The sequence below is a fragment of the Pararhizobium antarcticum genome (assembly GCF_001885585.1).
Lineage (GTDB): Bacteria > Pseudomonadota > Alphaproteobacteria > Rhizobiales > Rhizobiaceae > Pararhizobium > Pararhizobium antarcticum.
In genome coordinates this window covers 56,411-112,919 of record NZ_LSRP01000013.1, presented here as the reverse complement: position 1 = coordinate 112,919, position 56,509 = coordinate 56,411, and the positions used below count along the sequence as shown (strand labels likewise).

Sequence of the window (56,509 nt, the reverse complement as noted above, 5' to 3'; positions counted from 1 at the left end):
CGATACGATCTATGTTCGCGAGCGGCTGTTCTGACAGTCATGCCGGATCCCCGCCCGCTGCGCATCCTTCATTGTTTCCGGTCGCCGGTGGGCGGCATCTTTCGTCATGTCCGGGATCTGGCCGAGGCCCATGCCAAGGCCGGGCACGAGGTCGGCATTCTCTGCGACAGCACCACCGGGGGAACCTTCGAAGACAAACTGTTTGATGAAATACGGCCCCATCTGGCGCTCGGTCTGATGCGCCTGCCGATACAACGTTCGGTCGGACCGAGCGATCTCAAGGCCCTTTGGGGCAGCTACAGGGAAATCAGGAGTTTGCGGCCGGATATTCTGCACGGACACGGCGCCAAGGGCGGCGGTGTTGCGCGGATCATCGGCTCAGCCTTGCGGGTAAACAGGTATTGCGTCGCCCGCCTCTATTCGCCGCACGGCGGCAGCCTTCACTATGACGGATCGCGGCTCGGTGGAAAACTGGTGTTTCTGGCCGAACGGCTGCAGGAGCGCTTCACCGACGCGATGGTTTTCGTCTGCGATTTCGAACGCAGGACATACGAGACCAAGATCGGCCGGCCCAGAATGCGCAGCGAACGCATCTACAACGGCATCAATGATCGCGAATTCGAAACCGTACATGCCCGGCCCGACGCAGTGGATTTTCTCTATATCGGCATGCTCCGCGACCTGAAGGGCCCGGACCTGTTCGTCGATGCTTTTGCCCGTACCGAGCGGCTGGTCGGCCGGCCGCTATCGGCGATGATGGTCGGCGACGGGCCACAGAAGGCCGACTACGAACAGATGATGCTGGAGCGCGGCCTCGGTCGCCGGATCGAAATGCTGCCAGCCATGAAAGCCCGCGACGCCTTTGCCTTCACACGCAATGTCGTCGTTCCCTCCCGGGCCGAATCCATGCCCTATATCGTGCTCGAGGCGTTGGCGGCCCGCAAACCGGTGATCGCAGCCCGTGTCGGCGGCATACCAGAAGTGCTCGGCAACGACAGCGCCGCCCTGGCCGTTCCCGACAACGCGCAGTCGCTTGCAGAGATCATGGCGACCGCGGTCACCGAACCGGGCTGGGCAGAGCGCGTCATGCCGGAACCCGACACATTCAAGACTGCCTTCTCCACCTCGACGATGGCCGCAGCCATGCTGCAGCTCTATCAGGATCTTGTGCCGAAATCAGCCGCAAAGTCCCGGTGATTCCGCAGCGCTCGTAAGCGTTTTTTAGGGGCTTTCTGCTATCCCGGATCGAAGCCAAGGGCGGAAAACATCATGAACCAGATCGACAGACCGGAATCATTCGACACGGAAGCGCTTCGCAAGAAGATTTCCGAGATCCGCACGATCGGTCCCGATGAAAAGATCGACGACACGGCAAAGCCGGATCTCAACCCGCTTGCAAAGCGCATCGCGCAGCAGTTCCGGACCGATACCTATTCGCCGGCGATGATTGTCGGCCTGTTGCGGCTGCTCGATTTCTGCGGATTGTTCGCCATCGGTTATGCCATCCTGATGCTCTATGTCGCGCCGGGCCTGAATGACTGGCTCATCTATTGCGGCATCCTGGCCGGGGGTTCGGCCTTGACCGTCTGCTTCCTGCAACTGGCCGATGCCTACCAGGTGACCTGGCTTCGATCCGCGCTGCGCGCTTTGCCGCGCCTGGTCGGCGCCTGGATGCTGGCCTTTGCGAGCCTGGCGCTCGTCCTGTTCTTCACCAAGGTCGGCGGCCCCTATTCCCGCGTCTTCTTCGGCGCATGGTTCCTATCGGGCGCCGCGTTCCTGTTTCTCAAGCGCGCCTTCATTTCCTATTCGATCCGTCACTGGGTGCGCAACGGCGTCATGGAGCGCCGTGCGGTCATCGTCGGTGGCGGCCAGGCCGCCAAGGACCTCATCCGGTCCCTCGAAAGCCAGCCCGACAACGACATCCGCATCTGCGGCATCTTCGACGACCGCGACGAGCGCCGCTCGCCCAGCGTCATTGCCGGTTATCCGAAACTCGGAACGGTCGCCGAACTCGTCGATTTTGCCCGGCTGACCCGCATCGACATGCTGATCATCTCGCTGCCGCTGTCTGCGGAAGCCCGCATCCTGCAACTGCTGCGCAAGCTCTGGATTCTGCCCGTCGATATCCGGCTTGCCGCCCATGCCAACAATCTGCGGTTCCGTCCGCGCAGCTATTCGCATGTCGGCAACGTGCCGATGCTCGATATTTTCGACAAGCCGATCACCGATTGGGATTCGGTTGCCAAGCGTGCCTTCGACATCTTCTTCAGCGTAGTTGCACTCGTCTGCCTCTGGCCGGTCTTCCTCGGTGCGGCAATCGCCGTCAAGATCAATTCGCCAGGCCCGATCATCTTCAAGCAGAAGCGCCACGGCTTCAACAACGAGATGATCGACGTCTACAAGTTCCGCTCGATGTATACCGAAATGAGCGATCCGACGGCGCGCAATGCGGTCACCAAGGGCGACCCGCGGGTGACATCGGTCGGTCGTTTTCTGCGCAAATCCTCGATCGACGAACTGCCGCAGATCTTCAACGTGCTCAAGGGCCAACTCTCGCTGGTCGGACCGCGTCCGCATGCCGTTCTGGCGCAGACGCAGAACCGCAACTATTCCGATGTCGTCGAAGGCTATTTCGCACGCCACCGCGTCAAGCCCGGCGTTACCGGCTGGGCGCAGATCAACGGCTGGCGTGGCGAGATCGACAATGACGACAAGATCAAGTTCCGCACGGCCTTCGATCTCTACTATATTGAGAACTGGTCGCTGCTGTTTGATCTGAAGATCCTGTTCCTGACGCCGATCCGCCTGCTCAACACCGAAAACGCCTATTGATGGCGATTGGCGTCACGCAGGCCCCCGCTTTCAGGCCGCAACTCGCCGCAGTCGCCATCTTCGGATCGGCAATGGTGACCTTCGGCGTCTTTCTGTCGGGTTTCGTGATTGCCGAGCCGGCCCCTTATGAACTCTTCATGGCCGCGCTGATCGGACTCTGGGCGCTGTTCGGCCTGAAAATTTCACGCTACACCGCGCCGCTGCTTGCGCTCCTGATCCTGTTCAACACGGGTGGCATCCTGTCGCTGACGGTGATGAAGGAGCTTGGAGGCGGGCCGATGTATATCGCCGTGTCCGCCTTCCTGGCGCTCTCTTCCGTCTTCTATGCCGCCATTATCGAGGCACGCCAGGAGCGCCTGAAGCTGATCTTCAATGCCTGGGTCGCCGCCGGCGTCATCACCTCCCTGCTTGGCATTCTCGGCTATTTCGGCGCCATACCGGGTGGAGAGCAGTTCACGCTCTATGACCGCGCCAAGGGCGCCTTCCAGGATCCCAACGTCTTCGGTCCCTTTCTGGTCGCCCCGTCGCTCTACCTGATGCACGGGCTTCTGACAGACCGCCTGTCGCGCGCGCCCGTCCGGATCCTCTGCCTTCTGGTCATGGTGCTCGGCCTGTTCCTGTCCTTTTCCCGCGCGGCCTGGGCGCTCTACCTGTTCTGCGCCTGCGCGCTCGTTTTCATCATGCTGATGAAGGAACGGACCGGCGCCTTTCGCCTGAAGATCCTGGTACTGGCGCTCGGCGGCGCCATCCTGATGATCTCGGCGCTTGTCATCGCGCTGCAGTTCGAACAGGTGTCCAGCCTGTTCTCCAGCCGGACGCAACTGGTCCAGGAGTATGATGGCGGCCATCTCGGGCGCTTCGAGCGCCACCGCATCGGTTTCCTGATGGCGATGGAACACCCTCTCGGCATCGGACCGATGGTGTTCAGCACCCTGTTTCCGGAAGACGAACACAATATCTGGCTGAAATCGCTGACATCCTACGGCTGGCTGGGTTTCATCTGCTATGTCACGCTGATCTTCTGGACGGTAGCGATCGGCTTCCGCTTCCTGCTGCTCGACCGACCCTGGCAGCCCTATCTGATGATCGCCTGGATCGTGCTCATCGGCCATACCGCCATTGGCACCGTCATCGATACAGACCACTGGCGACATTTTTACCTGCTGCTCGGCATCGTCTGGGGCTGCGGCGCACTCGAATATCGCCATCGCCAGAAAACCGTCGCAGGGGCCGCGCTGCGGCGCGCAAAGGCTCCTTTAACATTTTGATTCTAATCATCTTCGAGTGACAGAGCGGCTTATTCCCAAAGCCGGGCGCAGCGGACCGTGAACATGACCAGCGATGTACTGCCGATAGCAACGCCCACCTCCGTGCCGATGCGGATCCTGCAGGTTCTGGAGCCCAGCGGTGGCGGATCGGGTCGCCATTTCCTGGATCTCTGCCGGGGACTGGCCGCACGCGGCCATCACGTCGAGGTGGTCTACTCGCCACTGCGGGCCGAAGAGGCCTTTCTACGCGAGTTAAAGGCAATTGGCCTGCCGGCCATTCACAGCGTCGCGATGAAGCGGGCACCGGGGCGCTCGGATATCGCCGCCCACAAGGCGCTCGGCAAAATCATCCGCAACGGCGGCTTCGACATTGTCCATGGGCACAGTTCCAAGGCCGGCGCCCTCACCCGGCTGCGCCTGCCCGGCCCGCATGTTCCGCGCATCTACACACCGCATGCCTTCCGCACCATGGATCCGACGCTCGGCCTTGCGGGACGCCTGATCTATGGGTCGATCGAACTTCTGCTGGCCCGCCTTTTCACCGACCACCTCATCTGCGTTTCCGACGACGAGTATGACCACGCGCGTCGCCTCGGCATTGCGCAGCGCATGATGTCGGTCATCCGCAACGGCGTCACGGCGCCGCAAGCCGCGATGGCGCAGACACTGCGCGCCAGCTTCGGCATAGCAGCGGACCAGCTCGTCTTCGGCTTTATCGGCCGCCTCTCCCCGCAAAAAGCACCCGAGCGGCTGCTGCAGGCGTTTGCCCATGCCGCGTCGCGCCTTGGCAACGCCCATCTCGTCATGGTCGGCTCCGGGGAACTGGAAGGACAGACAAAGGCGGCCATCCAGGCGAGCGGCCTGCAGAACCGCATTCACCTGACCAGCGTCTTTTCAGGACCACAGGCGGTCTCCTGTTTCGATGTGCTGGTCATGCCCAGCCGCTACGAGGCGATGTCCTATGTCATGCTCGAGGCTGCAGCAGCCGGAAAACCGATCATATCCACGGATATTGGCGGCGCCCGGACCGTGATCGCGGACGGCATGAACGGGCTCATCGTGCCGAACACCGACGACATCACCCGGCTTTCCGCTGCCATGGCCACCGCAGCGCAACCCGAAACCTTCATCGCCTTGCAGGCGGCAGCAACGGCCCGCAAGGGCGACTATTCGCTCGCCGTGATGATCGACAAGACCGAGAGCCTGTATCGTAAAATCGCACAGCGGACATAGCCGGACGCCCCGGCCTGCCGCCATCCGGCCACATAGGATGCACCGGCTATTTTGTTTCTGATTGCCGCTTTTTCCCCTTGCACCACGCATCCTGAAACTATAGGTCTTGCGGCGGCTCGGAGTGTAGCGCAGCCCGGTAGCGCACTTGACTGGGGGTCAAGGGGTCGTGGGTTCGAATCCCGCCACTCCGACCAAAATTCCCCACCGGAACATAGACAATCTCGACAATATTTGCCCGTGCGGCGCGATTTGCCCGTACGGCGCGCGGCTTCCGGCCGCTGCGCAATTGCGGCCAGTTGGTCTGCGAAGACCGCCGGCTACCGCACCTGATCGAGCAGCCGCTTGCATTCCAGGAGATCGTAAAGCGCCTCCTGCAAAAGCGCCCGGTCTTCCTTGCCGACCGATGTCTTGCCGATGGAAATTTCCGGCACGTCCTCATTGCCGCCGACGAAGGAAAAGAAGCGGCGGCTCGCCGGTGCCTTGGCGCGGCCGACGATCTGGTCGTCGTCCGGATTGCCGAGCTTGGGCTGCTGGGCCTGCAGCGGAGACTCGTCGTTGTTGGCCGCGGCCAGTGCCTCAATGGTCGCGAGATCGCCGCTGGCGATCGCTGATACGAACTTGTTGCCGTTGGCCTTCAGGAGCTTCTGCACGCCCTTGATCGTATAACCATGGTCATACAGCAGGTGACGGATACCCTTCAGCAGATCGACGTCGTCCGGGCGATAATAGCGGCGGCCACCGCCACGCTTCATCGGCTTGATCTGGAGAAAACGGGTCTCCCAGAAGCGCAGCACGTGCTGCGGCAGGTCGAGATCGTCAGCGACCTCGCTGATGGTGCGAAACGCATCCGGGCTTTTTTCCATGTCATCCCCATTCGAAGGTCGCGGTCGGCGCTTCGCTGCACGATTCGATGATTACACGAATCGGTCCCATTTCAACGGCTTAAGGATAGGTTTTCAACCATGTTAACATGGCTTCTGAGCGATTATTTGCGGGTGCACAAGCGACGGGAGATGGCTGCAACAGTAACCATCGGGGGATCAGGTCGCAGAAACCGCCGGCTTCTGCTTGGCCTTGCGCGCCACGTGCGATTTCAGGACGCGCTGCTTGAGCACGTTGGAGGCCTTGAAAGTCATGACGCGGCGGGGCGAGATCGGCACTTCTTCACCGGTCTTCGGATTGCGGCCGATGCGCTCGTTCTTGTCACGCACCTGGAAGGTTGCGAAGGAGGAAAGCTTGACGCTTTCGCCACGCACAATGGCATTGCAGATTTCGTCGATGACCGTCTCGACCAGTTCCGCCGATTCCGTGCGCGACAGGCCGACCTTGCGGAAAACCGATTCAGCCAAATCTGCCCGTGTTACCGTTTTTCCGCTCATCTTCCCCCACCGATTTTATTGGATATCGATTAGTCTGCGAAGACTATTGCCCTTGTCTATTCCGGTCAAGCGCCTGCCGTATATCAATAATTTTTTACCAGCGGAGAAGCACGGAACCCCAGGTGAAGCCACCGCCCATGGCCTCGAGCAGCACCAGGTCGCCCTTTTTGATACGGCCGTCGGACGCTGCAACATTCAGCGCAAGCGGGATCGAGGCGGCCGAGGTATTGCCATGCAGATCGACAGTCACGACAACTTTCTCCAGCGGAATTCCGAGTTTCTTTGCCGAGCCGTCGATGATCCGGCGATTGGCCTGGTGCGGGACCAGCCAGTCGAGATCGTCCGCCGTCGTGCCGGTGGCGGCAAAGGCGGCCTCGATGACGTCGGTGATCATGCCGACCGCGTGCTTGAAGACTTCGCGGCCCTCCATGCGCAAATGGCCAACCGTGCCTGTCGTTGACGGGCCGCCATCGACATAGAGCTTTTCCCTGTGGGCACCATCCGAGCGCAATTGCGTCGTTAGCACGCCGCGATCGCTGTTGCTGCCGGTGCCCTCCTGCGCCTCGAGGATGATTGCTCCGGCGCCATCGCCAAACAGGACGCAGGTCGTGCGGTCTGTCCAGTCGAGAAGCCGTGAAAACGTTTCCGCACCGATCACCAGAACCCGCTTGGCCAGGCCGCCACGGATATAGGCGTCGGCGGTGGTCACGCCGAAGATGAAGCCGGAACAGACCGCCTGAACGTCGAAGGCGGCGCCGTGGTGCATGCCAAGGCGATTCTGGATATTCACGGCGGTCGCTGGAAAAGTGTTGTCCGGGGTCGACGTCGCAAGAATGATCAGGTCGAGATCGGCCGCAGTCAGCCCGGCATTGTCAAGGGCGGCGCGCGCTGCGGCCTCGCCCAGAGATGCCGTGGTTTCGCCCTCGCCAGCAATATAACGCTGCCGGATGCCGGTTCGCTGCACAATCCATTCATCGGACGTGTCGACCCTGCTTTCCAGATCGGCATTGGTCACCACCTGTTTCGGGAGCGCTGCCCCGAAACCGCGAACCACAGAACGAATCATCTTATTCAAACCTCATCGCTCATGCTACCGGCCGCGCTTTCGGAAGCGGCCACGGCACGATATTTCTGCAAATCATTGGCGATCTTCGCCTTGAGCCCATTTCGAACCATATCATAACCAACGTCGATCGCGGCCGCGAACCCTTCCGCGTCGGTGCCGCCATGGCTCTTGATGACCACGCCGTTCAGACCGAGAAAGACACCGCCATTGACCTTGCGCGGATCCATCTTCTCGCGGAGCCGGTCGAAAGCGCCTTTCGCCAGGATATATCCGATCTTAGCCAGCAATGTGCGCGACATTGCGGCACGCAGATATTCGGCGATCTGCCGCGCCGTGCCTTCGGCAGTCTTCAACGCGATATTGCCGGAAAAGCCTTCGGTCACCACAACGTCGACGGTTCCGCGACCAATGTCGTCGCCCTCGACGAAGCCGTAATAGTCGATGCTGTCGAGGCCCGCCTCGCGCAGCAGCCGTCCGGCTTCCTTGACCTCTTCCTGTCCCTTCATCTCCTCGACACCAACATTGAGCAGGCCGAGCGTCGGGCGTTCCACCTCGAACAAAGCGCGCGCCATGGCGCCGCCCATCAGAGCGAAATCCATCAGTTGCTGTGCATTGGCGCCGATCGTCGCGCCCACATCAAGCACGATGCTTTCGCCTTTCAGCGTCGGCCAGATGGCGGCGATCGCCGGGCGCTGGATGCCGGACATCGTCCGCAGACAGAAGACCGACATCGCCATCAGCGCGCCGGTATTGCCAGCGGAAACCACGACATCCGCCTCATCCTTGCCGACGGCATCGATCGCATTCCACATGCTCGACTTGCCGCGGCCGCGGCGCAGGGCCTGGCTCGGCTTCTCGTCCATGGCAATGGCGATTTCGCTGTGGTGGAAAACGCTGGCCGCCTTCAGTTTAGGATGCTTGTCGAGAAGGGGCGCGCATTCCGATTCGATGCCGAACAGCACGAACCGTATATCGGGATGACGCTCGAGTGCCTTTGCGGCACCCGGAATGACGACCTGCGCACCGAAGTCGCCGCCCATAACATCAAGAGAAATTCTGACCACGCGTGCCTTATCCTTTTTTCCGGCCACACCGCATGTTTCGTCTCAACGCAACTCTTTGAGCGATGGAGACACACGTGTTTCCATGACGTTTGGACCATCAATGCCCGGCTTTCCGGAACAGATGGCCCAACGGGCCGGATTGCGGCCAAAATACCGTTTTTCAGTTCCGTGACAACCGATTTGTGCCGGGAGCAAGACGCCCTAGTCCTTTTTCCAGTCCTTCAGCACGGCAAAGGGATTGGGACGCACGTCATCTTCCTTCGTGCTTTCGATCCGTTCGCCAAAAGCAACGCCGTCCTTGCGCGGATAAGGATCGATTGCGAGTGCTGCATGCTCGGCCACGACTGTGCCGGCATCGATCGTATCGCCGGTGAAGACCTCAGGCAGATCGGGACCTTCGGGATCGACAAACATTTCACCAGTGTCGTTGGCGGCGATGCGGGCCAGCCGCGAGCCTTCCGGGACGAAGATCACGTCGATCGGCTCGCTGATCTGTGATCCGACCGGCTCCAGGGTCACGACGCAGGCCTGGACGATCTTCGCTGCGACGCGTCCGCGGATCCGTACACCGTCCTTCTTCCAGCGATTGATCTGCAACTCGGCAGACAAGGACTCGACCTCGACGACATTCCAGAGCGCAGCCAGCGCGATACGCTCCTGATCGTCGGCGGACAGACGGACCGTCACGGCATTGGCGGAAATGTTGCCGACCTTGACCGGATAGGAAAATGCCGGTTTTTCGTCATGGGTCATTCTGTGATCCTTCTGGAGACGATCGCGGCCATCTGGGCACCGCGCCGTTCGTATCGTCAAGCGCTTGTATCAGACAGGCGCTGGGGGGCAGGACGGTTTCAGTCCAAACCCGGGCTTGCGGGCACAGGCAGATCCAGCATACCGGCTTCGACCACGGCCTCGTCGGACGCTGCCAAGGCAGCCTCGGCCTCCAGCAGATAGGCTGCCAGAGCCTGCATCGAGACGTCTGAACCCGCTGGCTCGGGATAGAAATTGCGTTTCAGCGCTGCAGTCAGGGCTGCGGCATCCCGGTATTCGAGGGCAGCAGAATAGGTTTCAAGGCGGCCGTAAAACATGCCCGCCAGTTTTTTCATGCGTTTGGGAATGGCGACGTCGCCGACGCCGAGTTCGCGGATCGAATGATCGACATCCTCGAAAAACGCATCGACGATCTCCTGTGCGATTTCCTGGCCGGTGCGCGCCGAACCGCGCGTGCGGCGAAAATACAGGATCAGGACGGTGGAAAGCATCTCGAACCGCCCCATCACCGTATCGGGGACGCCAAGCTCGGCGTAGAGAACCGGTCGACGTGCCGCAGCCGTCAGAAGGCCGTATTGGCGCTCGACGATCGCAGTGTTGCTATTTTTTTTGCCGAACAATCCGAAAATCATCATAAAGCCCAAGTTTGGCTGCTTCAAAGTGCGCGCACCCACGCATCCTGTTGTTGCATGATTGCTGAAGCTGGTTTACCGAAGCAGGCACGAATTGCAATGGCGCATCTGCCATCTTTACCCCAAGGGAGATGTCGTTGACGAAACGGTATTTCAAGTCTGACATGAAACTGCGTAGCGTTGTTCTTACATTGGCGATCTGTGGCATTGCGCTGACAGGGTGCAAGTCAACGGACATGCTGGGGACAGGCGAAGTCCTCAATCAGGGCTATGTGGTCGACAAGGAAACGCTGGCGCTGGCGCCGGTCGGAGCGAGCCGCGAGCAGGTTCTCCTGTCACTTGGGACGCCATCCACGACGGCCACCTTCGACAATGAAGTGTTCTACTACATCTCGCAGAAGCGGACGCGTCCCGTTGCGTTCATGAAGCCCAAGCTCGTCGACCAAAGCATCCTGACCGTCTATTTCGACAAGGAGGGCGTCGTCGAAAAGCTCGCAAACTACACGCTGCAGGATGGCAAGGTGTTCGACGTGATCTCCCGCACGACGCCGACCGGCGGTCGCGAGATGACCTTCCTCAACCAGTTGCTGTCAGGCAATGGTATCGGCAAGAGCATGGCAAGATCGATCTTCGCCGATGGCAGCGACGGCGGCAGCAGGGGCCGCTAACCGGCAGCATTGCATTTCCTCAATGCAAAAACCGCGGAACAAGTTTCCGCGGTTTTTTTATGCGATCGTTGGGCAACCGACGGCGCGTCTTTCAACGCAACCGTCAGCGAATTCCCTAAGCCAGAACGGCGAGCAGCAGAAGCGCGACGATATTGGTGATCTTGATCGCCGGGTTGACCGCGGGACCGGCCGTGTCCTTGTAGGGATCGCCAACCGTATCGCCGGTCACGGAGGCCTTGTGTGCCTCCGATCCCTTCATGTGCTTCACGCCGTCCTTGTCGATGAAGCCGTCTTCGAAGCTCTTCTTGGCATTGTCCCAGGCGCCACCGCCCGAGGTCATGGAGATCGCCACGAAGATGCCGTTGACAATGACGCCGAGAAGAGAGGCCCCGAGCGCAGCAAACGCCGACGCCTTCGAGCCGGAGATCAGCAGGACGCCGAAATAGACGACGAGCGGCGCCAGCACCGGCAAGAGCGACGGCACGATCATTTCGCGGATCGCCGCCTTGGTCAGCATGTCGACCGCGCGACCATAGTCGGGACGATCGGTCCCGGCCATGATGCCCGGCTTCTCGCGGAACTGGCGGCGGACTTCCTCGACCACCGCGCCGGCCGCACGGCCGACGGCCGTCATTGCGATACCGCCGAAGAGATAGGGGATGAGACCGCCGAAGATCAGGCCGGCGACGACATAGGGGTTCGACAGATCGAAAGAAATCGTGCCGACATCCGCAAAATACGGATATTTGTCGCCATTGGCGGCAAAATACTTCAGGTCGTTGGAATAGGCCGCAAACAGCACGAGCGCACCGAGACCGGCCGAACCGATGGCGTAGCCCTTGGTGACTGCCTTCGTCGTGTTGCCGACCGCGTCGAGCGCGTCGGTTGCCTTGCGGACATCCGGCGGCAGATGCGCCATTTCGGCAATGCCGCCGGCATTGTCGGTGACGGGGCCAAATGCGTCGAGCGCAACGATCATGCCAGCAATGCCGAGCATCGCAGTGACGGCGATGCCGGTGCCGAACAGGCCGGCCAGCTGATAGGTGGACAGGATGCCACCGACGATGACGATCGCCGGAAGCGCGGTCGATTCCAGCGAAACAGCAAGCCCCTGGATGACGTTTGTGCCATGGCCGCTGACCGAAGCCTGGGCGATGGAATTGACCGGGCGCTTGTTGGTGCCGGTGTAATATTCGGTAATGACGACGATCAGGGCCGTCACCACAAGGCCGAGAATACCGCAGACGAACAGGTTTGCGCCGGTGATATCCTTGCCCTCGACCACGCCGATCGAGCCCCAGCCAATGGTCAGCGACGTGGCTGCCCCGAGACCAACGATCGACAGGACGCCCGTCACGATCAGCCCCTTGTAGAGCGCGCCCATGATCGAGCCATTCGAGCCGAGCTTGACGAAGAAGGCGCCGATGATGGAGGTGATGATGCAGGCGCCGCAGATCGCCAGCGGATAGGCCATCACGAGGTCAAGCGTCGCACTTCCGGAAAAGAAGATCGCCGCCAGAACCATGGTCGCAACAATCGAGACCGCATAGGTTTCGAACAGGTCTGCCGCCATGCCGGCGCAGTCGCCGACATTGTCGCCGACATTGTCGGCGATCGTGGCCGGGTTGCGGGGATCGTCTTCGGGAATGCCGGCCTCGACTTTGCCGACGAGGTCGCCGCCGACATCCGCGCCCTTGGTGAAGATGCCGCCGCCGAGACGGGCAAAGATCGAGATCAGCGAAGCGCCGAAACCAAGCGAAACGAGTGAATCGATAACGTCACGCGAATCCGGCGCGTGGCCGAAACCTTCCGTGAGCACGAGATAGTAGATGGAGACCCCCAGCAAGGCGAGACCGGCCACCAGCATGCCGGTGATGGCGCCCGACTTGAAAGCGATGTCGAGGCCGGCCGCAAGGCTGACGGAAGAGGCCTGCGCCGTGCGCACATTGGCGCGGACGGAGACATGCATGCCGATAAAGCCGGCCAGCCCCGAAAGAACCGCGCCGATCAGAAAGCCGACGGCGGCAGTTGCCGACAAAAGAAGCCAGGTGCCGACGAAGACAACAGCGCCGACGACGGAAATGGTCATGTATTGACGGGTGAGATAGGCCTGCGCCCCCTCGCGTATGAAGCCTGCAATCTCTTGCATGCGGGCATTGCCCTGGTCGGCGGCAAGCACCGACCGGGTCGTCCAGATGGCATAGACCACCGAAAGCAACCCGCATGCGATAACGCCCAGTAGAATGGTCATTTCGCTCTTTCCTCCGTTAACCCGCAGCTCACTCCGTTCCACAGGCAAAAAAACGCATGGGCCCTTGCTCCCCATCAAGCGCGGCAGCCCATGCAGGGGCAAGAGTGCGGTGACGAATCGGTATCGTCAAGCCCTTCGACAAGCTCAAAACTGGCTGATTTGCAGGACTTAGCTGCTTTTTCAGGGGACAAGCGGGAGCCTGCCCGAAGCAATCGGTTCAGGCTGTCTGCTTTGTCCCGGAACGGGCCAGAAATGCCAGGAGAATGAAGCAGAGAATGGTCACCGGCCACACGGCCGCGCTGAGCATATCCCAGCCATAGGCGGTCAGAACCTTGCCGGATCCGAAGGACGCAAGAGCGACGGCAGCAAACAGGATGATGTCGTGGAAGCCCTGAACCTTGTCGGCTTCGTGAGGGCGATAGCTTGCTGCGACGATGGCCGTCGAGCCGATGAAACCAAGGTTCCAGCCGAGCCCCAGGAGGATGAGTGCACCCCAGAAATTCCAGAGCGCAATGCCGGCATGGGCAACAACGGCGCAGAGCATGAGAAGGGCAAGTCCCGCCGCCACGACCTTTTCCGCGCCGAAACGCGACACCAGCATGCCGGTGAAGAAACTCGGCGCGAACATTGCCAGCACATGCCACTGGATGCCGAGTGTCGCAAGATCGGTCGAGAAGCCGCAGCCGACGACCATCGCGATCGGCGCGCCGGTCATCATGAAGGTCATCAAGGCGTATGTGGAAATCCCACAGATCATGCCGGTCAGGAAGCGCTGCGTCAGCACGATCTCCTTCAAGGGCCGCGCAACGGCTGCCGGTGCCGTGGCTCCAGACGTCGGCGTCGTGGGCTTGCGCAAATCCGGCAGGCGCAGGAACAGAAGCACGATGATGGCAGCAAGGCAGATCGGAACCAGCGCCATGAAGGCACCGGCAAAGAGGATCGGCAAAAAGGCATCCATGGTCAGAATGACGAGTTGCGGCCCGAGAACCGCTGATATCATGCCGCCCGCGAGTATCCACGAGATGGCACGCGGCTTGTAGAATGACGGGGAAGCGTCGGCAGCGGCAAAGCGGATCTTCTGGGCAAAACCGCCAGACATGCCGGCAATGCAGAGGCCGAATGCAAAAAGCCAGAAATCACTGCGAAACAGGGCGATCGCTGCCACGGCGCCGCCGGCAGCCCCCAAAAGGGCGCCGACAATGAAAGCAGCCTGCCGTCCGAGCAGGCGGGACAACAAGGCAACCAGCACCGCCCCCAGGGCAACGCCGACATTGAAACCGGTGAGCGGCGCGGTCGCAAGTGACTTGTCGGCGCCCAGCAACTGGTAACCGGCAACACCGCCGACGGCAAAACAGATGGGACCGAGCGTGCCAAGGATGCCTTGTACCGCCGTCAGCAGATAGACATTGCGACGGGCCTCCCGCAGGTCCGGTATCGTGCCCTGCCCGCTGCCCGTCTCCATGCTCATGCGGTGATCGCCCTATTTCTTGACGTCGGTGCGGATCTGGCGGGCGATGCGATCAAGGATCGCATTGACCAGCTTGGGTTCTTCGTCTTCGAAGAACGCCTTGGCGATTTCGACATATTCGGTGACGATGACGGCGACCGGAACATCCTTGCGTTCAACAAGTTCGAACGTGCCGGCGCGCAGGATGGCGCGCACCGTCGAATCCAGCCGGGACAGCGCCCAGTCGTCCTGGAGTGCCGTGCCGATCAGCGGATCGAGCGAGCGCTGGTCCCGCACGACGCCGGCAACGATCGACCGGAACCACGAGGCGTCTGCCTTGAGATAGGTTTCGCCGTCGATTTCCTGGCCAAGCCGATGTGTCTCGTATTCGGCAACGATCTCGAGAACGCCGGTGCCACCGATGTCCATCTGGTAGAGCGCCTGAACCGCTGCAAGGCGAGCTGCGCCACGCTGGTTGGCCTGTTTGACCGGCGGATTGGCCGGAGGTGTCGAAGACGTGTCGCTCACCGTTCGCCGCCCAGTTTCATCTTGAGATCGATCATGGTGAGGCAGGCACGGGCGGCAAAACCACCCTTGTCGCCTTCGCTTTTCTTTGCGCGCGCCCAGGCCTGGGCATCGTTCTCGACGGTCAGGATGCCGTTGCCGATCGGCAGGCTCTCGGTGACGGTCAGATCCATGATGGCGCGGCAGGATTCATTGGCGACAATGTCGAAATGATAGGTCTCGCCACGGATGACCATGCCGAGCGCGACGAAGCCGTCATATTCAGCCGCACCATTGTCGGCACCATCGAGCGCCATGGCAATCGCAGCCGGAATTTCCAGCGCGCCGGGGACCGTCACGATGTCATAGGTCGCAGCGGCCGCGTCCAGCGCCGACTTCGCGCCATCGAGCAGAGCGTCGGCCATGTCGTCATAGAAGCGCGCTTCCACAATAAGAATATGTGGCGTGGGATTGTTGGCCATTTTTCACCTGCTTGAAATTTGGGTCCGGACATCTCCGGCACAGGCGGCGGTCAAACCACGACGGCGCAGGATTGGCAAGCTTTTTCGTGAAAACGGCGCGCCGACAGGGTTTTCATCGACTTTCTGATCCATGGTGGCGCGCCGCATTGCAGGATCTGACGTCAACGCTTTCCAACACCCGGCCACATCTATACGATTTCCATGAAAACGGAGAAGCGCATGACCGAGACGCAGGCACCGATCGTCAATCCGGCGACGCTCGAACTGGAACACTGGCGCGAGGGCACCTTCTTTGAATCCCGCGATGCATCGTTCGGCGCATTGCTCGGGCTTCGCAATCTCGGCGTCGGCTATGGCGAGGTCCCGCCCGGGAAATCCGGCTGCCCGTTCCACAATCACCATGTCGAAGAGGAACTGTTCGTCATCCTCTCAGGCGAAGGGGAGTATCGGTTCGGCCCGGACCGTCATGCGGTCAAGGCCGGCGATGTGCTCGGCGCACCGGCCGGAGGCCCCGAAACCGCCCATGCCCTGATCAATACGGGCGCCGTGCCGCTCAAATATCTGTCGATCTCCGCCAATGCCGCAACCGAAATCTGCGAATATCCCGATTCCGGGAAATTCCTCGCCAAGACCCGCGATGCATCGGGAAAGCCCCGGTTCCGCTTTATCGGAAGACCGGCCAGCGACGTCGATTACTGGGACGGCGAACCCGGCATCTGAACCGCGCACCGCCTCCCCCTTTCCCCCAACCACCGGAATGACCCGTCCTCATGCACACTGTCCACACGATTGAAACCGAACGCCTGATCCTGCGTCCCTATCGTCGCGATGATTTCGCGCCCTACAGCGTTCTTTTCGCCAATCCCGAGGTGACGCGCTTCATCGGCGGCGTGCCGTTTTCGCGCGAGCAGGCCTGGACGCGTTTCCTGCGGCAGGTCGGCATGTGGCATTATTTCGGCTTCGGCTTCTTTGCCCTGCAGGAAAAGGAAAGCGGCCATTTCATCGGCGAGGCAGGCTTTCACGACCTCCACCGCGTCATCAGCCCAACGCTTGAAGGCACGATGGAAACCGGCTGGGCGCTCTCTCCCCTCTCCCATGGACGCGGCCTTGCGACAGAGGCCGTCGGCGCAGCCCTGACCTGGGGCGACCAGCATTTTCCCGCGCTGAAAAAAACCTGCATCATCGACATCGCCAACCAGGCGTCCCTGCGGGTCGCTGCAAAGCTGCATTTCCGGGAACTGAAACGCTCTGTCTATCACGGCGCGCAAGTCGTTTTGCTCGAGCGATAGAGCGCGGACTGTCACCTGATCAGGCACCTCGCCCTCCAAATAACCGCTTCAGTCAGCCTGCGTGCAGCAGGCTCGCTCAGGAGACAGATTGGGACGCCGGAAACTCCGCCAGCCGTGCAGCGTATCTTGCCATCGTATCGACTTCGAAATTGACGAAATCACCGGCCTTGATCTGACCCCAGGTTGTCACTTCGAGCGAATGACGGATCAGCAGCACGTCGAAATCGCAGCCATTGACGGCGTTGACGGTCAGCGACGTGCCATCGAGCGCGACGGAGCCCTTTGGTGCCACGAATTTTGCCAGATGTTCGGGCGCGCGCAGGCGAAAACGGGTGGCATCGCCTTCCGATTCGACAGACAGGATTTCCGCTTTTCCGTCCACATGGCCGGACACGAGATGACCGCCCAGTTCGTCGCCGATTTTCAGCGAACGCTCCAGATTGATTTTCTGGCCGACGCTCCAACCGGAAATCGTCGTCAGCCGCAATGCTTCTTCCCACGCCTCAACCTCGAACCAGCGCTGGTTGGCGGTCGCGTCGGGAAGGTGCGTCACCGTCAGGCAGACACCGGAGCAGGCAATCGAGGCGCCGATGTCGATGCCTTCGGGATCATAGGCGGTGGCAATCCGCAGCTTGATGCCCTCGTCGAGGGCGGTCAGGGATTCGACAGTGCCGATATCGGTGATAATGCCTGTGAACATCAGATGTCTCTTTCGTAGGTATCGCAGATATCCGCGCCAAATCCGCGCGTTTCCACCAGCCTGAAGCCGGAGGGGATGGATCGCGTATCAAATGGGGATGCGATTCCCGTTTCGCCAATTCTACCCGGTCCACGAAACAGCAAGATCCGATCAACGAGGCCTGCATCGAGAAATGCGACTGCGGTCCTCGCGCCGCCCTCGACAAGCAGTGACGAGACGCCCCGCGTCGCGAGCGCCATCAGGAGATCGGCGAGCTTTGCAGAATTGCAATCCAGCACTTCAACGCCGAGCGCCTCAAGCGCCGTGCGGCGGGCATCGAACGCGTCATCGACCGTTGCTCTTGCGATTTCGGAATCGGCAACCGCAATCACCCGCACATCGCGCGCGGTCCGGGCGAGCTTCGACGACAGCGGCAGGTCCAGCCGGCGATCGAGCACGATGCGGACCGGCGACCGCTCCTCCAAGCCGGGCAACCGGCTCGTCAGTTCGGGGTCGTCGGCGATCGCCGTTCCGATGCCGACCAGAATTGCATCGATGCGGGCGCGCAAATGATGAACCGCTTCGCGTGCCTCGGCGCCGGTAATGCGGACCTGCCCCTCCCCCTTGCGACCGATCATGCCATCAGCGGAAATCGCCAGTTTCAAGGTCACATGCGGGCGTTTGCTGCGCTGGCGCATCAAATAGGCTTCGAGCGCCCGCTCGCTTTGCTGCGACCGAGTGCCGAGCGTCACCTTGATGCCTGCCTCGCGCAACAGGGCTGCGCCGCGGCCGGACACCCGCTCATCCGGATCGAGGACGGAAATCACCACCCGACCGATCCCGGACGCGATCAGGGCTTCGGTGCAAGGCGGGGTTCTGCCATGATGCGAGCAGGGCTCGAGCGTCACATAGGCGGTGGCCCCCCTGGCCTTTTCACCGGCCATTTTCAGCGCCTGTGTTTCCGCATGGGGCCGACCACCGAGGGCCGTGACGGCCCGACCGACGATCACCGGACCATCGCCGTCATCGCGTACGATGATGCAGCCGACGGAGGGATTGGTCGCGGTCTGGCCGAGATGCTGGGCAGACAGGCGAACCGCCTCATCCATGAAACGCGCATCCTCGTCTGGCAGATCACCGCTTTTCACGTCAGACGCCCGGGTCGCGGGCGATCTTGGCGCTGATCTCGGCGATCACCTTCTCGAAATCTTCCGCATGGGAGAATTCGCGATAGACCGAGGCGTAGCGCACGAATGCAACATCATCGAGCCCCTTCAGGGCTTCCAAGACCTGCAGGCCGATTTCTTCGGACGGAATCTCCGTCTCGCCGGAGCTTTCCAGCCGGCGCACAATGCCGGAGACGGCCCGTTCGATGCGGTCGCGTTCGACGGGCCGCTTGCGGAGCGCGATCTCGAAGGATCGCGACAGCTTGTCGCGATCGAACGGAACCTTGCGGCCCGTCTTCTTCATGATCATGAGTTCGCGCAGCTGTACCCGCTCGAAGGTCGTGAAACGGCCACCGCAATCCGGGCAGATGCGCCGGCGGCGGATGGAGGAGCCGTCCTCTGCCGGACGGCTGTCCTTCACCTGGCTGTCTTCGGAACTGCAATAGGGGCAGCGCATGCGCGATCCTGGTCCTTTCAGGCCTTTGTCTTTATGGCCTGAAGCTTAGAGGTAGGGATACATCGGAAAGCGTTCCGTCATCTTCATGACTTTTGCGCGCACACCCGCTTCGACGACGGCGTTGCCGTCATCCGAATTGGCAACCTTCAGGCCATCGAGAACCTCGACGATCAGGTTGCCGATTTCGCGGAATTCGGCTTCCTTGAAGCCACGCGTCGTGCCGGCCGGTGTTCCGAGACGGATGCCGGAGGTGACGAAAGGTTTTTCGGGGTCGAACGGAATGCCGTTCTTGTTGCAGGTGATGAAGGCGCGGCCAAGCCCTGCCTCGGCACGCTTGCCGGTCGCGTTCTTCTTGCGCAGGTCCACCAGCATCAGGTGATTGTCGGTGCCGCCGGAGACGATGTCGAGATTGTGCTCGATCAGCGTCTCGGCCAGAACCTTGGCGTTTTTCACCACCTGGGCAGCGTAGTCCTTGAATTCCGGCTTCAGCGCTTCACCGAAGGCAACGGCCTTGGCGGCAATGACATGCATCAGCGGTCCGCCCTGAAGACCCGGGAAGACAGCCGAGTTGAACTTCTTTGCCAGCGCCTCGTCATTCGTCAATATCATGCCGCCACGCGGGCCACGGAGCGACTTGTGGGTCGTGGAGGTCGCGACATGGCAATGCGGGAACGGCGACGGATGCACGCCACCGGCGACGAGGCCGGCGATATGGGCCATGTCGACCATCAGATAGGCACCGACCGAATCGGCGATTTCGCGAAAACGCTTCCAGTCCCAGGTGCGCGAATAAGCGGTGCCGCCGGCGATGATCAGCTTCGGCTTGTGTTGCTCGGCCTTCCTGGCGACATCTTCCATGTCGAGCTGGTGGTCGTCTTCGCGGACACCATAGGAGACGACGTTGAACCATTTTCCGGACATGTTGACCGGCGAACCATGGGTCAGGTGACCGCCGGAGTTGAGGTCGAGGCCCATGAAGGTGTCGCCCGGCTGCAGGAGCGCGAGGAACACGGCCTGGTTCATCTGCGAACCGGAATTCGGCTGGACGTTGGCGAACCCTACGCCGAAAAGCTGCTTCGCACGCTCGATCGCAAGTTCTTCCGCGATATCGACGAACTGGCAGCCGCCATAGTAGCGCTTGCCCGGATAGCCCTCGGCATATTTGTTGGTCATGATCGAGCCCTGCGCTTCCAGAACGGCGCGCGAGACGATGTTTTCCGAGGCGATCAACTCGATCTCGTGACGCTGGCGACCAAGCTCCTTTTCGATCGCACCGAAAATATCCGGATCGCTGTCGGCGAGCGAACGGCTGAAGAAAACGTCATTGTCGGCGGCGGAAAGGCTCATGTCTGAAGCTCCTCAAGGACTGTGGCACGGTGTTTATCGTCCTCGCATGGCAAGGGCAATACACGCTGTGCGATTTGCGCCATTTCCCGCACCTGCCGCGCCGGGCAAAAATGCCGCAGGCAAACAAAAAGCCGCCCACCTGGCAGGGTGGACGGCCTTTCTCGAGAACACGCAGATTTGTCTTATTGCGGCAGGAAGTCCTGCTCGACGGAGCCGGCCGCCTGTTCGATGCCGGTGGTGGTCTGCAGAGCCAGTTGCTGCTCGCCATCCATCTGGTAAATATCATCGCGGAACTGCACGACACCGTCCTTCGCAGCCCAGGCCGTGATGTATTTGAAGTAGACTGGCACTTCGACGGCAAGCTTGATCGGCGAGTTCTGGCCCGCCCGGATCGTTGCCTCGATCTGCTGGCGTGACCAGCCGGGCGTATCGCGCAACAGCCAGGTCGTCAGGTCACGCACGTTCTGGACGCGCACGCAGCCGGAACTTTCGAAGCGGGCCAGCTTGTTGAACAGGCCCTGCTGCGGCGTGTCGTGCATGTATTCATTATGCTCGTTGTGGAAATTGATCTTCGTCGAGGCCATGGCATTGGTCTTGCCCGGATCCTGTCGGAAGGTCAGGTTCGGCGCCTTTTCGGCATTCCAGTCGATGGTTTCCGGCGCAACCTCGTTGCCCTTGCCGTCGATCAGGCGGATCGAATTCTTCTTCAGATATTCCGGATCCTTGCGCATCAAGGGAACGATGTCCTTTTCGACAATCGAACGCGGCGAGGTCCAGTAAGGATTGATGATGACCTCGTAAATCTTCGAATTGATGATGTGCGTGGGACGATCGATGCGACCCACGACAGCCGTATGACGCGTGGCGACACGGCCGTTCTCCACGGCTTCGATGTAGGCGGCCGGAATATTGACCATCACATAGCGGCTACCAAGGTCGCCCGACATCGACTGCAGGCGGATGATGTTGGTGTTCAGCTGCTGCAGGCGGACGTCGGCCGGGATGTTCAGCGCTTTCATCGAATATTCGCCGAGCACGCCGTCCGACGGCAGGCCGTGACGGGCCTGGAAGCGCTTCACGGCGCCATCGACATAGCTGTCAAAGGCATTCGAGATGCCCGCCGAGCGTGGCAGGTCGCCGACGATCATCAGGCGTTGGCGCAAAGCCTGCACCGCCGGATCGGACACGCCCATTTCGAGGCGCACAGACGAATTGACCTGCGGCCAACCGCCGGCCGAGGCAATCTGCTGGTATTGGGCAATGGCGTTTTGTGTGTTGGCGAGCGTGTCCATGCCGAAAATCGGATTGTTGGAAACGACCGCCGTTGCGGAGCGGGACGCCTTGGCGTCGAACTGGTCATCCCAGGTTCCGCGGCGCGGCGCGTTGATGATCTCATCCAGCGCCGTCTGCGCCATCGCATTGCCGGCAATCGCGGCAGCCCCAATCGTTGCGGCGGAGCGCAGGAAAGCCCGGCGCGAGAAAGCATCAATTCCGTTTTTCTTCGACATAATCCTACCATCCAATGCTTGCGGCCATCCAATGCTGCGGCGCATCCTGACCGAAGCAGTTACCACGAATACGGTTAACAAACGCAAACCAATCCGGTTTTTCCGCCTTCACAATCGAGCGAGCGGGAACCGGAAGCTCCGGTTCGAGGATCCGCCTGGGGTGAACCGAACACCGATAAAGCGCGCCTGCTTCAGCCTCTAGTCGCTGTCACAGCAATATGGCTGATTCGTGTCGCCGGCCGCGCTCTGCCCGGAGACTGCGGGGCGACCGTGCCTGCACGCCGTTTTTCGGCAACAGGATATGGCTTCTCGGCAACAGAACACGGCAAAGCCGGACGTGCGGGACACGTCCGGCTTTTGATGGAAGACAAAGGCATATTGTTTACAGGCGGTACATGATCGAGTCGTTCCAGAAGCGGTCGAGGCGCTGCAGGAGCTTGTTCATCTGGCCGAATTCGTCGGTGCCGATGCCGCCGACCTTCTGGATGGAGCCGATATGGCGCTCATAGAGCTTGGCAACGGTTTCAGCGATCAGCTGGCCATCATCCGTCAGGCTGATGCGGACCGAACGGCGGTCGATGCGGGAGCGCTGGTGATTGATGAAGCCGAGATCAACCAGCTTTTTAACATTGTAGGATACGTTGGAGCCGAGGTAATAACCGCGCGAGCGCAGTTCGCCGGCCGTCAGTTCGGAATTGCCGATATTGAAGAGCAGGAGCGCCTGGACGGCATTGACGTCGGAGCGGCCCGAGCGATCGAACTCGTCCTTGATGACATCCAGGAGACGGCGGTGAAGACGCTCAACGAGGTGGAGCGATTCCATGTAGAGCGAGCGGATTGCATCTTCATGGGGATCTTTGACGGCAACGACCTGCGGTTTCATTTTCGTGTTCATGATGACTGCCTCACTGTTTTGTTTGGCGGTGTGTGTATCTCTTCCCGCCTTGAGGTAGACACTATCGAATACGTCTAAAATTCGACTTAAACTACAGCCTTAACAGCGCCTTACTATCCACAGCCCTTGTGTCAGGGTAAATCAATTCTTGCAGCCCTGGCCTGTCTCGATCGCTGATAGGCGATTGCTGCCCTGAAAATCACGAAGGTTGCGGCCACCGCAAGGTGAAGCGTGAACAGGAAAGGCCGGCTTCCGAAGATCTGCGGATAGACCTCAAACATGGTGATTTCGACCGCCGCCGCCACCACCCAAAGCACTGGCCCCCAGGACACCAGAAGCCACAGCCCAAGTGCTGCCACGGGGTAGACGACCGCCAGTGTCGTCGCTGCCGCGCGCCATGGCAGGGACAGAAGGTCGAAGCGCCCCTGCCCGCCCAAGGAAAAGCCGATGAGCATCGCCCAATAGCCCAGGCCGAACCAGAAGCAGGAGATGGACACAAGGCGCAGGAACAATCCGAAGACCGTTTCCGAAAGCGATGGTTTGGGAACGTGTACAGAATCAGCAGCCATGGCGCGGACGATACGTGGGGCCTTTGCGCTTAGCCAGATGCTTGTTCGGCTGCGTTGTGCGCCTGCGCAATTCTCTTTCTGTCGTTTTGCAATGCAACCAAATGGCAAAAGAAAAGTTTAATGCGGAACTGTCTCAGCGCTGCGACAGTTCCAGCGGTCAAATTGGGTCCGTGTCTTTTCCAGACCGCAGGCAGGATTAAGCCGTGGCCCAAAGGGGAAACAACAATGCATTATCAACGACCGTTCCGCGCGATTGTCACGGAACAAGGTGACATCTTCATCATCGACGCCTCTGGCTTGACCGTCACCGACTTCCCGCGCAGCGGCACGCTCGAGGACGACCTTCAACGGGCGAGCGCCATTGCCGCTATCGACAGCGAGGACCTGGACGATGCCTGAGCGAAATGGATGAGACGGCGCTGTCGCGAAAGCCCCATCGCTAGCAAAGGACGCGGCGGAACAATGGTCGTCGCAAAACGTTTCCCCGGCACACCCATCCGATCGGAGACTGATATGAACGACAACCGAACGAAGCAGACCGACGAGCAGCGCCAGGCACAATCGCCGGCCGTCCAGTCCCTCAAGCAGGAACAGAAGCGTCAGACGACACAGTCGGCTGACAAGGAGCTTGAAAAGGGACTTGAGGAAAGCTTCCCGGCCAGCGACCCGGTCTCTATCACCAGCCCCTCAGTCGCGACAGGCCGTGTCGATCAGGAAAAAGACAAGTAGATCGCAAGCCGATACTCAAAGGCGCCTGCCGGCGCGCGGTGCGGCTGTTGAAGCTACAGCGCGCGCCGACGCGCTCGTCTCCCGGTGAAGACATTTCCGGAACTCCTTGTGCGAATACGTCGCGGCGACGTGCCTGAAGGCTGATATTTGCGTGGGGCCTCTTGCATGGTACACCCCTGGCCAAGACCCAGCCGACGGACCAGGCCCACGAGAGACCAGACGCATGACAGACAAGACCAGCCCCGTTGACCTTATCACCGGCCACCGGCGCATGCGGCGCAACCGCAAGGCCGACTGGACGCGGCGCATGGTTCAGGAAAATCGCCTGACCGTGGATGACCTGATCTGGCCGATCTTCATCGTCCCGGGATCGAACATCCTAGAGCCGATCGCCGCCATGCCGGGCGTCAATCGCATGAGCGTCGACAAGGCCGTCGAGGCGGCACGCGAGGCGGCCGACCTCGGCATTCCGGCCTTGGCAACCTTTCCGAACATCGACATGTCGCTGCGCGACGAAACCGGTTCCAACAGTCTCGCTGCCAACAATCTGATCAACGAGACGACGCGCGCCATCAAAGCCGCCGTGCCCGATATCGGCATCATCACGGATGTTGCGCTCGACCCGTTTACCAGCCATGGCCATGACGGCATCCTCAGAGACGGCGAAATCCTCAATGACGAGACGGTGGCGCAGATCGCAAGGGCTGCCGTGATGCAGGCCGACGCCGGCGCCGACATCATCGCTCCGTCCGACATGATGGACGGGCGGATCGGCGCCATCCGCCAGGCGCTGGATGCCGCCGGCCACCAGTCGGTCGGCATCATGGCCTATGCGACAAAATTCGCCTCTGCGTTTTACGGCCCCTATCGCGAGGCGATCGGCACCGGCGGTCTCCTGAAGGGCGACAAGAAGACCTATTACATCGACCCGGCCAACGGCACCGAAGCCCTCCGGGACGCTGCACTTGATGTCGAAGAAGGCGCCGACATGCTGATGGTCAAGCCCGGGCTTCCCTACCTCGACATCTGCTGGCGCATGAAGCAGGAATTCGGCCTGCCGGTCTTTGCCTATCAGGTCTCGGGCGAATACGCGCAGATCAAGGCTGCCGCGATGAACGGCTGGATCGACGGCGAACGCGTCATGCTGGAAACCCTGCTCTCGTTCAAGCGCGCCGGCTGCGACGGCATCCTCAGCTATTTTGCCATGGATGTTGCGCGGATATTGGCGAAACGCGCATAAGAGGGAGGTCGGCATGGCGCAATCGGATGCTGAAACGCTGCATTTCTATGCCCGGGAGGCGAAGACCTATGCGACGGATACAGCCAGCCAGCCGACCACCGACCTCGATCGGTTTCTCGATGCACTGAAGCCAGGAGCAACCATACTCGAACTTGGCTGCGGCAGCGGCCGCGACAGCGCCCATATGCTGGCACGCGGTTTCGACGTTTTCCCGACGGATGGAACGCCGGAAATGGCGTTGGAGGCCGAACGAACACTGGGACGCGCTGTCGCGGTCCTGCCGTTCGACCAGTTGGACGCCGTCAGCCAATATGATGCGGTCTGGGCCAATGCCTGCCTGTTGCATGTCCCAAGACCAGACCTTGCCGGCATCCTGTCGCGCATTCGAAGAGCGACACGGGCGGCCGGGCTGTTCCAGGCAAGCTATAAAGCGGGCGCTGTCGATGGCCGCGACCGTTTCGACCGATATTACAACTATCCTGCGGCCGATTGGCTTTGTGCGCAGTACGGCGCTGCAGGCTGGGCCGACATCCGCATCGAGACACGCGAGGGCAGCGGCTATGATCGCCAGCCGACGCAATGGCTGCATGTGACGGCAAGGCGCCAAGGCTAGCCGGCCGGGACAGACCATTGTTTTTTCCAGCGATCGATCCCATATCCGGTTCCAGACAATTGGAGATAAGCCGATGAGCGTGCAAGACGAAAACCTGAGAATTCCCTCCACCGACTGGCGGGCCTACCAGGGCGTCCTGTCGCGCCGGATGTTCGCCTTTGTCATCGATTATCTGATCGTGGCCATGCTCTGGGTGCCGGCAGCCGTTGTCGTGTTCTTCCTTGGCATTTTGACATTTGGCCTCGGCTTCCTGCTTTACCCGGTTCTGTTTGCGGCCTTGGCCATGCTGTATTTCGGCGTTACCGTTGGCGGTCGAAACCAGGCTTCGCCCGGAATGAACATGATGGGGCTGGCGATTGCCCGCACCGACGGACGTCCGATGGATTTCCTGACGGCCATCGTCCATCTGGTGATCTTCTGGATTGCCAATGCGCTGTTGACCCCGCTGATTCTCCTGATCGGGCTTTTCACGGATCGTGGGCGCCTGCTCCACGACCTCCTGATCGGCACCGTCACCGTCCGTCGCGACCGCTCTTGACGCCTCGAAGGCTGTCGAACGCGAAACATCCCCAGAATTCGCGATGCGCCGGATCCGCTTTTCGGGCATCACCGGCATCTGCACCTGCGGGTGCCGGTTGACCTTTTCCATTCTTTCGCCATGCTGGTTGCACCCGAAGCGGACTGAAGAGTGACCCCCGCGCCCAATGAACACGCAAACTGCACCGTCTCCCCAATTTTACCTAACTGCGCCGGCAGCGTGCCCGTACCTGCCGGACGAGATGGAGCGCAAGGTGTTTACCCATATGGTGGGCGAGCGGGCTCCTGAGCTCAACGACCTCCTGACCCAGGGCGGCTTCAGACGCTCGCAGAACATCGCCTATCGCCCGGCCTGCGAAACCTGCCGCTCCTGCATTTCCGTGCGCATCATTGCCGGGGAATTCAAGCCGACCCGCTCGATGCGGCGCATCCAGGCGCTGAACAGCGACGTGGTTGCAACCGAATATCCGGCGGAGCCCTCCAGTGAACAATACGCGCTTTTCCGGCGCTATCTCGACAGCCGCCACCAGCGCGGCGGGATGTCCGACATGTCTGTGCTCGACTATGCGATGATGGTGGAGGACACGCACGTCAACACCCGCATCATCGAATATCGATTGCGTGCCGAAGGCGACGGGATTTCCGAGAAGGGAAAAGGGCCTCTGATCGCGGCCGCCCTCACCGACAAGATGGGCGACGGCCTGTCAATGGTCTATTCCTATTTCGATCCCGCCCAGGCCGATCGATCGATGGGCAGCTACATGATCCTCGACCATATCCGCAAGGCACAGGATCGCGGACTGCCGCATGTCTATCTCGGCTATTGGGTCAAGGGCTCACGCAAGATGGACTATAAAACAAAGTTTTTGCCGCAGGAGCACCTTATGGCCCGCGGATGGGAACGCTATGCTGGGATCGAAGAAACAACCTCCGAATCGGAATAGACGTGTCCCTGCCCATCGATGCTGCCCACCACCGCCGGGGTCTTGCGATCACCGCCGTCGGAGGGCTTGCCCTGTCGTTCGATATCCCGCTGATCCGCTTGTCCGACGGCGAGGTCTGGTCGCTTCTCGCCACCCGCAGTCTCTGCACCTTCATCGTGGCGCTGATCGCCTGGTTTGTCCTGAACAGGATCATGGGGCGCCAGATTGCACTTGTGCCCGGCAGGCAAGGTCTCTTCGCCGGCATCTTCTACGGTCTCGGCACGTTCACCTTCCTTTTATCTGTCTTCAACACCGCAACCGCCAATGTCGTCTTCATCGTCGCCTTCACGTCGATGTTCGCGGCCATCCTGTCCTGGATTTTCCTCAAGGAGCGCCCGTCGAACGCGACTTTGATCACCATGGCCATCATGGTCTTCGGCGTCAGCCTCATCGTACAGGACGGTTTGAAGAGCGGCAATGTCTTTGGCGACGCCATGGCGGTTCTGTCCGCCCTGCTGCTCGCCTGCGCCATCACCGTCAGCCGGGCGAGCGGCAAGGACATGGGACTGGTGCCGCTGGCAACGGCGATCTTTCCCTGCATCATCGGCTACCTGCTCTCGCCGGCCGAAGGCCTCATCATTGCAGACCCGTTCTGGATCATCTTCGATGGCACGATCATGATCCCGCTTGCCTTCTTCTGCCTGGCGACGGGTCCGCGCTATCTCTCGGGACCCGAGGTCGGCATGTTCTACCTGCTGGAAACCATTCTCGCGCCGATCTGGGTCTGGATGGCCTTCAACGAAACGCCGACATCCCAGACGCTTGCCGGCGGCGGCGTGCTGATCCTGGCGCTGGTTGGTCATTCGCTATGGCAGATGCGGCAGAGATCGGCCGCATCGATCGCACCGCCGCTGCATTGAGCGCCGTTGTACGGGGACGACCTTGATGTTATAATCGAGTTATAACATTGGAGCTTCGTTATGAACGTCACCATCCGAAAGATCGGCAATTCCGAAGGCATCATCATCCCGAAAGAGGTCCTGGACCGGTTTGGACTGAAGGCCGGCGATGAGTTGCAGATCAACGAGAACGGTTCCAAGATCGAGCTTGTACCGCAAAAGGCCGATCTTGCAGAACAGTTGCGCGCGGCGCGCATCGGCATGAAAAAATACCATACAGCCTTGCGCGAATTGGCCAAATGACCCTCATTCAATGGCTGTCTCGTGAAGCGATTGAGATTATCCATCAGGAACAGTTGCTAGAGCATGGTGGATTAGCCGGCCTCAAGGACGAAAATGCACTGGAATCGGCCTTGGCGCGACCGATCAACAAAGCGCTCTACGGAGAAAACGATATCTACGCGCTTGCGGCGGCCTATCTCTACGGGATTGTCCGCAACCACGGTTTTTCGGACGGCAACAAAAGAACCGGATGGCTGGCAGCGTTTACGTTTCTATACCTAAACGGCGTCCTTATCGAAGCCTCGCAGGCCGATGTGATTTCTTTCGTTTTGTCCGTTGCAGCCGGGGAAATTGATGAAATAGGGGCCGCCGAATTTTTACGCGACGTCTCAATTCCTATCGCTTAAAACGTCCGTCATGAAATAAACGCCACCATCACCCCGAAAACTTGCCGCTCCTCGGGAAGCCCTTCGGGACGGCGCGGCCGGCGGTTGCGCGGTCCGCCATCCATTCGATCAGTTCATCCTTGTTTTTCACAAAACTGCGGCCGGCACTGTCGCTCCAGGTAAGACCATCGGCGATCGCGAAACAACGCATGTCGGAGATACCGCCATCCTTGTAGCGCTGCAGGCGCACGCCCTTGCCTCGGGTCATCTCGGGCAACTGGTCGAGCGGGAAGACGAGAAGCTTGCGGTTCTCGCCAACGACGGCAACATGGTCGCCGCGCACCGGAACGACGAGCTTTGTCTCGTCCGGCATGGCCACGTTCATGATCTGCTTGCCCTTGCGGGTATTGGCGACCATCTCGGTCTCGGCGATCCTGAAACCATTGCCGGCAGCAGAGGATACGATCAGCTTGCGGGAGGCGTCGTGGACGAAGGCCGTCAGCACGTCCTGATCGTTTTCCATGTCGACCATGATGCGCAGCGGTTCGCCATGGCCGCGTCCGCCCGGCAGCTTGTCGCCGCCCAGCGTGTAGACCTTGCCGCCGGTTGTGACCACAAGGATGCGATCGGTGGTCGAGGCCGGGAAGGCGATCTTCAGAGCATCGCCCTCCTTGAACTGCAGGGTCGACGTGTCGGAGATATGGCCCTTCAGCGCCCGGATCCAACCCTTTTCCGAGATGACGACGGTGATCGGTTCCTTCTCGATCATCGCCTGCTGCAGCGCCTCGACATCGGCGGTTGGCGCCACGGAGAAGAGCGTGCGGCGCTTGCCGATTTCGGTTGCCTTGGCAAACTTCTTCTTCACGTCGCTGATTTCATAGGCAACGGTCTGCCACTGCTTTTCGTCCGAGGCGAGCAGCGCTTCGATATCGGATTTTTCACTGGAAAGCGCTTCGAACTCGGTGCGGATCTCGAACTCCTCCAGCTTGCGCAGCGAGCGCAGCCGCATGTTGAGGATCGATTCGGCCTGCAGGTCGGACAGCGTGAAGCGCGACATCAGCGCCGGCTTCGGCTCGTCCTCCTCGCGGATGATGCGGATCACCTCGTCGAGGTTGAGATAGGCGACGAGATAGCCGCCGAGGATTTCGAGGCGACGGTCGATGGCCGCCAGCCGGAAGCGCGAGCGGCGCTGCAGCACCTCCTTGCGGTGGGCGAGCCACTCGGTCAGCACCTCGTTCAGCGCCATGACGCGCGGCACGCGGCCCATCGACAGGACGTTCATGTTCAGCGGGATGCGGCTTTCAAGCTCGCTCAGCCGAAACAGGGATTCCATCAGGATGGTCGGATCGACGGTGCGGCTCTTGGGCTCCAGCACCAGCCGGATATCCTCGGCCGATTCATCCCTGATATCTTCAAGCAGCGGCAGCTTGCGGGCGATCAGCAGTTCGGCAATCTTTTCGATCAGCCGCGATTTCTGCACCTGGAAGGGAATTTCGGTGATGACGATCTGGTAGCCGCCGCGACCGGTATCCTCCCTCTCCCACTTGGCACGGACGCGAAAGCCGCCACGGCCGGTCTTGTAGGATTCGATGATGCTTTCGCGGCTCTCGATGATGATGCCGCCGGTCGGAAGATCCGGGCCTTCGATGCCACCCTTTTGCGGGTTGGCCGGATCATAGATGAGATCCTCCACCGTCGCATCGGGATGTTTGATCAAATAGAGCGCCGCATCGCAGAGTTCATGCGCATTGTGCGGCGGGATGGAGGTCGCCATGCCGACGGCGATGCCGGATGCGCCGTTGGCGAGCAGGTTCGGGAAGGCGCCGGGCAGAACAACCGGCTCCTGGTCTTCCTCGTTGTAGGTCGGTCGGAAATCGACGGCGTCCTGCTCGATGCCTTCCAGAAGCAGGCTCGCGACGTCGGTCATCCGGGCTTCGGTGTAGCGGTAGGCAGCGGCGTTGTCGCCGTCGATATTGCCGAAATTGCCCTGGCCATCGACGATCGGATAACGCTGCGAAAAATCCTGCGCCAGACGCACGAGTGCGTCATAAACCGACTGGTCGCCATGCGGGTGGAATTTACCGATGACGTCGCCGACGATGCGGGCGCATTTCTTGAACGACGAATTCGACTTCAGACCAAGCTCGCTCATCGCATGGATGATGCGGCGATGGACCGGCTTCAGGCCGTCGCGGACATCTGGAAGTGCCCGGTGCATGATGGTCGACAGCGCATAGGCGAGATAGCGCTCTTCCAGCGCCGCCTTGAGGTCAACCGGCAGAATATGATCGTCTCCGCCAGACGGCGGCAAAAGGCTCTGTCCCATAGGTTCTTGCTAACCCAAGACCTGTGCAACAGCAAGGATTGCAGGGGATTGGGCTGTGGAGAACCGCAAACCGGACCGATCGGATCCTGAGGCCTTGTCATTGGGGAAAGCCAGGCCTCCAGCCTGCGCGCCAATAGGCAAGCTCCGGCCCGTTGCGCCTTTTCGCCAACCCTGCGGGGCCACATGGTTCCCACCGGCATCACCGGGAAACGGAAGACAGCGTGTCCGTGGAAATGAGGCTCGGTACTGTTCTCCCGCAAATAGCCCTCTGGGAAAACATGACTCGGTGCCTTAATTCGAATATATTCCCGCATCAGATCGTCATAGAAACGTTTTCGACATGACAACTTTACACAAGGAACCCCGAGATGATCCACACGCGCAACTTCCGTCTGATGCTGGCTGGTGCCGCATTCGTCAGCCTGAGCAGCCCGGCATTTGCACTGGACGGTGCGGCCCTGATGACCAAGTTGAACGCCGCCTATGCCATCAGCGGTGCGTCCATCGCCTATGACGGCGTCGAGGTCGATGGCGACACGGTCACCGTCAAGGGTGCTGCGATCAAGATGGCGGCACAGCCCGACCAGACCGTGAAGATCGGCGACGTGACCATGGACGGCGTCGAGGAAAATGATGACGGCGGCTACTATGTCGAAACGGTCACCCTGCCCGATGTCAATATCACCGAGCCGGAGACCAGCGTCTCCGCCAAGGACATTACCATTGGCGGCATGTCGATCCCCGGCAACCCAGCAGGCGGCACGATCAACGACATGCTGCTTTATGAATCGGCCGGCACCGGTCCGATCGTCGTCACTGCAAAGGGCAAGCAGGTCTTCTCGATGGAGGAATCGGAAGGCAACCTCACCAAGCAGGAGAGCGATGCCGGCTTCGATTTCGATGGAACGCTCACCGGCCTGAAGGCCGACCTGTCGATGGTTGAGGATGCCAAGGCGAAGGAAGCCATCCAGAAGCTCGGGCTGACGACCCTGTCGGGCGAAGTCACGATCAAGGGCAGCTGGGAACTGGCAAGCGGCAACATCAATCTCGAGGAATATGCGTTCGACTTCGCCAATGTCGGACGGCTCGCCATGAGCTTCGATATTTCGGGCTACACGCTCGAATTCTTCAAGGCGATGCAGGATGCCATGAAGGCGGCGGAAGCCAATCCGAACAAGGAAGAGGCCAACCAGGCCATGGGGCTTTCGATGATGGGCCTGATGCAGCAACTGACCTTCAACGGCGCCGAAATCCGCTTTGACGATGCGAGCATCACGAAGAAGGCGCTGGACTATGCCGGTTCGCAGCAGGGCGTCTCCGGCGATCAGCTGGCGCAGTCGCTGAAGGGCCTGGTGCCGATCATGCTGGCCCAGCTCAACGTACCGGAACTGCAGAACCAGGTCACGATGGCCGTCAATTCCTACCTCGATGCGCCGAAAAGCCTGACGATCAGCGCAGAGCCGGCCAATCCCGTCCCCTTCCCGATGATCATGGGCGCTGCCATGGGTGCCCCGAACACGATCCCTTCGGTTCTGGGCGTCAAGGTGACAGCGAACGACTGATAGACGGTGACTTGACCGGATAATGCAATGGCCCGGCGTTTTTCAACACCGGGCCATGTTTCCAGCGCTCATCCCATTCTTCTCGATCCGGGCGCGCGTGCATCCCCGAAACTTGCCTTCCTGCCTCTCGACTCGTCCGCGTCAAACATGCGATCACGCTTTTATGACGCAAGGGGGAGCGGCCGCATGACACAGGGTGGAAAACCGAGCAAAAGCGAGATTTCACGCCGCAAAGCCTGGATATTCTCGCAAGCCGATCGCCCCGGCCTTGCAGATCTTTTTGCCGGAGGCCTAAGAGGCCGAGCGTTCCGTCGGTACTGGGTGACGGACAATTTCTGGAACGGCGTCAACCTCCTCGGTTTTTTCGGCATGAAGCTCCTGCCGATGGACGTTTGCTCGGCGATCGGCGCGCGGCTCGGGCTTTTCGCCATTCCCCGTTTCTACAAGGCCGGCGAGAAGCGTGCGCGCGATACGATCCGGCAGCTTTGTCCGGAAAAGACGGCTGAGGAACAGGACGCGCTCTTTCGCGAAAATTGCCGCATGCAGGGCCGACTGATGACGGAGTTTTCGGTGGTTAACCGCATCGCGAAACATCCGGAGCGCATCACCTTGCACGGTATCGACATTATCGACAAAGCGGTGCGTGAAGGACCGACGATCATCGTCAGCATGCACCTTGGCAATTGGGAAATTGGCCCGATCCTGCTGCAACGGATCAACGTTTCGCCGCACAGCTTTTATCTGCCGCCGAACGGTCGGGCGAAAGCGTGGATTGCGGAACGGGTCCGGCGGAAAGCCGGATTGCAATTCCTTCCGCCTGGCTTCCAGGGTGTCCGCCCTGCAATGAAGATTCTGAAGAACGGCGGAGTCATCAATGCCTTTTGCGACGAGGGATTTGGCGGAGTGATCCGTGGCCCGCTGTTCGGACGGGAACCGCATATGGAAGGCAATCTCGCCCTTGTCGTCCGGCTGGCGCGCGCAACCGGCGCCACCATATGCCCGTGGTACAATCTGCGCACAGAGGGTTTCCGGTTCGTCGGCTACGCCCTCCCCGCCATCAAGCTTCCGCATGAGGAAACACCCGGGGCGCGCACCGTCGACGATATTCTCCTGCTCAATGCTGCTCTCGAACCGGTCGTGCGCGCGCATCTCGATCAATGGTACTATCTCGACAACGCGCTGCGGCGCCGCTGAACCAAAAAAGGGCCTGGCAGAACAGTTGCCAGGCCCTATCAAATCATTCCGTCGCCTGGAAAGACGATCAGCTTTTCGTTTCAGTCCTTCTTCGGCGTCGGCGTGACGCGCAGGGCCAGTTCGCGCAGCTGGGCGGGCGAGGCCGGCGACGGGGCGCCCATCAACAGGTCCTGCGCCTGCTGGTTCATCGGGAAGATCGAGATTTCGCGCAGGTTCTTGGCACCGACGAGCAACATGATGACACGGTCGACACCAGCCGCCATGCCGCCATGCGGCGGGGCGCCGTACTGGAAGGCCCGGTAAAGCCCGCCAAACTGCTCCTCGACCTCTTCCGCCGATTTGCCGGTCAGTTCGAAGGCCTTGACCATGACTTCCGGAAGCTGGTTTCGGATCGAACCGGAGGCGATCTCGAAGCCGTTGCAGACCAGATCGTACTGGTAGGCCTTGAGCGACAGCGGATCCTGCGTGTTGAGGGCCTCGAGGCCACCCTGCGGCATGGAGAAGGGGTTGTGAGCGAAATCGATCTTCTTTTCGTCTTCCAGCCATTCGTAGAACGGGAAGTCGATGATCCAGCACAGCTCGAAACGATTGCGATCGACGAGGTTCAGTTCCTCGCCGGCCCGCGTGCGGGCTTCGCCTGCAAACTTGTAGAACTTGGCCGGATCACCGGCTACGAAGAAGCAGGCGTCGCCAGCGTCAAGGCCGAGCTGGACGCGCAGCGCTTCGGTGCGTTCCTCGCCGATGTTCTTGGCAAGCGGGCCGGAACCGCCGGTGGTGCCGTCCTCTTCCTTGCGCCAGAAAATGTAGCCCAATCCCGGCTGGCCGGTCGACTGTGCCCAGGCGTTCATGCGGTCGCAGAAGGCGCGCGATCCGCCGGTCTTGGCCGGGATTGCCCAGACCTCGACCTTCGGGTTCGACGCGATCATGTTGGCGAACACCTTGAAGCCGGAACCGGCGAAATGCTCGGTCACGGCCTGCATCTCGATCGGGTTGCGCAGGTCCGGCTTGTCGGAGCCATAGGTGCGGATCGATGTGTCATAGGGGATGCGGCGGAATTCCTGGGTGACGGGCTTGCCTTCGGCGAACTGCTCGAAGACGCCGCGCATGACGGGCTCCATCGTGTTCCAGATGTCTTCCTGCGTCACGAAGCTCATTTCCAGGTCGAGCTGGTAGAATTCGCCCGGCAGGCGGTCGGCGCGCGGGTCTTCGTCGCGGAAACACGGCGCGATCTGGAAATAGCGATCGAAGCCAGCCACCATCAGAAGCTGCTTGTACTGCTGCGGCGCCTGCGGCAGCGCGAAGAACTTGCCTTCATGGATACGCGACGGCACCAGGAAGTCGCGGGCGCCTTCCGGCGACGACGCGGTCAGGATCGGCGTCGAATATTCGGCAAAACCGATGGAATTCATACGGGCGCGCATGTCGGCAATGATCTGGGTGCGCTTGACGATGTTCCTGTGGAGCGTCTCGCGGCGCAGATCGAGGAAACGGTACTTGAGGCGCACATCTTCCGGATAGTCCGGTTCGCCGAACACCGGCAGCGGCAGTTCCTTGGCGGCGGAGAGGATTTCGATCTCCTGCGCGTAGAGTTCGATGTCGCCGGTGGCCATCTGCTTGTTGACGGTCTCATCCGAACGCGCCTTGACCATGCCATCGACGCGGATGACCCATTCGCCACGGACCGTTTCGGCTGCCTTGAAGGCCGGGCTATCGGGATCGACGACGATCTGCGTCATGCCGTAGTGATCGCGCAGGTCGACGAACAGCAGGCCGCCATGGTCGCGGACGCGGTGGACCCAGCCGGAGATGCGGACGGTCTGGCCAACGTCGGTCTTGCGAAGAGCGGCACAGGTGTGGCTGCGGTAACGATGCATTGTTTTATCCTGGAAGTGCGGTGCCGGCTCGCAGGGGAAAGCGCGCAACGGCAGTGTCAAAATCGGGCGGAAAAGCGCATGGCGGGCCGTATTTGTCAAGGGCGCCCGGCCACGCCACGCCGTAGCGCACCGGTTGGAAAAGAGCAGGCAACACACACGGGCGCCCTTAGCCCTGCGCCGTTTTCAGTCGATGAGGCGGCGAAACGCACGGCGTGCGGGACGAAAGACCGTCTTGATGCCGCGAATCCAGCCCGTCATCTGCCAGAGCTTGCTGACCCGATGCTCCATGCCGATGAAACGCTCGTTGACGGCCTGTGTCGCCGCAAGCGCCACGTCGGCGGGTTTGAACTCCGGATAGCGTTGCGGAATTCTTGACAGCGAGGGACCGGCAGTGTCGGTCGCCTGCGGATCGATCCGGTGCAGGCGCCCCTGCCCGATCATCAACTGCAGCAGCGTTTGCTCGAACACCCAGTCGTGACTGGCATTCATGCTGAATTTCTGGCCCGGCACGCCGGAAAAGCCACAGAGATAGATCGCGGCGTTACCGATGTTTTCCAGCAGCGACAGCGCTACGGCGAACCCGGTTGAGGCATAACGGCGGCTCGGGTAAAATGACGGAAACAGATAGTCGAAATCCAGGGTCAAAGGTACCGCGGGGCTCTTCAACGGCGCATCGGGCCCCTCCTCCCGTCTGGCAGATCCCCGGTTCGCAAGCACGCCGATGACGGTTTTCAGCTTTGGCAACAGGCGATGGGCGCGCACTTGATGTTTCCGGGAATCGAGCACTTCACCCAGACTGATCAGCCGGACGCACAGGATCGCATCGCGTTGAAAGGGCGCCGCCAAGACCTTGTCGCACTGGTTGAAGAAGACGAACAGCGTATTCTCCGGCAACCGGCCCTCAATAGCCGCCATGTCGTTTTTTTCGTTGTTGGCGATCAGCGCTATCGATTCGTAGGTGGAGAATAGTGCGCGCAACTCATCCGGCATCATTCGCGGTTCTTTCTTTAAATCTGTCCGGCACGCAGAATTCGACATAAACGGCAATTTACTCCCGCGATTGTGACGTCAGTTCCATGTTGTTTGGACTTCAACGACGTATTTTCCAGAAATCCAGGTTTACAAGCCGGACCCGTTTGGCTCTGTGTAGCCACAACGTTTGCAACAGGCCGTTGTTCCCATGTCCCAGATCCGCCCGCTCATTCCCCTCTTGATCACGGCGGGCATCCTGATCGGTGGAAACGGCTTGCAAGGCACGTTCATTTCCCTGCGTGCGCTGCAGGAGGGTTTCTCGACTTCGCTGATCGGACTGGTGGGCACCGGCTACAACATCGGCTTTGCGATCGGCTGCATCTATGTCACCCGCATCCTGCGCTCGATCGGCCATATCAGGACCTTTTCCGCCATGGCCGCCATTGCCTCGGCTGCGGCCATCGCCATGGTACTGTTCATCGATCCCTGGTTCTGGTTCCTCATGCGGCTGATCGCCGGCGTCTGTTTCGCCAGCCTGTTTGCAACCGTGGAGAGCTGGCTGAACGCCCGCGTTACCAATGCAAACCGCGCACGCACCCTGTCGATCTACCGGCTCGTCGATCTCGGCTCGGTCACGGCGGCGCAGTATCTGATACCGACCGTCGGGATCGACGGCTTTCAGCTGTTTGCCATCGTCGCCATGGCGCTGTCGCTGTCGCTGGTGCCGATCTCCCTTGCCGACCGGTCAAGCCCGGCGCGCCGGAAGCGATCCGCTTCGACATAAGGGCGCTCTGGAACATCTCGCCACTGGCGACGATCGGCTGCATCGTCGTCGGCCTGACAAACTCCACCTTCCGCTCTCTCGGCCCGATCTATGCCGACGGCATCGGACTTTCGATTACCGCCATCGCCACGTTCATGAGCATCGGCATCATCGGCGGCGTGGTGCTGCAATATCCGCTGGGCCTCTATTCCGACCGCTTCGACCGCCGGCTGATCATCCTGCTTGCAACCTTCGGCTCGCTGCTTGCCGGGCTGTTTCTCGCATTTTTTGCCGGTAGCAACGAGGCGGCGAATTACATCGGCATCTTCATCTTCGGTGCCTTCGCCATGCCGCTCTATTCGCTCTGCTCGGCCCATGCCAACGATCATGCCGCGGAAGGCCAGCACGCTCTGGTCTCCGCCGGCATGCTGTTCTTCTGGTCGCTCGGCGCGATCATCGGCCCGCTGTTCGCATCGGTCATGCTCGATGTTTTCGGGCCGCAGGCGCTGTTCATCTACACCGCCACCATCCTCGCCGCCTTCATGCTCTACACGCTGCAGCGCATGGCGGCGCGCGGCGGCGTGCCGGCCGGCGAACGGCGCATGCGCTTTCGCAACCTGTTGCGAACCTCCGCCTTCTTCAACAAGCTGGCAGTGCCCCCTGATGACAAGAAGGATGTCTGACCGGCTTGCTGCGGCAAGATGCGCAGAACGGGCAATTGCTGAATTCGGCGATCAAGTTTAAAGCTCTGGCAGCCCGCATTGCTGAAGCCGGAAGACCGCCCATGCCGATCCTCACCCGCCGTACCCTCCTCAAAGGCTCTGCCGCCACGGCCACCGCCTTTGCCGTCGGAGCCGGATTTGCCGCCAGAGCCCCGAACGCGGCCGCGAGCGTGCCGGTGCTCAAAGCACAATTCGCGGATATCCGGATTGCCGCCGACGGCATCACGCCGAAGGTCATGTCCTATGCAAGGGGCGATACTGCAGCGACGGGCATGCCGCCCGTGCTGCGCATGACCCGCGGACAGCCGTTTTCGACCCGGCTTCTCAATGCACTCGACGAACCGACGACCGTGCACTGGCATGGCTTGCGCATTCCCAATGCGATGGATGGCGTCCCGGAACTGACCCAGCCTTACGTCTATCCCGGCGACAGCTTCGACTACGCCTTCACGCCGCCGGATGCCGGCACCTTCTGGTATCATCCCCACTGCAACACGCTGACGCAGATGGGCCATGGCCTCACCGGGATGATCGTCGTCGAAAATCCCGACGATCCGGTCTTTGATGCGGAAATCGTGCTCAACCTGCGCGACTGGCGGCTCGGCGCAGGCGGCGCCTTCATCGCGCCGTTCAAACCGCGCGACGCCGCCCGCGGTGGGACCTACGGCACCGTGCGCACCGCCAACTGGCAGCAGGAACCGCGCTATGATGCACCAGCCGGCGGCCTCGTGCGGGTCCGCATTGCCGCAACCGACGTCACCCGGATCTATACGCTCGCGCTTGACGGTTCGCCGGCTACGATCATCGCCCTCGATGCCAATCCGCTGGACACACCCATACCGCTCGACCGGCTGGATTTGAGCCCCGGCCAGCGTGTCGATCTGGTCATCCGCATGCCCGACAGCGAGGGCGCGGCGGTGACGCTGCGCAACGTCCGCGGCAGCACACCCTTTACGATCGCGACGTTTCGCGCGACCGGCACCTCCCTGAAGCGTGCGCTCGGCGACGTGCGACCGCTGCCGCCCAACCCGCTCGCCGAGGCCGACCTGTCCAAGGCGACGCGCATCCCGCTCGATTTCACGGCAACGGCCGAGCACGCCCCGGCGCCCAGCCTCTGCGGCACGCTCGGTTATACGTTCTGGGCGATCAACAAGGTTCCATGGCCGGGCGATACCCCCGACCCCGTCGCGCCGCTCGCCGACCTCAAACTCGGCAAGAGCTATGTGCTGCAGGTCGCAAACCGGACGCCGCATGCGCATCCGATCCATCTGCATGGCATGAGCTTCCGCATCCTCAACTCCAACAAGCGGACGTTTCTGCCGCCGCCCACCGATACGATCCTGCTTCTACCCGATGAACGGGCCGAACTCGGCCTGGTTGCCGACAATATCGGCGATTGGGTTCTGCACTGCCACATCATCGAACACCAGAAGACCGGCATGACCGGATATTTCCGGACAGTCTGAATTTTTGATTGTGACGACGGCGATGAAGGGTTACATCGGAAACCTCGTTTAACGCCGCATTTTCGCCACAGTGATTGAAGTTTGATGATTGAGACAACCGCCGAACTCGCCGAAGCCTGCAAAACGCTCGCGACGGCTCCGTATCTGACGATCGACACCGAATTCCTGCGCGAAACCACCTTCTGGCCGCAGCTCTGCCTGATCCAGATGGCCGGACCCGATATCGCTGTGATCATCGATCCCTTGGCCAAGGGTCTTGATCTGCAGCCATTCTTCGAACTGATGGCCAATCCGGATGTGGTGAAGGTCTTTCACGCTGCGCGTCAGGACATCGAAATCATCTTCAATCTCGGCAGCCTGATCCCGCATCCGATCTTCGACACGCAGGTCGCAGCCATGGTCTGCGGTTTTGGCGACAGTGTCTCCTATGACCAGCTCGTTAGCCGCATCAAGGGCGAGCACATCGACAAGTCGTCGCGTTTCACCGACTGGAGCCGCAGGCCGCTGACGGAAAAGCAGCTGGACTACGCCTTGGCGGACGTGACCCACCTGCGCGACGTCTACCTGCATCTCAAGGCGGAGCTGGAGCGCGAGGGTCGCCTTTTGTGGCTGACCGAGGAAATGGCCATCCTCGAAGCCAAGGAAACCTACGACATCCACCCTGATGATGCCTGGCAGCGCCTGAAGATGCGGCTGAAGAAGCCGCAGGAACTGGCCGTTTTGCAGAAGGTCGCCGCCTGGCGCGAACGCGAGGCGCGCGGCCGCAACGTTCCGCGCGGCCGCATCCTGAAGGATGACGCGCTGTACGAGATCGCCCAGCAGCAGCCGAAGGATGCCGACGCACTGGCCCGCCTGCGCACTATCCCCAAGGGCTGGGAACGCTCGGCAGCAGGCGCCGCTATTACCGAGGCCGTCAACGCGGCGCTGGAAATTCCGAAGAATGAAATGCCCCGCCTGCCGCGCCAGAACGCGTCGCCGGAGGGTGCCGCCGCCGCAATCGAGATGCTCAAGGTTCTCTTGAAGCTGATTGCCGAAAAACAGGGCGTCGCGGCCAAGATCGTTGCCAATACCGACGACCTCGAGCGGATCGCAGCCGAAGGCGACAAGGCCGATGTCGGCGCCTTGCGGGGCTGGCGGCGCGAACTGTTCGGCGATACCGCCCTCAAACTGATCAACGGCGAAGTCGCCCTGCGTTTCATCGACAAGAAAATCGAGGCTGTCGAACTGTCTTAGGACGTCGAACAGCTTCGAAACAGGGGTCGGTCGCTGTCGCAAGACGTCAGGCTGCGCAATGCAGATGCCGGCGCCAACGCCTTGCAGCCGCAACGGTTTCCGTGCGGCAGAAAACCGCTTGACCCTGGCCATGCACATGGAAGAATGTGCGCCAGCATCACGGCGAAGCAGGTCTCATGCGAGAAATATCTCCTACACAGAACTGGCTGCTGATTGCGTTCGGATTGGCCCTGAGCGGCATGATCTACAGCCTCCTGTTCTACCCAAACGGTTCGCTCTTCATCGGCGCTGTCTTTGCGCTGTTTACCGGCATGCCGATCCTCGCCTTCGAGCGCCGCATCCTGCTGAGACCGCTGCACCGGCGAATCGAAAAACTGCCGACCCTTTCCTTCATCCTGGCGTCAATCATCGTCTATGAAGTCATCATGAGCGCTGGCTACGCCCTGGCCGGGCTGTTCCTGTCCGCGCTTGGACTGCTCGACCGGGCCTCCTGGGTCGAGGTGCTGGTCCTGCCGTTCGAAGTCTTTCTCTATGCGCTCGGCGTCTGCGCGCTGATCATCTTCGTCCTGCGCGTGCGCGATCTGCTCGGCCGCGACGTCTTCACCAGCATGCTGATCAGTCGTTACCGCAATCCTGTCGAGGAGGAACGGGTCTTCCTGTTCATCGACCTTGCGGATTCAACGGCCTTTGCCGAAAAATATGGTGACTTGCGGGCGCAGCAGTTTCTGCATGCGCTGTTTGCCGCCTTTGCCGAGCCCGTGCGGCGCCACCACGGCTCGATCGACGATTATGTCGGCGATGCGGCGATCGTCACCTGGCCGCTCGCCCGCGGCGTCCGACATGCGCGCTGCGTCCGCTGCATCTTCGATATTCTCGACGAGATCGAAGCCGATGCCGACGTCTGGCGCAAGAACTTCGGACAGGTGCCGCAATTGCGCGCAGCTCTCCATGGCGGGGTGATCATCACCGCCGAAATCGGCGTCGATCATCACAAGATCACCTATTTCGGCGACACGGTAAACACGACTGCACGACTGGAAAGCCTGTGCAAGGCGCTCGACCGGACCGTGCTGATCTCGGCAGACCTTGCCCAGCGCATCCCCTTGCCGGGCTCTGTCGTCGCCGAGGATCTCGGAAATCATGCCGTCAAGGGGCGCGGCCAGGAGGTCGGCGTCATCGCCTTGAAAAAGCGCCTCGTCTCCGCACAGCCACGCGCACGAAAGCGCATGCGGATGGCGGCAGAATAGCGTCCAGCGAAAATGGGACGGGATCCATTGATCCCATCCGCCACTCCCGACACGACCTCAAAGTACGAAATCGGTCGCCTTCAGGGCGATCGGATCGTCGAAATGCAGGGTGAAATCCACCTTCTTGTCGCCGTTCACATCGACATAGACATAGGTGTCCGACGCCTTCTTCTCAAAACGCAGTTCGCCGGCCTTGCCATGGAATTTCTCCGAGGCGATGAATTTGAAGGCCTGGTTGCCGCTTGCATTCTTGTTCGCATCGATGGCCGAAAGATCGATCTTGTCGCCTTCGCTGCGGCTGAAATCAAAGACGCTGTCGCGCGCCACCGATGTCGAATCGGAAAGCGATGAGAAAGAAAAGCGGTCCGCTCCGGTGCCGCCGAACAGGTCGTCCGCGCCCGCCCCGCCGAACAGCTTGTCATTACCGGCATTGCCCTTCAGAACGTCAGAGCCTCCGCCGCCCAGAAGGGTATCCCCCTTCGACGTGCCGGAGATCAAGTCGTTGCCGGCCATAAGGATATCGATGAAGGCCTTGTCGTTCCGCGCAAAGATCGCATCCCCAAGCTTCACAGCCGACACGTTCAGCCCGCTCACGGTCCAGGCCGCCTTGCCGTCGATCACGAATTTCACCCCGGTCAGCGTTCCCGCTGTCACGTCCTTCACGTCGCCGTTCTTCATCATGAACGTGAGACGGGCACCCGAAAAGGTCACCATATTGCTGCTGTCGTCGTACATCGTGATCTTTGTCGACGATGCGCGCCAGAAGTCATAGTCGAACAGGCTTGCAACACTGGCTTTCGCCATATTGACGCCCACGCCGATATTTCCATAGGTGAAAATGGCCAAGGTAATCTCCAGACATAAAATATTGAACCGCTAATAAATAAAGGCAAATACACAAACTGCAAACGCGTTGACAACCGGATTTATTCTTCGAAAACGAAGGCGATCTTCTTGCCGGTCAGCTTTGATAATTGCTGCAGGCGGCCGTCCAGCCGTTCTCCGGAAAAGTCTGCATAGGTGGCGGGAACCATGAATTCGAGGTCGAAATCCGGGTTTGCGGCGGGCCGTATGCGCAGGTTGCGAACCACACCCGGCATCGATGCCGAAAACAGGTAGACCACCCGCAACAGTCCGCCGATCAGCTTGGCGAGCTCCAAAAGGCGCGGCGTGGTGATGCCGGTCAGCGGACCTGTCGCGCCGTCGTCATGCAGGCCTTCGAAACGGTAATAATTGGCAAGCGCGATATAGGCCCGACCCGCATGGGTGATGCCTGAGAACGTGCTGTGCGCGATGATGTTCAGCGCCTGCAGCCCGCGATAATCCGGGTGGGCCCGCCAGCTGATATCCGCGAGCAGGCAGGCGGCCTGCCGGTAGCGGCTTTCCTCATCCGTTTCCGTGATGCCGAAGAACGACACCATACGGCCGGTCCAGTCGGCCAGTTCACGGGCGTGCTCCGGCGACCGGGCGCGCAGGATGGCCAGTTCGCCGGCGGCCGTCAGAAGCGGATCACGGTTGCGCTCCTGCTCCGAGAGAAGTGAGAAAAGATACCCCTCGCGCACGCCAAGGGCCGAAAACGACACACGCTCCGGCTTCATCAACGCAATGGCCTCCTGCATGGCGATGGCGCCGAACGGCAGGAGGTTGCGACGGGACTTTGAAATCGCCGCATAGGCCGGCGCCTTGGTGTCCTTGGGTTCGATGACCTCCACCAGGAAGGCCATCATCTCGTCGAAAGGAATTTCATAGCCCTGCATCATGTGCAGCGGATAGTTGCGCACCTCCATATGCAGCTTGGCGATCGACCGCCAGGTGCCACCGACGGCGTAGAAGGTACGTCCGGCTGCATTCTTCAGCACCGTCGCATCGCGCATATAACGGCGCACATGCGCCCGCGCCTTGACGATCGATCCGTCCGCATGCTCGGACAGCCGGATGCCGCCGAGCGGCAGCGTGATGCCCTTGCCGATCGAGCGGCCGGCGACGTCGATCAGTTCCAGCGAGCCGCCGCCGAGATCGCCGACGACGCCATCCGGATCGTGATAGCCGCTGACGATGCCGAGCGCCGAGAAATAGGCCTCTTCCTCGCCGGTCAGGACGCGGACCTTCTGGGACAGGATGATTTCGGCCCGGCGAATGAAATCGGGACCGTTGGAGGCATCGCGCGCCGCCGCCGTCGCCAGCACGAACACCGTGGAAGCACGCGCCTGAACCGAAAGGGCCTTGAATCGATAGAGTGCCTTCAGCGCCCGCTCGACGCTTTCGGCATCCATGCGGCCCGTGGCATCAATGCCCTTGCCCAGGCCGCACATGACCTTTTCATTGAAAAGCACTGCCGGGGCGCGGCTCAGCCCCTCATAGATCACCAGACGAATGGAGTTCGACCCGATGTCGATGACGGAGACCGGGGCGATGCCAGGCAGCCGTCCCTGCGCTTCAGATTCTACCATGCAAGTCCAGTTTATCGTTTGCGGCCATTGTTCCAGCCGGCAATAAGCTTCGGTGTGCTGGACTTCAGGGCCTCTCCGCGGCCTGACAGGCTCGGATTGGTCATGAAATAATGCTGTGCGTTGAACGGCTCTGCCCCGGCTGCGACCTCCATGCGCCGCGACGTTCCGTCGGGCAGGATTTCGTAGCTTTGCTGGTTGTCGATGAGATTGCCCAGCATGATCTGTGACAGAACCTGTTCGTGCACAGTCCGGTTGATGAGAGGCACGAGGGTCTCAACACGCCGGTCCAGATTGCGCGGCATCATATCCGCCGAGCCGATATAAACAAGCGCGTTCTCGGAGGGAAGCCCATGGCCGTTGCCGAAGCAGAATATTCGTGAATGTTCCAGGAACCGCCCGACGATCGACTTGACGCGGATGTTGTCCGACAGGCCCGGAACCTGCGGCCGCAGGCAGCAGATGCCGCGCACGACGAGGTCGATCTCGACGCCGGCGGCACTCGCGGCGTAAAGGGCATCGATGATCTCCGGATCGACCAGCGAGTTCATCTTCATCCAGATGGCCGCCGGCGCGCCGTTCCTGGCATGCTCGATCTCCTGCTCGATATGCCGGAGAATGCGCGGTCGCAGCGTGTTGGGGGAGATCGCGATCTTTGCACCCTCCTCCGGTTCGCCATAGCCGGTGATGAAGTTGAAGATGTTCGCCATGTCATGGGCAATCGTCGGATTGCAGGTGAAGAAGGACAGGTCGGTGTAGATCTTCGCGGTGATCGGATGGTAATTGCCGGTGCCGAGATGGCAATAGGTGCGCAGCTTGCCCTCCTCACGGCGCACCACCATCGACATCTTTGCGTGCGTCTTCAACTCGATGAAGCCGAACACGACCTGCACCCCGGCGCGTTCGAGATCGCGCGCCCAGCGGATATTGGCTTCCTCGTCGAAACGCGCCTTCAGTTCGACCAGGGCCGTCACCGACTTGCCGGCTTCCGCGGCATCGATCAGGGCGCGCACGATCGGGCTGTCGTTAGAGGTGCGGTAGAGCGTCTGCTTTATCGCGAGAACTTCAGGATCGCGCGCAGCCTGGAGCAGGAACTGGACCACCACGTCGAAACTCTCGTAAGGGTGGTGGACGACCATGTCCTTTTCGCGGATGGCGGCGAGGCAGTCGCCGGCATGTTCGCGGACCCGCTCGGGAAATCGCGCATTGTACGGCTCGAACCGCAGGTCGTCCCGTGGCGCCTTTACAATCTGGGACATGGTGTCGAGCGCCAGAAGCCCGGGCAGGACGGCCACGCGGTTTTCGGGGACGTTGAGTTCCTGCACGACGAACTTGTGCAGTTCCGCCGGCATTTCCGAATCGATCTCGATGCGAATGACGGAACCGCGCCGGCGACGCTTCAGCGCCGTCTCGAAGAAGCGCACGAGATCTTCAGCCTCTTCCTCAACCTCTATATCGCTGTCGCGAATGATGCGGAACGTCCCGGAGCCCTGAACCTCATAACCTGGGAAAAGCCGGTCGATGAACAGCGATACGACATCCTCCAGGGTGATGTAGCGGATCACCGATTTCGCATCAGGCAGCCGGACAAAGCGATCCAGCGCCACCGGCAGGCGCAGCAAAGCGGTCATCGGCTCGCGTCCGCTCTTGCTGATCAATTGCAGGCCCATGGAAAAGCCGAGATTGGGAATGAACGGAAACGGATGCGCCGGATCGATGGCAAGCGGCGTCAGAACAGGAAAGATCGCCTGGCTGAATTCATTGGCAAGCCAGACCTTGTCCTGTGCCGAAAGCGACACGGGACGGATGATCAGGATGTCTTCCTTGGCCATATACTGCTGCAGGACGGCAAGCGACGCCTGCTGCTCCATCTGCAGATTGTCGATTTCCTTGAGGATTTCCTCCAGTTGCTCGGCCGGCGTCTTGCCATCCGGGCTGCGGATCACAAGGCCCTGACGCACCTGGCCCTCAAGGCCAGCGACGCGGACCATGAAAAACTCGTCGAGATTGGCCGCCGAAATCGACAGGAAGCGAACCCGCTCCAGAAGCGGATGCGCGGTGTTCAGCGTTTCTTCCAGGACACGCCGGTTGAACTGCAGCCAGGAAAATTCGCGATTGATGAAACGATCCGGACTGGAGAGCAGGTCCAGCGTCTCGTTCAACGGTGTCGCGGGGGTTTCGGATACTGCAGTGTCCATGTCGGTTCAGCCCATTCCTCATTCAGCACGCCGTTATCCCAGTTTGACGACGCAACCGTGACAGTCAATCCGCTTCGCGCGCATTTCCAAACTCCGTCAGCACTTCCAGAGCCAGCGCCCGGCTTATCCGGGTCCGGCGCGACAGGGCAAGACGATCCATCCGCTCGACGATGGTCTGTGCGGCATCGAGCGAGCGTTCCATACGGGCGACGATATAGCCGACCAGCTTTTCATCGACCGTCAGTTGCCGATCGGAGAACAGCTTGACCAGCACCAGTGCCAGCAGTTCGTCGTCGGGTTCGCCGATCTCGACCATCGTTGCAGCCTTCAGCCGCGAACGCAGGTCGGCAAGTTCGACCGGCCAGGACATCGGCCAGAGCCGCGTGGTGATCAGGAGCCCCGTGCCGTTTTCGCGCACGCTGTTGATCACATGAAACAGAGCCTGATCGTCAAAACCGCGGCGGTCGGCATCCTCGAACAGCACGGGCTGGCGCGAAGCAATCTCGGCAGCATTGCCTCCGGTCACCGGATGAATCGGTACGGCTCCGCTTTTTTCGCGCCAGATGCTCGCCAGATGCGATTTTCCGGACCCCACCGGGCCGGCAAGAATAACGACGGGCGACGGCCATTGCGGCCATGTATCGACGATCGACACCGCAGCGCTCAGCGGATCGGAGATCAGGAGATCGTCGCGACCCGATGCGGCGTCATGCTGGAAGGCCAGGGGCAATTGCTCGGAAATAGGCTTCATGGCGCTTATGCCGTGCCGTCCGGGTTTGCGATCGGGTCTTCTCTTGCGGCGATCATGCTCTTTGGTGCACCCGGAACGATCAGCGCTGAATGGCCGTGATAGAGGTCGCTATCGAGATAACGTCCAAGAGCGAAGCGGACCAAAACGCCGAGTGCTGCGGCCGCCGGCACCGCGACCAGAAGACCAACAAAACCGAAGAGCGCGCCGAAGGCCAGCAACGCAAACATCAGCCAGACCGGATGCAGGCCGACGCTCTTGCCGACGAGGCGCGGCTGCAGGATGTTGCCCTCGAGGAACTGGCCGCTGAAGAACACAATCAGCACCAGCACAATCGACGTGTAGTCCGGCCAGAACTGCACGAGCGCAATGCCGAGCGCCAGGACAAGCCCGATCATCGAGCCGACATAGGGAATGAAACTGATGACGCCGCTGAACAGGCCGATCAAAAGGCCGAAGTTCAGCCCGACCAGCGACAGGCCGATGCCATAATACAGGCCGAGAATAATGCAGAGCGAACCCTGCCCGCGTACGAAGCCGGCGATGGTCGTGTCCATGTCGCGGGCGATCTGGCGGACGGTCGCCAGTTGCGGGCGCGGGATCCAGCTGTCAACCTTGGCGACCATGCGGTCCCAGTCGAGCAGCAGATAGAAGGCGACGACCGGCGTCACGATGAACAACGAGATAATATCCAGCAGCGCCATGCCGGAATTCCACAATTGCTGGAACAGTGTGCCGAGGAAGCCTGCGCCCTGCTCCAGCAGCTTGGCGGAATTCTCCTTGATCTGGCCCATCTGGCTGCTGATCCAGTCCGGCACGACCGAGGATTGCGCGTCGGTGACCAGTTCCTGCAGCTTGCTGATATAACCCGGCATCTTCTGGATGAAGTCGGCCGCCTGGCTGGCGATCAGCGGAATGATGATCATCAGCGACAGCGCAAAGACGACGACGAAGCTGATCAGGATGACGACCGTCGCCCACAGGCGGTTCAGGCCCCATTTCTCCAGCCGGTCGGCAACCGGATCGAGAAAGTAGGCGAGTGCCATGCCCGCGATGAAGGGCAGCAGGATGGAGCTGAAGACGAGCAGGAAGAGTACGAATGCAGCTAGCGACAATGCCCAGAACATCGCTTGCCGCCACAGGCCTGCCGGATTGATTTGGATGGGCATCGTCTGCTCCTTGCCGCCAGTTGCACGGGCCATGCCGTCGTGTCTCGTTCAAGGGAGATAGGATGGGCCCGGGAGACAGGTCAAGCCTATACCGGGCAGATGGCCGGTCAAAACGCCTCCCCGCCCCTTATCCGCAGCAAGACACGAGCAAAGCGGTGAAAAAGCGGCAATCCGATCGGCAAGATGCTTGCACTTCCCCCCTCATCATGCAATTCGCATCCCAAACATGACGAGCCAGCGGAGAGCGTGCGATGAGCCAGTCGGAAAAGAACGGTCTGACCTACAGCGATGCCGGTGTGGACATCGACGCCGGCAATCTGATGGTCGAGAAGATCAAGCCGCATGTGCGCTCGACCCGGCGCCCCGGCGCCGACGGTGAAATCGGCGGTTTCGGCGGTCTGTTCGACCTAAAGGCGGCCGGATTTACCGATCCGGTGCTGGTCGCAGCCAATGACGGCGTCGGCACCAAGCTGAAGATCGCCATCGACGCCAACAAGCACGATACGGTCGGCATCGACCTTGTCGCCATGTGCGTCAACGATCTCGTCGTGCAGGGTGCCGAGCCGCTGTTCTTCCTCGATTATTTTGCAACCGGCAAACTCGACCCGGATCAGGGCGCATCGATCGTCGGCGGCATTGCCGCCGGCTGCCGCGAGGCCGGCTGTGCCCTCATCGGTGGCGAAACCGCCGAAATGCCGGGCATGTATTCCGGCGGCGACTATGATCTTGCAGGCTTTGCCGTGGGTGCAGCCGAGCGCGGCCAGTTGCTGCCAGCCGGCGACATAGCTGAAGGTGACATCATCCTGGGTCTCGCCTCGTCCGGCGTCCACTCCAATGGCTACTCGCTGGTGCGCAAGATCGTTTCGCTTTCGGGCCTTGCCTGGGACGCACCCGCCCCGTTTGGCGAGGGCACCCTGGCGGACGTGCTGATGACCCCGACGCGCATCTATGTGAAGCCACTCCTGAAGGCGATCCGCGAAACCGGTGCGATCAAGGCATTGGCCCACATCACCGGCGGCGGTTTTCCGGAAAACATTCCAAGGGTGCTGCCCAAGCACCTCGCCGCTGAAATCGACCTCGACAGCATCAAGGCCCCCGCCGTGTTCTCCTGGCTGGCCAGGACCGGTGGCGTGGCCGCCAACGAGATGCTGCGGACCTTCAACTGCGGCGTTGGCATGATCGCCGTCGTTTCCGCCGAAGATGCCGCAAAAGTAACCGCCGCACTCGAAGCCGAGGGCGAGACGATCTTCCCGCTCGGGCGCATGGTCGCCCGCGAAGACGGCGCCGCCGGGACGATCTACAAGGGCACGCTTGCCCTATGACAGGGGCCCCTATGTCGGCGGCTACGGCGAAGAAGCGTGTCGTCGCCTTTATTTCCGGCGGCGGATCCAACATGCTGGCCCTGGCCAGGGCGACGCAGGCTGCGGATTATCCCGCCGAAATCATCGCCGTCATCTCCGACAGGCCGGATGCGGGCGGTCTGTCCAAGGCGCAAGCACTCGGCATCCCGACATTTGCCTTCGCGCGCCGCGACTTTGACAGCAAGGACGCCCATGAGGCGGCCATCCTTGCCGAACTCGGCCGCCTGTCGCCGGATATCCTGTGCCTTGCGGGCTATATGCGTCTTCTGAGCGGCGCCTTCATCCAGCGCTACGAAGGCCGTATCCTCAACATCCACCCGTCTTTGCTGCCGTTGTTTCCCGGCCTGCACACGCATCAGCGGGCGATCGACGCCGGCATGACCGAGGCCGGATGCACCGTGCATTTCGTCACCGAAGGCATGGACGAAGGCCCCGTCGTGCTGCAGGGCACGGTGCCGGTCCTGCGCGACGACACTGCTGAAACGCTGTCCGCCCGGGTGCTGCGCGTCGAGCATCTGCTCTATCCGCAGGCCTTGCTGCAGCTCGCCAATGGCAGCGTGCGCATGGAAGACGGCAGGACGGTTCGCCCATTGTCTCGGGCGCACCCCTCCGGCACACATGCAAGCACACTCTAAAGTGGCAAAAACAGTCAGACAAATCCAAGAAATATACTGAAAATTTACCATACCCGATGAAAGTGGACGAGATATTTCATCGTCTGCACCCCACGGTGCTCATCTTCGGGAATTGGTCATGAAGCTTCTCTCCAGCCTCGTCGCGGGTGCCGCGATCGTCTGTGTCTCTGGCGCGCAGGCCGGTGATTTCTATAGCCCGGTGACCGAGGGCCCCGTTTCGATGACATTCGATGTCGGGCTGGCCAATATCTATGCGGAAGAAAGCGTCTTCAGCGGCAACCGCACCGTCAGTCGTCTGGATTGGGAATCCAAGGGGGTTACGTTGCTTCGCGGTTCGCTGAGCATCGAAGTGGCGCCCAACTGGACTATTCGTGCCGAAGGCAAGACCGGCATGGACGGTGACGGCCATATGACCGACTACGACTGGATCGCGCCGCACGCGACCGGCCAGTCCGATAGCGACTGGAGCCATCGCTCCGTCCATGACGACACCCGCCTCGACCACTACTACAGCGGCAGCCTGGAAGTGAACCGCACCTTCATCAACGACAATGGCCGCTTCGCAAGCCTAGGCCTTGGCGGCCGCTACAGCGACGTGCAATGGTCCGGCTATGGCGGTTCCTATATCTACAGCACCAACGATCTGCGCGACACGATCGGCGACTTCGCCGATGGCCAGAAAGTCATCACCTACAGACAAAAAATGCCGGTTGTCTACGCCAATGTCCGGGGGTCCCAGACCATGGGAGACTGGACGCTTTCCGGCGGCCTGGAAGCTGGCGCCCTGATCCGCGCAGAGGCGCCGGACGATCACTGGCTGCGCAACCTGCGCTTTACCGACAGCTTCGATCTTGCCGCCGTTTACGGCGCCAATGCCGCCATTGCCTATAACCTGACGAAGACCATCTCCCTCTACGCCAGCGGCGCCTTCGAGATGACCGACTTCGGCACCGGCGACATGCACGTGCGCAGCACGACGTCAGGCGCGACCGCGGAATTCAAGGATGCCGCCGGCGCAAAATTCTCCACCGCATCGGTCAGCCTGGGGCTCAAGGGGAAGTTTTAGCCGGCCGGATTGCCAGATTCTGTCAGAACGTCAGGCTCGCCCTGTTCAGCATCGCCCATTGCAGCAGCATGATCGTCTTGCCGTCGCAGATGGCGCCGGTTTCGATCATGGCCATGGCCTCGACCAGCGGCATCTCGATGACCTCGATGTCCTCGTCCTCATGGGCCACCCCTCCGCCCTCCTCCACACGCTGCGTCGCATCGATGACGGCGGCGAAGAAATGGATGGTCTCGGTGACGGCGCCCGGCGACATGAAGGCCTGGAAGATCGGCCGCACGTCCGTCACCAGATACCCCGTCTCCTCCATGACCTCGCGCCGGATGGCTTCGGCCGGATGGTCGCCGTCAAGAAGGCCGGCAGGCGTTTCCAGCAGCCAGCCGGAATGGCCGTTCAGATGCACCGGCATGCGGAACTGGCGCACGAGGATGACGCTTTCGCGCCTTGGATCGTAGAGCAGGATGGTCGCGCCATTGCCGCGATCATAGACTTCGCGCTTGAGTTTCTGCGTCACACCGCTCGAGCCGGTATAGTTGAAGGTGACGTTTCGCAGGTGGTACCAGTTTTTCGACAGGGTCTCGTCCTTGAGGATCTCGACCTTCGCATCCTTGAACTTTGCCATTCTCATTCCTTGCGCAACCAGACGCGATTGTCGTGAAAGGCCGCGCCGCCATAGGGGGCGACGGCGTCCGCGCCGGTCAGGACGTTGATACCCTCACCATCGAGATGCGCGTCGTTCGGCCAAAGCCCCTCGGCGATCACGACACTGCGCCGGGCGCCACCGCCGATCGTCGCATGAAGGCGAATTTCGCCACGAGGATTGCCGATCCGCACGACATCGCCCTCGACAATCCCGAGCGCTGCGGCATCGTCCGCATTCAGCATCAGAGCCGGACGCCCCTCCTTGGTCACGGAGGACGGCGTCTCTGCAAAGGTCGAATTGAGGAAGGAGCGCGCCGGCGAGGTCGCCAGCCGGAAGGGATGGCCTGCATCGGCCGCCTCGATCAGATCGACATGATCAGGAAACTCCGGAAGCGCGGTGTAGGCCCCCTGCACGCCCATGGATTTTGGCGGGCGGTTGGGCGCCGGCGTGCCGGTCCAGTCGGCCTTGAAGCGGAATTTTCCGTCCGGGTGGCCGAAGCCGTCGATAAAATGCGCCGTGTCGAAGTCCGGCTGCACGTCGAGCCACTTCTCTTCCTTCAACCGGTCATAGCCAATATCGTAATGCACGAGGATTTGGTCGATATGCGCGCGCTCGCCGAGACCGAACCCCGGTTGGTCGGCCACGCCGAGGCGCTTTGCCAGTTCTTCGATGACGAAGAGATTGCTGCGCACCGTGGATGGCGGCTCCACCACCTTGGGGCCGAGCAGGATATGCTGGTGGCCACCACCGCGGTAGAGATCGTCATGTTCGAGGAACATGGTCGCCGGAAGCACGATGTCGGCGAGTTTCGCCGTATCCGTCATAAAGTGCTCATGCACCGCGACAAACAGGTCGTTGCGCAGAAAGCCGCGCTTCACCAGTCGTTGCTCGGGCGTCACGTTGACCGGATTGGTGTTCTGGACCAGCATTGCGGTCACAGGCCCGCGATGGCGCAAGGCTTCCGCATCACCGGTGAGAACCCGGCCGATCTGCGACTGGTCCAGCATGCGGATATCGGGATCAAGCATTGCCGACCCCATCAGTTCGCGCTTGTCGAAGCGGAAGATGTCGTTGTTGGAGTGGAAAGCGCCCCCGCCCTCGTGTTTCCAGCTGCCGAGCACGGTCGGGATCGAGGCGGCCGCGTGTATGGCAACCGCGCCGTTGCGCTGGCGGGTGAAACCATAGCCGAGCCGGAAATAGCTCTTCGGCGTGGTGCCGACGAGTTTGGCGAAGGCTTCGATGTCTTCGACCGGCAGGCCGGTGATCGCCGAGGCCCAGTCCGGTCCCCGCGTCTTCAAATGCGCTTCGAGCCCTTTGGGATCATCGGCGTATTTTTCCATATAGGCCCGGTCGGCATAACCGTCACGAAAGGCAATGTGCATGACGGCGCAGGCCAGCGCCGCATCGGTGCCGGGCTTCAGGATCAGGCCCATGTCGGCCTGCTTGACCGTCGGGTTGTCATAGATGTCGATCACGACGATCTTTGCACCGCGTTCCTTGCGGGCCTTGATCGCATGGGTCATGACGTTGACCTGGGTCGAGACCGCATTGGTGCCCCAGATCACCACGCAATCGGATTTCGCCATTTCCCGCGGATCGGGCCCGCGCAAAGCGCCGGTGGCCATCGACAGGCCGGTCCAGGCCATGTTGGTGCAGATCGAACCGAAGAAGCCGGAATAGCGCTTGGCGTGACGCAGGCGCTCGATCGAATCGCGCTGCACCTGTCCCATCGTGCCAGCGTAGAAATAGGGCCAGACCGCTTCCGAACCATGCGCCTGCTCGGCCTTGACGAAGGCATCGGCGATCGCGTCGAGTGCCGCCTCCCAGGAGATGTCCTGAAAGCCGCCATCGCCCTTGGCGCCGGTGCGGCGTTGCGGCACCAGCAGCCGGCCGGGATGATAGATCCGCTCTGAATAGCGCGCCACCTTGGCACAGATGACACCGGCGGTGTAGCTGTTGGCGGCCGCGCCGCGCACCCGGCCGATCCGGCCATCGGCATGGACATCGACCTCCAGCGCGCAGGCGGAGGGACAGTCATGCGGACAGACCGTATGGCCGATGGTTTTTTCTGCTCGAATGGGGGTCGCAACGTTCATGGCTTTTCTATATTGCATCGCCAGAGGGTCTTAAAGCGCCATTCCGTGCCCATCTCAACAATTCATCAGGACGATCAGCAACAATCATGAATTATCGTCACGCCTATCATGCCGGCAATTTTGCCGATGTCCTGAAACATGCCGTTCTCGCGCGTCTGATCACCTATCTGAAACAGAAGGACAAGGCCTTCCGGGTGCTCGACACCCATGCCGGCATCGGGCTCTACGACCTTTCCGGCGAAGAGGCGCAGAAGACCGGCGAATGGCGCGACGGCATCGGCAAGCTTCTGGCCGAGCCGCTGCCGCCCAAGGTTGCGGCGGTGCTGGAGCCTTACCTGCAGGCGGTGCGCGACCTCAATCCGGATGCGGACGGTGCAATCACGCTCTATCCGGGCTCACCGAAGCTGACGCGAATGCTGATGCGGCCGCAGGACCGGCTGTCCGCCATGGAACTGCATCCCGACGACTATGAGACGCTGCACCGGCTGTTTGACGGCGACTATCAGAGCCGGATCACCGAACTTGATGGCTGGCTGGCACTCGGAGCGCATCTGCCGCCCAAGGAAAAGCGCGGCCTCGTGCTGGTCGACCCGCCATTCGAGATCGATGGTGAATTCGAACGCCTGGCCGATGGCTTGGGCAAAGCCTACAGGCGTTTTTCCGGCGGCACCTTCTGCCTCTGGTATCCGCTGAAACAGGGTGCACCGATCGCCGACTTCCACGCAGCGCTGCAGGCGCTGGAGATCCCGAAAATGCTCTGCGCCGAACTGTCTGTGCGCAGCGATCGCGACACGACCGGGCTTTCCGGTTCCGGCCTGATCATCGTCAATCCGCCGTTCACGCTGAAGAGCGAACTCGACACCATCCTGCCCTTCCTGAAGGACCGGCTGAAAATCGATCGCCATGCCTCGTCCCGGACCTTCTGGCTGCGCGGCGAAGAAACCATCGATCATCCCGACTGGGAATAAGCGGTCAAGCGGCCCCTCGCCCGTGCAACCCTTGACCGAGCGCATCCTGACCGAGCGACCCTTGACGTTGGACGGACAACCGACGCACTCTCGGCTGCTGCATCAGGAGAACATCATGCCTCGCCCGCTTGCGCCCACAACGCTTCCGCCCTCCGGTGATATACTGCCATCCGTCGCATTTGCCGGCGCGTCGCCCTGGTGAGACGCTTGCTTCCCGTGACCCGCACAAAAGCCTTGAGGTTTTTTTCCGCCGGCCTGCTTCTGGCGGCTGCAGCCGCCTTGGCGGCCTGCGACAACGGCGAACAGGCAAAGGCCCCGGACCAGGCAAGGCCACATCAGACGAAGGCGACGACCGAACAGACACAGCGGGAACAGATCCAGACGCACAAGCCGGTGCCGTCATCCATTCCGGCCACAAACGATGTGCCACTGGGAACGGGCTTCGACTATTATGTGCTCTCCCTGTCCTGGTCGCCGACCTGGTGCGCCGGAAATGATGCGGCGGGACGGACGGAACAATGTGCTGCCGATGCCAGCAACGGCTTCATCGTCCATGGTCTGTGGCCGCAGAATGAGAAGGGCTTTCCCGAATACTGCCAGACGCGCGAGCCCGACCGTGTTCCGGAACGGCTGGGGCGCAGCCTTTTCGACATGATGCCGTCCATGGGTCTGATCGGCCATCAGTGGCGCAAGCATGGCAGCTGCT

The 56,509-nt window shown here is 61.0% G+C and carries 54 protein-coding genes, 1 tRNA gene and 1 pseudogene (2 of these 56 cut by a window edge); 29 read left to right on the top strand and 27 right to left on the bottom strand.

The features are described from left to right. The 6 genes from AX760_RS02640 to AX760_RS02615 all read left to right on the top strand — a co-directional run. Window positions 1–34, top strand: partial view of a polysaccharide biosynthesis/export family protein gene (locus AX760_RS02640; RefSeq protein ID WP_071831281.1) — the final stretch only. The gene continues 542 nt to the left of window position 1, outside the view; only the last 34 of its 576 coding nucleotides appear in the window; its start codon lies off the left edge, out of view; its stop codon occupies window positions 32–34. Window positions 35–39: 5 nt separating this feature from the next. Further along, on the top strand, window positions 40–1,197 hold the full coding sequence (locus AX760_RS02635) for a glycosyltransferase family 4 protein (protein WP_071831280.1): 1,158 nt from the start codon (window positions 40–42) through the stop codon (window positions 1,195–1,197). Between the two features lie 72 nt (window positions 1,198–1,269). Further along, on the top strand, window positions 1,270–2,832 hold the full coding sequence (locus AX760_RS02630; protein ID WP_071831279.1) for an undecaprenyl-phosphate glucose phosphotransferase: 1,563 nt from the start codon (window positions 1,270–1,272) through the stop codon (window positions 2,830–2,832). Continuing rightward, complete coding sequence (locus tag AX760_RS02625) at window positions 2,832–4,100, top strand: O-antigen ligase family protein (protein ID WP_087149143.1); 1,269 nt, start codon at window positions 2,832–2,834, stop codon at window positions 4,098–4,100. The genes AX760_RS02630 and AX760_RS02625 overlap by 1 nt, the downstream gene beginning before the upstream one ends. 63 nt (window positions 4,101–4,163) lie before the next feature. Next, window positions 4,164–5,333, top strand: a complete 1,170-nt coding sequence (locus AX760_RS02620; protein ID WP_071831277.1) for a glycosyltransferase family 4 protein — start codon at window positions 4,164–4,166, stop codon at window positions 5,331–5,333. A 117-nt stretch (window positions 5,334–5,450) separates the two neighbouring features. Beyond that, a tRNA-Pro gene (locus AX760_RS02615) sits at window positions 5,451–5,527 on the top strand. A 123-nt stretch (window positions 5,528–5,650) separates the two neighbouring features. Here the strand turns inward: AX760_RS02615 and AX760_RS02610 are convergent. From AX760_RS02610 to AX760_RS02585, 6 genes are all read right to left on the bottom strand, one after another. After that, window positions 5,651–6,196: a MerR family transcriptional regulator gene (locus AX760_RS02610; RefSeq protein ID WP_071831276.1), complete on the bottom strand. Its 546-nt coding sequence runs from the start codon at window positions 6,194–6,196 to the stop codon at window positions 5,651–5,653. 177 nt (window positions 6,197–6,373) lie between these two features. Further along, complete coding sequence (locus AX760_RS02605; protein WP_071831275.1) at window positions 6,374–6,712, bottom strand: integration host factor subunit alpha; 339 nt, start codon at window positions 6,710–6,712, stop codon at window positions 6,374–6,376. Window positions 6,713–6,806: 94 nt separating this feature from the next. Further along, window positions 6,807–7,778: a beta-ketoacyl-ACP synthase III gene (locus AX760_RS02600; protein WP_071831274.1), complete on the bottom strand. Its 972-nt coding sequence runs from the start codon at window positions 7,776–7,778 to the stop codon at window positions 6,807–6,809. 5 nt (window positions 7,779–7,783) lie between these two features. After that, complete coding sequence (plsX, locus tag AX760_RS02595) at window positions 7,784–8,842, bottom strand: phosphate acyltransferase PlsX (RefSeq protein ID WP_071831273.1); 1,059 nt, start codon at window positions 8,840–8,842, stop codon at window positions 7,784–7,786. A 201-nt stretch (window positions 8,843–9,043) separates the two neighbouring features. After that, window positions 9,044–9,595, bottom strand: coding sequence for a YceD family protein (locus AX760_RS02590; protein ID WP_071831272.1), 552 nt, complete (start codon window positions 9,593–9,595; stop codon window positions 9,044–9,046). Window positions 9,596–9,693: 98 nt separating this feature from the next. Beyond that, the gene (locus tag AX760_RS02585) at window positions 9,694–10,245 is read right to left on the bottom strand and encodes a ubiquinol-cytochrome C chaperone family protein (RefSeq protein WP_071831302.1); all 552 of its coding nucleotides are present in this window, start codon (window positions 10,243–10,245) and stop codon (window positions 9,694–9,696) included. A gap of 131 nt (window positions 10,246–10,376) precedes the next feature. On the opposite strand from AX760_RS02585, the gene AX760_RS02580 reads away from it, so the two are divergent. Further along, the gene (locus tag AX760_RS02580; protein ID WP_071831271.1) at window positions 10,377–10,913 is read left to right on the top strand and encodes an outer membrane protein assembly factor BamE; all 537 of its coding nucleotides are present in this window, start codon (window positions 10,377–10,379) and stop codon (window positions 10,911–10,913) included. 115 nt (window positions 10,914–11,028) lie between these two features. Here AX760_RS02580 and AX760_RS02575 read toward each other — a convergent pair whose 3' ends face one another. From AX760_RS02575 to ribH, 4 genes are all read right to left on the bottom strand, one after another. Next, window positions 11,029–13,164 (bottom strand): sodium-translocating pyrophosphatase, encoded by a 2,136-nt coding sequence (locus AX760_RS02575; RefSeq protein ID WP_071831270.1) that lies wholly within the window; start codon window positions 13,162–13,164, stop codon window positions 11,029–11,031. Window positions 13,165–13,381: 217 nt separating this feature from the next. Beyond that, the gene (locus AX760_RS02570; RefSeq protein ID WP_425348807.1) at window positions 13,382–14,626 is read right to left on the bottom strand and encodes an MFS transporter; all 1,245 of its coding nucleotides are present in this window, start codon (window positions 14,624–14,626) and stop codon (window positions 13,382–13,384) included. An 18-nt stretch (window positions 14,627–14,644) separates the two neighbouring features. Next, window positions 14,645–15,139, bottom strand: a complete 495-nt coding sequence (gene nusB / locus AX760_RS02565; RefSeq protein ID WP_071831268.1) for a transcription antitermination factor NusB — start codon at window positions 15,137–15,139, stop codon at window positions 14,645–14,647. Next, the gene (gene ribH, locus AX760_RS02560) at window positions 15,136–15,597 is read right to left on the bottom strand and encodes a 6,7-dimethyl-8-ribityllumazine synthase (protein ID WP_071831267.1); all 462 of its coding nucleotides are present in this window, start codon (window positions 15,595–15,597) and stop codon (window positions 15,136–15,138) included. The genes nusB and ribH overlap by 4 nt, the downstream gene beginning before the upstream one ends. Before the next feature lie 219 nt (window positions 15,598–15,816). Between ribH and AX760_RS02555 the strand changes: the two genes are divergently transcribed. After that, entirely contained in the window at window positions 15,817–16,317 is a 501-nt protein-coding gene (locus AX760_RS02555; protein ID WP_071831266.1) for a cupin domain-containing protein, read from the top strand. A 50-nt stretch (window positions 16,318–16,367) separates the two neighbouring features. Then, the gene (locus tag AX760_RS02550; protein WP_071831265.1) at window positions 16,368–16,886 is read left to right on the top strand and encodes a GNAT family N-acetyltransferase; all 519 of its coding nucleotides are present in this window, start codon (window positions 16,368–16,370) and stop codon (window positions 16,884–16,886) included. Between the two features lie 76 nt (window positions 16,887–16,962). On the opposite strand, the gene AX760_RS02545 is transcribed toward AX760_RS02550, so the two are convergent. From AX760_RS02545 to AX760_RS02515, 7 genes are all read right to left on the bottom strand, one after another. Then, window positions 16,963–17,586 (bottom strand): riboflavin synthase, encoded by a 624-nt coding sequence (locus AX760_RS02545; protein ID WP_071831264.1) that lies wholly within the window; start codon window positions 17,584–17,586, stop codon window positions 16,963–16,965. After that, on the bottom strand, window positions 17,586–18,713 hold the full coding sequence (gene ribD / locus AX760_RS02540; protein ID WP_280950747.1) for a bifunctional diaminohydroxyphosphoribosylaminopyrimidine deaminase/5-amino-6-(5-phosphoribosylamino)uracil reductase RibD: 1,128 nt from the start codon (window positions 18,711–18,713) through the stop codon (window positions 17,586–17,588). The genes AX760_RS02545 and ribD overlap by 1 nt, the downstream gene beginning before the upstream one ends. A 1-nt stretch (window position 18,714) precedes the next feature. Continuing rightward, window positions 18,715–19,188 carry a transcriptional regulator NrdR gene (gene nrdR, locus AX760_RS02535; protein WP_071831262.1) on the bottom strand — a complete coding sequence of 158 codons (474 nt, stop codon included), beginning with the start codon at window positions 19,186–19,188 and terminating at the stop codon, window positions 18,715–18,717. A gap of 45 nt (window positions 19,189–19,233) precedes the next feature. Continuing rightward, on the bottom strand, window positions 19,234–20,535 hold the full coding sequence (gene glyA, locus AX760_RS02530) for a serine hydroxymethyltransferase (protein WP_071831261.1): 1,302 nt from the start codon (window positions 20,533–20,535) through the stop codon (window positions 19,234–19,236). A 182-nt stretch (window positions 20,536–20,717) separates the two neighbouring features. Further along, window positions 20,718–22,043 (bottom strand): L,D-transpeptidase family protein, encoded by a 1,326-nt coding sequence (locus tag AX760_RS02525; RefSeq protein WP_071831260.1) that lies wholly within the window; start codon window positions 22,041–22,043, stop codon window positions 20,718–20,720. 382 nt (window positions 22,044–22,425) lie between these two features. After that, window positions 22,426–22,938: a transcriptional regulator LdtR gene (gene ldtR, locus AX760_RS02520; protein ID WP_071831259.1), complete on the bottom strand. Its 513-nt coding sequence runs from the start codon at window positions 22,936–22,938 to the stop codon at window positions 22,426–22,428. A gap of 131 nt (window positions 22,939–23,069) precedes the next feature. Further along, a complete protein-coding gene (locus AX760_RS02515) occupies window positions 23,070–23,615 on the bottom strand; it encodes a DUF6163 family protein (RefSeq protein WP_425348806.1) in 546 nt (181 codons plus the stop codon). 117 nt (window positions 23,616–23,732) lie between these two features. On the opposite strand from AX760_RS02515, the gene AX760_RS27005 reads away from it, so the two are divergent. The 9 genes from AX760_RS27005 (at window position 23,733) to AX760_RS02475 (ending at window position 29,137) form a co-directional block, all read left to right on the top strand. Continuing rightward, window positions 23,733–23,906 (top strand): hypothetical protein, encoded by a 174-nt coding sequence (locus tag AX760_RS27005; RefSeq protein ID WP_175551999.1) that lies wholly within the window; start codon window positions 23,733–23,735, stop codon window positions 23,904–23,906. A gap of 114 nt (window positions 23,907–24,020) precedes the next feature. Beyond that, window positions 24,021–24,236: a hypothetical protein gene (locus tag AX760_RS02510; protein ID WP_071831257.1), complete on the top strand. Its 216-nt coding sequence runs from the start codon at window positions 24,021–24,023 to the stop codon at window positions 24,234–24,236. Between the two features lie 223 nt (window positions 24,237–24,459). After that, complete coding sequence (gene hemB, locus AX760_RS02505) at window positions 24,460–25,476, top strand: porphobilinogen synthase (RefSeq protein WP_071831256.1); 1,017 nt, start codon at window positions 24,460–24,462, stop codon at window positions 25,474–25,476. A 13-nt stretch (window positions 25,477–25,489) separates the two neighbouring features. Further along, window positions 25,490–26,089, top strand: coding sequence for a class I SAM-dependent methyltransferase (locus tag AX760_RS02500; protein ID WP_071831255.1), 600 nt, complete (start codon window positions 25,490–25,492; stop codon window positions 26,087–26,089). A 73-nt stretch (window positions 26,090–26,162) separates the two neighbouring features. After that, window positions 26,163–26,627: an RDD family protein gene (locus tag AX760_RS02495; RefSeq protein ID WP_071831254.1), complete on the top strand. Its 465-nt coding sequence runs from the start codon at window positions 26,163–26,165 to the stop codon at window positions 26,625–26,627. Window positions 26,628–26,793: 166 nt separating this feature from the next. Further along, window positions 26,794–27,570: an arginyltransferase gene (locus AX760_RS02490; protein WP_071831253.1), complete on the top strand. Its 777-nt coding sequence runs from the start codon at window positions 26,794–26,796 to the stop codon at window positions 27,568–27,570. Between the two features lie 2 nt (window positions 27,571–27,572). After that, the gene (locus AX760_RS02485) at window positions 27,573–28,469 is read left to right on the top strand and encodes a DMT family transporter (RefSeq protein ID WP_071831252.1); all 897 of its coding nucleotides are present in this window, start codon (window positions 27,573–27,575) and stop codon (window positions 28,467–28,469) included. A 60-nt stretch (window positions 28,470–28,529) separates the two neighbouring features. Further along, complete coding sequence (locus AX760_RS02480) at window positions 28,530–28,751, top strand: AbrB/MazE/SpoVT family DNA-binding domain-containing protein (protein WP_071831251.1); 222 nt, start codon at window positions 28,530–28,532, stop codon at window positions 28,749–28,751. After that, window positions 28,748–29,137, top strand: coding sequence for a type II toxin-antitoxin system death-on-curing family toxin (locus AX760_RS02475; protein ID WP_071831250.1), 390 nt, complete (start codon window positions 28,748–28,750; stop codon window positions 29,135–29,137). The genes AX760_RS02480 and AX760_RS02475 overlap by 4 nt, the downstream gene beginning before the upstream one ends. 28 nt (window positions 29,138–29,165) lie before the next feature. On the opposite strand, the gene parC is transcribed toward AX760_RS02475, so the two are convergent. Continuing rightward, entirely contained in the window at window positions 29,166–31,442 is a 2,277-nt protein-coding gene (gene parC / locus AX760_RS02470; RefSeq protein ID WP_071831249.1) for a DNA topoisomerase IV subunit A, read from the bottom strand. A gap of 368 nt (window positions 31,443–31,810) precedes the next feature. On the opposite strand from parC, the gene AX760_RS02465 reads away from it, so the two are divergent. Then, entirely contained in the window at window positions 31,811–33,004 is a 1,194-nt protein-coding gene (locus tag AX760_RS02465) for a hypothetical protein (protein ID WP_071831248.1), read from the top strand. 186 nt (window positions 33,005–33,190) lie between these two features. Continuing rightward, entirely contained in the window at window positions 33,191–34,198 is a 1,008-nt protein-coding gene (locus AX760_RS02460) for a lysophospholipid acyltransferase family protein (protein ID WP_175551998.1), read from the top strand. An 80-nt stretch (window positions 34,199–34,278) separates the two neighbouring features. Here AX760_RS02460 and aspS read toward each other — a convergent pair whose 3' ends face one another. Next, window positions 34,279–36,072 (bottom strand): aspartate--tRNA ligase, encoded by a 1,794-nt coding sequence (gene aspS, locus AX760_RS02455; RefSeq protein WP_071831247.1) that lies wholly within the window; start codon window positions 36,070–36,072, stop codon window positions 34,279–34,281. A gap of 183 nt (window positions 36,073–36,255) precedes the next feature. After that, the gene (locus AX760_RS02450; RefSeq protein ID WP_071831246.1) at window positions 36,256–37,065 is read right to left on the bottom strand and encodes a hypothetical protein; all 810 of its coding nucleotides are present in this window, start codon (window positions 37,063–37,065) and stop codon (window positions 36,256–36,258) included. Between the two features lie 187 nt (window positions 37,066–37,252). Here AX760_RS02450 and AX760_RS02445 point away from each other — a divergent pair. The 4 genes and pseudogenes from AX760_RS02445 (at window position 37,253) to AX760_RS02430 (ending at window position 42,475) form a co-directional block, all read left to right on the top strand. Next, a pseudogene (locus AX760_RS02445) lies at window positions 37,253–38,490 on the top strand (MFS transporter). A 101-nt stretch (window positions 38,491–38,591) separates the two neighbouring features. Then, complete coding sequence (locus AX760_RS02440) at window positions 38,592–39,995, top strand: multicopper oxidase family protein (RefSeq protein ID WP_071831245.1); 1,404 nt, start codon at window positions 38,592–38,594, stop codon at window positions 39,993–39,995. A gap of 84 nt (window positions 39,996–40,079) precedes the next feature. Beyond that, entirely contained in the window at window positions 40,080–41,228 is a 1,149-nt protein-coding gene (gene rnd / locus AX760_RS02435; RefSeq protein ID WP_071831244.1) for a ribonuclease D, read from the top strand. 176 nt (window positions 41,229–41,404) lie between these two features. Further along, window positions 41,405–42,475: an adenylate/guanylate cyclase domain-containing protein gene (locus AX760_RS02430; protein WP_071831243.1), complete on the top strand. Its 1,071-nt coding sequence runs from the start codon at window positions 41,405–41,407 to the stop codon at window positions 42,473–42,475. A gap of 57 nt (window positions 42,476–42,532) precedes the next feature. Here the strand turns inward: AX760_RS02430 and AX760_RS27915 are convergent, their stop codons facing one another. The 5 genes from AX760_RS27915 to AX760_RS02405 all read right to left on the bottom strand — a co-directional run bounded on the left by AX760_RS27915 (window position 42,533) and on the right by AX760_RS02405 (window position 49,070). Further along, window positions 42,533–43,321 carry a calcium-binding protein gene (locus tag AX760_RS27915; RefSeq protein ID WP_071831242.1) on the bottom strand — a complete coding sequence of 263 codons (789 nt, stop codon included), beginning with the start codon at window positions 43,319–43,321 and terminating at the stop codon, window positions 42,533–42,535. Between the two features lie 80 nt (window positions 43,322–43,401). Beyond that, window positions 43,402–44,925 (bottom strand): exopolyphosphatase, encoded by a 1,524-nt coding sequence (ppx, locus tag AX760_RS02420; protein WP_071831241.1) that lies wholly within the window; start codon window positions 44,923–44,925, stop codon window positions 43,402–43,404. Between the two features lie 11 nt (window positions 44,926–44,936). Continuing rightward, complete coding sequence (locus tag AX760_RS02415) at window positions 44,937–47,120, bottom strand: RNA degradosome polyphosphate kinase (protein ID WP_071831240.1); 2,184 nt, start codon at window positions 47,118–47,120, stop codon at window positions 44,937–44,939. A gap of 64 nt (window positions 47,121–47,184) precedes the next feature. Further along, the gene (gene hdaA, locus AX760_RS02410) at window positions 47,185–47,871 is read right to left on the bottom strand and encodes a DnaA regulatory inactivator HdaA (protein ID WP_071831239.1); all 687 of its coding nucleotides are present in this window, start codon (window positions 47,869–47,871) and stop codon (window positions 47,185–47,187) included. 5 nt (window positions 47,872–47,876) lie between these two features. Then, on the bottom strand, window positions 47,877–49,070 hold the full coding sequence (locus AX760_RS02405; RefSeq protein ID WP_083531036.1) for an AI-2E family transporter: 1,194 nt from the start codon (window positions 49,068–49,070) through the stop codon (window positions 47,877–47,879). A gap of 218 nt (window positions 49,071–49,288) precedes the next feature. On the opposite strand from AX760_RS02405, the gene purM reads away from it, so the two are divergent. From purM to AX760_RS02390, 3 genes are all read left to right on the top strand, one after another. Beyond that, complete coding sequence (gene purM, locus AX760_RS02400) at window positions 49,289–50,359, top strand: phosphoribosylformylglycinamidine cyclo-ligase (protein ID WP_071831238.1); 1,071 nt, start codon at window positions 49,289–49,291, stop codon at window positions 50,357–50,359. An 11-nt stretch (window positions 50,360–50,370) separates the two neighbouring features. Beyond that, window positions 50,371–51,033: a phosphoribosylglycinamide formyltransferase gene (purN, locus tag AX760_RS02395; RefSeq protein ID WP_071831237.1), complete on the top strand. Its 663-nt coding sequence runs from the start codon at window positions 50,371–50,373 to the stop codon at window positions 51,031–51,033. A 118-nt stretch (window positions 51,034–51,151) separates the two neighbouring features. After that, window positions 51,152–52,099, top strand: a complete 948-nt coding sequence (locus tag AX760_RS02390) for an omptin family outer membrane protease (RefSeq protein WP_071831236.1) — start codon at window positions 51,152–51,154, stop codon at window positions 52,097–52,099. Window positions 52,100–52,121: 22 nt separating this feature from the next. Here AX760_RS02390 and AX760_RS02385 read toward each other — a convergent pair whose 3' ends face one another. Together AX760_RS02385 and AX760_RS02380 are read right to left on the bottom strand one after the other, a co-directional pair. After that, complete coding sequence (locus AX760_RS02385; protein WP_071831235.1) at window positions 52,122–52,718, bottom strand: NUDIX domain-containing protein; 597 nt, start codon at window positions 52,716–52,718, stop codon at window positions 52,122–52,124. 2 nt (window positions 52,719–52,720) lie between these two features. Beyond that, window positions 52,721–54,853, bottom strand: coding sequence for a molybdopterin-containing oxidoreductase family protein (locus AX760_RS02380; RefSeq protein ID WP_071831234.1), 2,133 nt, complete (start codon window positions 54,851–54,853; stop codon window positions 52,721–52,723). 68 nt (window positions 54,854–54,921) lie between these two features. Here AX760_RS02380 and AX760_RS02375 point away from each other — a divergent pair, with 68 nt between their 5' ends. Together AX760_RS02375 and AX760_RS02370 are read left to right on the top strand one after the other, a co-directional pair. Continuing rightward, window positions 54,922–55,803, top strand: coding sequence for a 23S rRNA (adenine(2030)-N(6))-methyltransferase RlmJ (locus AX760_RS02375; protein WP_071831233.1), 882 nt, complete (start codon window positions 54,922–54,924; stop codon window positions 55,801–55,803). 234 nt (window positions 55,804–56,037) lie between these two features. Further along, window positions 56,038–56,509 carry the 5' portion of a ribonuclease T2 family protein gene (locus AX760_RS02370; RefSeq protein ID WP_245294915.1) on the top strand. 299 nt of this gene lie beyond the right edge of the window, so only the first 472 of its 771 coding nucleotides appear in the window; it begins with the start codon at window positions 56,038–56,040; its stop codon lies beyond the right edge, outside the window.

What these genes read in the sequence shown, in the direction of transcription:
- AX760_RS02635 (WP_071831280.1), top strand. Translation starts at nt 40, where the DNA reads ATGCCGGATCCCCGCCCGCTGCGCATCCTTCATTGTTTCCGGTCGCCG.
- AX760_RS02630 (WP_071831279.1), top strand. Translation starts at nt 1,270, where the DNA reads ATGAACCAGATCGACAGACCGGAATCATTCGACACGGAAGCGCTTCGC.
- AX760_RS02625 (WP_087149143.1), top strand. Translation starts at nt 2,832, where the DNA reads ATGGCGATTGGCGTCACGCAGGCCCCCGCTTTCAGGCCGCAACTCGCC.
- AX760_RS02620 (WP_071831277.1), top strand. Translation starts at nt 4,164, where the DNA reads ATGACCAGCGATGTACTGCCGATAGCAACGCCCACCTCCGTGCCGATG.
- AX760_RS02610 (WP_071831276.1), bottom strand. Translation starts at nt 6,196, where the DNA reads ATGGAAAAAAGCCCGGATGCGTTTCGCACCATCAGCGAGGTCGCTGAC.
- AX760_RS02605 (WP_071831275.1), bottom strand. Translation starts at nt 6,712, where the DNA reads ATGAGCGGAAAAACGGTAACACGGGCAGATTTGGCTGAATCGGTTTTC.
- AX760_RS02600 (WP_071831274.1), bottom strand. Translation starts at nt 7,778, where the DNA reads ATGATTCGTTCTGTGGTTCGCGGTTTCGGGGCAGCGCTCCCGAAACAG.
- AX760_RS02590 (WP_071831272.1), bottom strand. Translation starts at nt 9,595, where the DNA reads ATGACCCATGACGAAAAACCGGCATTTTCCTATCCGGTCAAGGTCGGC.
- AX760_RS02585 (WP_071831302.1), bottom strand. Translation starts at nt 10,245, where the DNA reads ATGATTTTCGGATTGTTCGGCAAAAAAAATAGCAACACTGCGATCGTC.
- AX760_RS02580 (WP_071831271.1), top strand. Translation starts at nt 10,377, where the DNA reads ATGTCGTTGACGAAACGGTATTTCAAGTCTGACATGAAACTGCGTAGC.
- AX760_RS02575 (WP_071831270.1), bottom strand. Translation starts at nt 13,164, where the DNA reads ATGACCATTCTACTGGGCGTTATCGCATGCGGGTTGCTTTCGGTGGTC.
- AX760_RS02570 (WP_425348807.1), bottom strand. Translation starts at nt 14,626, where the DNA reads ATGGAGACGGGCAGCGGGCAGGGCACGATACCGGACCTGCGGGAGGCC.
- ribH (WP_071831267.1), bottom strand. Translation starts at nt 15,597, where the DNA reads ATGGCCAACAATCCCACGCCACATATTCTTATTGTGGAAGCGCGCTTC.
- AX760_RS02555 (WP_071831266.1), top strand. Translation starts at nt 15,817, where the DNA reads ATGACCGAGACGCAGGCACCGATCGTCAATCCGGCGACGCTCGAACTG.
- AX760_RS02550 (WP_071831265.1), top strand. Translation starts at nt 16,368, where the DNA reads ATGCACACTGTCCACACGATTGAAACCGAACGCCTGATCCTGCGTCCC.
- AX760_RS02545 (WP_071831264.1), bottom strand. Translation starts at nt 17,586, where the DNA reads ATGTTCACAGGCATTATCACCGATATCGGCACTGTCGAATCCCTGACC.
- nrdR (WP_071831262.1), bottom strand. Translation starts at nt 19,188, where the DNA reads ATGCGCTGCCCCTATTGCAGTTCCGAAGACAGCCAGGTGAAGGACAGC.
- glyA (WP_071831261.1), bottom strand. Translation starts at nt 20,535, where the DNA reads ATGAGCCTTTCCGCCGCCGACAATGACGTTTTCTTCAGCCGTTCGCTC.
- AX760_RS02525 (WP_071831260.1), bottom strand. Translation starts at nt 22,043, where the DNA reads ATGTCGAAGAAAAACGGAATTGATGCTTTCTCGCGCCGGGCTTTCCTG.
- ldtR (WP_071831259.1), bottom strand. Translation starts at nt 22,938, where the DNA reads ATGAACACGAAAATGAAACCGCAGGTCGTTGCCGTCAAAGATCCCCAT.
- AX760_RS27005 (WP_175551999.1), top strand. Translation starts at nt 23,733, where the DNA reads ATGCATTATCAACGACCGTTCCGCGCGATTGTCACGGAACAAGGTGAC.
- AX760_RS02510 (WP_071831257.1), top strand. Translation starts at nt 24,021, where the DNA reads ATGAACGACAACCGAACGAAGCAGACCGACGAGCAGCGCCAGGCACAA.
- hemB (WP_071831256.1), top strand. Translation starts at nt 24,460, where the DNA reads ATGACAGACAAGACCAGCCCCGTTGACCTTATCACCGGCCACCGGCGC.
- AX760_RS02500 (WP_071831255.1), top strand. Translation starts at nt 25,490, where the DNA reads ATGGCGCAATCGGATGCTGAAACGCTGCATTTCTATGCCCGGGAGGCG.
- AX760_RS02495 (WP_071831254.1), top strand. Translation starts at nt 26,163, where the DNA reads ATGAGCGTGCAAGACGAAAACCTGAGAATTCCCTCCACCGACTGGCGG.
- AX760_RS02490 (WP_071831253.1), top strand. Translation starts at nt 26,794, where the DNA reads ATGAACACGCAAACTGCACCGTCTCCCCAATTTTACCTAACTGCGCCG.
- AX760_RS02480 (WP_071831251.1), top strand. Translation starts at nt 28,530, where the DNA reads ATGAACGTCACCATCCGAAAGATCGGCAATTCCGAAGGCATCATCATC.
- AX760_RS02475 (WP_071831250.1), top strand. Translation starts at nt 28,748, where the DNA reads ATGACCCTCATTCAATGGCTGTCTCGTGAAGCGATTGAGATTATCCAT.
- parC (WP_071831249.1), bottom strand. Translation starts at nt 31,442, where the DNA reads ATGGGACAGAGCCTTTTGCCGCCGTCTGGCGGAGACGATCATATTCTG.
- AX760_RS02465 (WP_071831248.1), top strand. Translation starts at nt 31,811, where the DNA reads ATGATCCACACGCGCAACTTCCGTCTGATGCTGGCTGGTGCCGCATTC.
- AX760_RS02460 (WP_175551998.1), top strand. Translation starts at nt 33,191, where the DNA reads ATGACACAGGGTGGAAAACCGAGCAAAAGCGAGATTTCACGCCGCAAA.
- aspS (WP_071831247.1), bottom strand. Translation starts at nt 36,072, where the DNA reads ATGCATCGTTACCGCAGCCACACCTGTGCCGCTCTTCGCAAGACCGAC.
- AX760_RS02450 (WP_071831246.1), bottom strand. Translation starts at nt 37,065, where the DNA reads ATGATGCCGGATGAGTTGCGCGCACTATTCTCCACCTACGAATCGATA.
- AX760_RS02440 (WP_071831245.1), top strand. Translation starts at nt 38,592, where the DNA reads ATGCCGATCCTCACCCGCCGTACCCTCCTCAAAGGCTCTGCCGCCACG.
- rnd (WP_071831244.1), top strand. Translation starts at nt 40,080, where the DNA reads ATGATTGAGACAACCGCCGAACTCGCCGAAGCCTGCAAAACGCTCGCG.
- AX760_RS02430 (WP_071831243.1), top strand. Translation starts at nt 41,405, where the DNA reads ATGCGAGAAATATCTCCTACACAGAACTGGCTGCTGATTGCGTTCGGA.
- ppx (WP_071831241.1), bottom strand. Translation starts at nt 44,925, where the DNA reads ATGGTAGAATCTGAAGCGCAGGGACGGCTGCCTGGCATCGCCCCGGTC.
- AX760_RS02415 (WP_071831240.1), bottom strand. Translation starts at nt 47,120, where the DNA reads ATGGACACTGCAGTATCCGAAACCCCCGCGACACCGTTGAACGAGACG.
- hdaA (WP_071831239.1), bottom strand. Translation starts at nt 47,871, where the DNA reads ATGAAGCCTATTTCCGAGCAATTGCCCCTGGCCTTCCAGCATGACGCC.
- AX760_RS02405 (WP_083531036.1), bottom strand. Translation starts at nt 49,070, where the DNA reads ATGGCCCGTGCAACTGGCGGCAAGGAGCAGACGATGCCCATCCAAATC.
- purM (WP_071831238.1), top strand. Translation starts at nt 49,289, where the DNA reads ATGAGCCAGTCGGAAAAGAACGGTCTGACCTACAGCGATGCCGGTGTG.
- purN (WP_071831237.1), top strand. Translation starts at nt 50,371, where the DNA reads ATGTCGGCGGCTACGGCGAAGAAGCGTGTCGTCGCCTTTATTTCCGGC.
- AX760_RS02390 (WP_071831236.1), top strand. Translation starts at nt 51,152, where the DNA reads ATGAAGCTTCTCTCCAGCCTCGTCGCGGGTGCCGCGATCGTCTGTGTC.
- AX760_RS02385 (WP_071831235.1), bottom strand. Translation starts at nt 52,718, where the DNA reads ATGGCAAAGTTCAAGGATGCGAAGGTCGAGATCCTCAAGGACGAGACC.
- AX760_RS02380 (WP_071831234.1), bottom strand. Translation starts at nt 54,853, where the DNA reads ATGCAATATAGAAAAGCCATGAACGTTGCGACCCCCATTCGAGCAGAA.
- AX760_RS02375 (WP_071831233.1), top strand. Translation starts at nt 54,922, where the DNA reads ATGAATTATCGTCACGCCTATCATGCCGGCAATTTTGCCGATGTCCTG.